This window comes from Streptomyces sp. NPDC048623 (assembly GCF_040650755.1).
Taxonomy (GTDB): domain Bacteria; phylum Actinomycetota; class Actinomycetes; order Streptomycetales; family Streptomycetaceae; genus Streptomyces.
Window position 1 is genome coordinate 1 of record NZ_JBEZHV010000021.1, and the last position, 56,255, is coordinate 56,255.

Sequence of the window (56,255 nt, forward strand, 5' to 3'; positions counted from 1 at the left end):
GCCGGGCCGGGGGCCGGGCCGGGGGCCGCGCCCGCCGCCTGGCCCGCGCCCGATCTGCTGCCCCGTACCCCGCGCGGCTTCCTCGGGCGGGAGCGCCGGCCTCGGAAGGACCACGATCCGGCGTACGGGATCAGGCGTTGACGCAGGTGTTGCCGAAGGCCGGGTTCAGCGCGCCGATGATGCTCACGGTGTTGCCGCAGAGGTTGATCGGGACGTGGACCGGGACCTGCACGACGTTGCCGGACAGCACGCCCGGGGAGTGCACGGCGGCGGCCTCGGCACCGGCGTCGGCGGCGGCGACACCCGCGGCACCGGCGACGGTGGCGGCGGCGCCGACGGACAGAGCAACAGCCTTCGCGATACGGGACATGGAGAACGTCTCCTCGATCGATTTTCAACTCGGACGGCGCGGACGGTATTGCCCGGCTGCATCAACAACGCCGCTGGATTTCATCGGTTGCTCTCCCGAACGGGTGACGTTCAACCGATCTTTGGGCCATAGGAGGGTCATTCGAGTGACCGGGCCCAGAAAGGCGCAACACGCTCAACGAGGAACGTGCCCACCGGATACGGAAGTTAGCGTTGGTGAGCAGCTGATGCTTACTATCGCCCGTCGCGGGCGTTATAACGTTTCCGGACGTTGCTTCCGGTCCCGTCGCGCGTTCATCCATTTCGCGCGGCCGACATCTCTCTCCCCTCCCCCGGTCACCACGGGTCTTCCCTTCTCTCTCTCATCAAAGCGGAGAACCTGTATGCGGAATTCAGCGGTTCATGCCGTTCGTCGGGGTCTGGTGTGTGCCTTCTCGTGCGCGGCCCTCTCCGCCGCGCTCCCGGTCGCCTCGGCCGTCGCGCCCCCGGTCGCGGCGCAGCCCAAGGAGGCCGCCCGACTCCCGTTCGCCCCGAGGTTCGAGGCGGTGCAGCACGGTGGGGTCGTGCGCGCCGCCAACACCTCGGCCACCGGTGCCGCCGGCGCCGGGTCCGTCAACGACGGCGCCGCCCTCGCGTACGTCGACGTCGACACCGACCCCAACACCTACAACTCCAGCCGCGCCGAACTGCGCGTTCCCGCCGGGGCCCGGGTCAGCTGGGCCCGTCTGTACTGGGGCGGGAACCTGCGGGCGGGCGAGCAGAAGCCGCCCAAGGACAACGGGCGGGTGCTGATCGCCGAGCCGGGCGGCCAGTACAGGGCGCTGCTCGCCGACACCACGATCGGCCACCGCACCGCCGACGGCGCCGACGCCTTCCAGGCCTCCGCCGATGTCACCGAGCTGGTCCGCTCGTCCCGTCCGGGCCTGTGGACGGTCGCCCAGGTGAATGTCGCCATGGGCCGCTCCGCCGTGGGCGGCTGGGGCGGCTGGACGCTGGTCGCCGCGTACGAGAAGGCCGACGAGCCGCTGCGCCGACTGGCCGTATGGGACGGGTTCGAGGCCCTCGGCCCGAAGAACCAGGAGCTCGGCGTGCCGCTCGCGCTCGGCGCGCACCGCATTCCCCAGGGTGCGGACGGCAGGCTCGGATTCGTCGGCTACGACGGCGACCGGGGGACTTCCGGGGATTACCTGGCGGTCGAGACCGGCGTGGCGAAGAGCGCGAAGGGCGTCACGCGCACCGTGCTCTCCGATTCCGCGAATTCCGCGGACGACGTGATGAACTCCAGCATCACGGAACCGGGAACAAGTCGGATGGAACGACTGCCCGCTCATCAGAACACCCTGGGGTACGACTCGGACGTCTTCGATCTGCGGGGGGCGCTGCGCCATGGGGCCGATCGTTTCCACATCCGCCTCGGGAGCCGGAAGGACGCCGTCTGGCTCGGCGTGCTCTTCCTCCAGGCCGACCTCGAACAGCGGCCGGGCCGAGGACGGCCGAGCCCCGGACGGCCGGTCCCCGGACGGACGGTCCTCGGAGAGCCGGGACTCGAACAGCCGAGCCTCGGGCAGCCCGTCCTCGGACAGGCCGGCCCAGGACGCCCGCTCCTCGTCGCGCCCGTCCTGGAGGCGGAGGCCGACCGGGACTGACCCCCGGCCCGACCCCCGCGACCGCCGGCCTGACTCTCGGCCCGGCCCCCGGCCGGACGTGCTGCACGCCGTCCAGCCCGGTGACGGCGGGGTCGCCCGGGTCGTCACCGATCTGGTCCGCGGGCAGCTCGCCGCCGGGCTCCGGGTCGCCGTGGCCTGTCCGCCCGGCACCGAACTCGCCGCCGCGGTACGGGCGGAGGGCGCCGTCGCGTACGACTGGCGGGCGGGCCGCGAGCCCGGCCCCGCGCTGCTCCGGGAGACCCGCGAGCTCGGCCGGCTGCTGCGGGCCGTGCGGCCCGCGCTCGTACACGCGCACAGCGCCAAGGCCGGCCTGTGCGCCCGGCTCGCGCTGCGCGGCCGGGTGCCGACGGTGTACCAGCCGCACGCCTGGTCCTTCGAGGCCGTCGGAGGGACGACCGCGGCGCTCGCCCGCGGCTGGGAGCGCGCGGCCGCCCGCTGGACCGCGCGGATCGTGTGCGTCAGCGAGGCGGAGCGCCGTACCGGCGAGGACGCGGGCGTGCGCGCCGCCTGGTCGGTGATCCACAACGGGGTGGACGCCGCCCGCTTCGCCCCGCCCACGAGCGCGGAAGCCCCGGGCCCGGAGCGCGAACTCCCGGGCGCCGGGCCCCTGGTGGTGTGCGTGGGGCGGCTGTGCCGGCAGAAGGGGCAGGACGTCCTGCTCGCCGCCTGGCCGGCGGTGCTCGCCGCCGTACCGGACGCCCGCCTCGTCCTGGTCGGCGACGGCCCGGACGCGGCGGCGCTGCGGGCCGCCGCGGCCCCGTACCCCTCGGTGCACCTCACCGGCGCGGTGGCCGACCCCGCGCCCTGGTACCGGGCCGCCGACCTGGTCGTCCTGCCGTCCCGCTGGGAGGGCATGGCGCTCGCCCCGCTGGAGGCCATGGCGAGCGGCCGGCCCGTCGTGGTCGGCGACGTGGACGGCGCGCGGGAGAGCCTGCCGCCCGGCCACGCCGAGCACTGCCTGGTCCCGTCCGAGGACCCCGTCGCGCTCGCCACCGCGCTCGGCCGGCTTCTGGGCCGTGCCGGGCTGCGGCACTCGCTGGGCCGGACGGCCCGCGAGCACGTACTCAGCAGATTCGATGTGCGGCGCACCGGCGCGGCCGTCGCGGAGCTCTACCGCGAAGTGGCCGGAGTGCGGTGCACGGAGCACAGAGAGCCGATCGCCCAGTGACAACCGAAAGCACCAGCGTTCCCTCCTCGCCGGGCCCGTGGCCCGCGGCGGGCCACTTCCCCGGTCGAGGTCCTGTCCGGAGTTCCGGCGCGGGAGAAGGAGCGGCTCCCCCGGAGCTGCGCCTGGGCGGTGCCCCCAGCGCCGTCGAATCCAAGGCGGAGGATGGGGGTACCGCCCAGGCCGACAGGCCGAGGGGGAGAGGCGGCGCGGAGGGGGCGCCTCCCGTGCCCGAAGGGCTACGGGGGAGTCGCCGGCTGACGACGACGCCGGAGGCGGCGGTGCTGGGGGCACGCCCCCTGGCTTCGCCGGGGGGAGCCCCACGCAGGCGCGGCTCCGGGGGAGTCGCGACGCCGCGGGGGAACTCCCGGCAGGGCCGCCTGGCCTCCCTGACGGCGCCGCGCGCCGTGTCCGGCCGGCTCGCGCTGCCACTCCCCCGGCCGGTACGGGCCCGCTACGCGGCCGTACCGCTGGTCGCCGCCGACGCGCTGGCCGTACTGGCCGCGGTCGCCGTCCTCTCCGCGGCGCACCGGCGCTGGGAACTGGCGCTGCCGGTCGCGGTCCTGGTCGTCGTGCTCGACGGGCGGGCCGGTCTGCACCGTCCCGCCGCGCTGCCGGCCGGGGTCCTGGACGAGGTGCCGGCGCTCGCCGCCCGCGCCGGGTTCGCGTGGTGCCTGACGGCCGCCGCCGTCGCCGCGTACGCCCCGGCGCTCTCGATCGGACCGCTGCGGCTGTGCGCCGCGTACGCCACCCAGGTGGTGACGGTGGGCGTGCTGCGCGGCCTGTGGCTCGCCCGGCGCCGCCGGGTGGCCCGGGCGCATCCGCGCTCGGCGCTCGTGGTCGGCGCGGCGGGCCCGGCCCGGCGGTTCGCCGCCGCGCTCGCCCAGCACCCGGAGTACGGCATCCGGCCGGTCGGCGTCGTCGCGCCGCACGCGGACGGCGAGCAGGGCGGCCTGCCGGTCCTGACCAGCCCCGAGGACGTCCACCGGGCGGTCATCCAGAACACGGTGCGCGACGCGGTGCTGCTCGCGGACGACGCGGAGGACACGACGGACGAGGGTCTGGTGACTCTGTTCCAGCAGTACGGCTGCGCCACCTGGCGGCTCGGCGGGGACCCGGCCGGGCGGCCGATGGGCGACCACCTGTGGGGCCACGGCTGCCGGCTCCTCATCCCGCTCGGCGAGCGGCGCGGGCTGACCGCGAAGCGCGCCCTGGACGTGGCGCTCGCCGGGCCCGCGCTCGCGCTCGCGCTGCCGGTGCTCGCGGTGTGCGCGCTCGCGGTGCGGGTCGCGGACGGGCCCGGGGTGCTGTTCCGGCAGGAGCGGGTGGGCCAGAACGGGCGCCTGTTCACGCTGCTGAAGTTCCGTACGCTCAAGCCGGCCGACGAGACGGAGTCGGCGACCCAGTGGAGCATCGCGAACGACCGCCGGATGAGCGCGGCCGGGCACTTCCTGCGCAAGACCTCGCTCGACGAGCTGCCGCAGCTGTGGAACGTGCTGCGCGGTGACATGAGCCTGGTCGGGCCGCGGCCCGAACGCCCGTACTTCGTCGCCCAGTTCAGTCGGATCCACGTGGGCTACGCGGCCCGCCACCGGATGCCCGTGGGGCTGACCGGGCTCGCCCAGGTGCACGGCCTGCGCGGCGACACCTCGATCGAGGACCGCTGCCGCTTCGACAACCACTACATCGACCACTGGTCGCTCTGGCAGGACGTCTGCATCCTGCTGCGCACGGCGGCCGGGCTCGTGCGACCGACGGGAAGCTGACGATGACGACAGTGGCGGTCGCCGTGCCGGGCTCTGACGCGGACGCGGGCTCGGACGCGGATACAGGTGTACGGGAGTGGGCGCGGCGCGCCGGGGCGCTGTCGCCGGTGCTCGCGGTGATCGCCCTGCTGCTCGTGCCGGGTGGCGGCGGCGCGCAGGGCGGGACGGGCGGCTCGGGCACGGTCGCCGACGCGGCGTCGGGTCTGCTCGTACTGATCTGTCTGGTCCGGGTGCTGCGCGGCGGGGCCCGGCCGCTGACCCGGTCGGCGGCGGTGGTGCTCGGCCTGCCGGTGCTCGGCGTCTGTCTGGCCGCGATCACCTCGAACGACCCGGGCGCGAGCCTGCCGGGCGTCGCCCGCTACCTCCAGATCTTCGTGCTCGTCCCCGCCGCCGTGCTCGTGATGATCCGCGACCGGCGGGACTTCGCCGTGGTGGCGTGGGCGCTCGTCGGGCTCGCGCTCGTCGAGGGCGGGGTGGGCGTGCTGCAGTACCTGACCGGCACCGGCGCGTCGTACCAGGGCGCGGACATCCGGGCGGTGGGCACCTTCGGCGCCACGGACGTCATGGGCATGGCCACGGTCGTGGCGTACGGGCTCGTCATCGCGGCGGGTCTGGCGCTGGGGGGCCGGGCGGGCAGCCGCAACCGGACGGCGGCGCTGCTGTGCGTGGCCGTGCTCTTCGTCCCCCTGGTGCTGTCCTTCAGCCGGGGCGCGTGGATCGCGACCGTGCTCGCGCTCGGGCTCCAGCTGCTCCGCTCCGGCGTGCGCCGGGCCGCGCGGGTGGCCGTCGCGGGCGCCGCGCTCGGGGTGGTCCTGGTCGGCGGCTTCGGCATCGGCTCCGACATGGTGAAGGAGCGCCTCACGAGCATCACCCAGGTGACGGCCGCGCCCGACCAGTCGGTGACCGACCGGTACACGATGTGGGCGGCGGCCGGCCGGATGTGGCGCTCCGAGCCGCTGACCGGCGTGGGCCTCAAGGGCTTCCCCGCGTACCGCGACTCCAACGCCTCCCTCGCGCTCTCCTCGGGCAGCGACACGGCAGGCGCGGGCGCCGCCTTCGCCCGCCAGCCGCTGCTCTCCCCGCACAACATGTACCTCCTGGTCCTCAGCGAGCAGGGCCTGATCGGCCTGCTGACCCTCGCGGGCAGCTGGGTGGCGCTGCTGGTCGCGGCCCTGTGCCGGCGCAGGCCAGGTCCTGTCCGGAGTTCCGGCGCGACGCCGCGGGGGAACTCCAGGCAGGACCTGAACGCGGACTGCGCCCTGGTCGCGTTCGGCCTGCTGGCCTGGCAGCTCATCGACTTCTTCTACGCGGACATCGGCGGCCCTTCGACCGTCCTGATGTCCGTCGTCCTCGGCCTCGCGGCCTGGTGGTCCCTGTCGGAGGTACGCGATGCCTGACTCCTGGCCCGCCTCCCGCCACCCGACGGACACCCCGCCGGCCGGCCTGGACCTGGGCCCGACGCGGGCGGCGCCGCCGCCCGTCGAGCCCGGCACGCGGGGCGGCCGGGCAACGGGTGGTGGCGCGCCAGGGGTTGAGGCGAGCGGCACGGTGACTGCCGGCGCCCACACCTCCGGCGCTGGTGCCCCCGGCCATGCCGGGGCACCCCGCGGCGGAACGCCCGCGCCGGGGAGCGGCGTCTCGGTGACACCCGACGGCTGGACCGCCGGCGGCCACGCGCCGAGGGATCCGGGGGCGCCCGGCGGCCGGGTGGGTGGCGCTCGCGCCTCCGGCGGCGAGGCGACCGGTGGCCTGGGGGGCTGCGGGGCCGTCGGCGACGGGCCGTGGGGCCCTGCGTCGGACGCCACCCTCCAGCTGCGACTCCCCTACTCCCTCGCCGACCGGACTCCCCCCGTCGGGTCCGGCGATCCCTGGTCGCTGCTCGCGCCCGTCGATCCGCTGTGCGATCTGCCGGTGGGGCTGCCGGGTGGGGGCGGGGAGCGCGGGGGCGGCGGGGACGGGGGGCCGGCGGATCCGTGGGCGGCTGGGAGCGGGGCCGATCTGCTGTGCGGGACGGAGCCGCGGCGGCCGGTCGCCGCCGAGACGCCGATGCCGATGCCGGGGGACCCGCGGCCGGGCGTGCGCGATCCGTGGGGCGTCGCGGGGGCGACCGACGGGCGGACCTGGGCCGGCGGGGGGCGGGTGGTACGGCGCGGGCCGGCGCCCATCACCAGCAGGTCCGTACCGGACGTGGCGGCCCGGCCGCCGCTGCTCGGGGGCCGGCCGCTCGGCCACGGCGCGCGGCCCGTCGCCCAGACGGCCACGCAGCCGGTCGCGCAGCCGGAGACGCGGGCCCGGCACGCGCGGCGGCGGACGAAGTGGTCGCCGTCGGGCCGGTTCCTGCTGCGGGCCGCGGCCGTGACGGCCGCGCTGACCGCCGTCGGCGCGGTCCTCGGCCTGGTCCGGGACCAGATCCTGGCCGGGTACTTCGGCGCGGGCGCCGAGACCGACGCGTTCCTGGTGGCGTGGACGGTGCCGGAGTTCGCGTCGACGCTGCTCATCGAGGACGCGATGGCGCTGATCCTCGTGCCGGCGTTCTCGCGGGCCCTCGCCCGCCGCGCCGGCACGCTCTTCGGCGACCCCGTCCGTACCCTCGTACGCGCCACACTCCCCCGCCTGGTCCTCGCCGTCGCCGCGGTCGCCGCGCTCCTCGTCCTCTTCGCCCCGCTGCTCGTCTCGACGCTCGCGCCCGGCCTGCCGGACCCCCGGCTCGCCGTGGACTGCACGCGGCTCACCGCGACCTGCGTGCTCTCGTTCGCGCTCGCCGGTTACTGCTCGGCGGCGCTGCGCGCCCACGGCTCGTTCCTTCCGCCGGCGGCGATCTACGTCGCGTACAACGTCGGCATCATCGGCACCACGCTCGTCCTGCGCGAACCGCTCGGCGTGCGCTCCGCCGCGGCCGGCGTCGCGGTCGGGGGTGTCCTGATGGTCCTGGTCCAGGCGCCGTCGCTGCTGCGCGAGCTGCGCTCCCGGCCGGTCCCGAAGGCCGAGCCGAAGCCCGTACCGGCGAACGGCGACAACCGTCTCCTGGTCCTCGGGATGATCGCGCCGGTCGTCGTCTTCGCGCTGACCCGCCAGTCCCAGATCCTCGTCGAGCGCTTCCTCGCCTCCCCGCTCCCGCCCGGCGCCATCTCGCATCTGAACTACGCGCAGAAGGTCGCGCAGATGCCGATGATCCTCTCCCTGATGCTGTGCACGGTCAGCTTCCCCGTGGTCGCCCGGGCCCTCGCCTCCGGCGACGCGGAGGGCGCCCGCCGCCGGGTCGAGCGGGACCTGCTGCTCGCCGCCGTCGTCGTCCTCGTCGGCGCGTCGACGGTGATCGCCGCCGCGCCGCAGATCGTCGGACTCCTCTTCCAGCGCGGCGCGTTCGACGCCGGCGACACCGCCGCGACCGCCACCGTGATGCGGGTGTACGCGCTCGGTCTGCTCGGCCAGACGATGGTGGGCGCCTTGGTCCGCTGCTACTTCTCCGCCGTCCGCCCGCTCTGGTACCCGGCCGCCGCGATGGGCGCCGGGCTCGCCGCGACCGCCGTGACCGGGGCGGCCGTCGCCCCGCTGTGGGGCGCCGCCGGCATCGCGGGGGCCAACGCGTTCGGCATCACGCTGACCGCCGTGATGCTGCTGCTCGGCGCGCACCGGCAGTCCGTGCCGGTCGACGTGCGCCGGCTCGGCGAGGGCCTGCTGCGGCTCGCCACTGCCGGCGCGTGGGCGACCGGCGCGGGCTGGCTGTGCTCGGTGGCGATCGACTCGCCGCTGCTCTCGCTGACCGTCGCCGCGCTGGTCGTCATCGGCGTCTTCCTGCTCTTCGTCGCGTGCGCCGCCAAGGCGCCCGAGATCCCGCCCCTGCCCCGCACTCCCTGTCGACCGCTGCTCCGACCGCTGCCCCGACCCCTCCGAAGGACCCCCCATGCCCGCCCCCGCCGTGCTGCGTCGTCTGCTGCCGAAACCTCCCCTGTGGGTCGCGATGTACCACTCGATCGCGGTCGCACCCGATGATCCGTACCGGGTGACCGTCTCCCCCGTACGCTTCGCCCGCCAGCTGCACTGGCTCGGCGACCGGGGGCTGCGCGGGGTGTCCGTACGGGAACTGCTCGCGGCGGCCGCGAAGGGCCGGGAGCGCGGGCTCGTCGGGCTGACCTTCGACGACGGCTACGCGGACTTCGTGGAGTCGGCGGTGCCGCTGCTCCGGCGGCACGGCTTCACGGCGACGGTGTACGTGCTGCCGGGGCGGCTCGGCGGCGACAACGCGTGGGACGCGGAGGGTCCGCGCAAGCCGCTCCTCGACGAGGACGGCATCCGCCGGGCGGCCGCCGCGGGCATGGAGATCGGCTCGCACGGACTGCACCACGTGTCGCTGACGGAGGCGGACGACGCGACGCTCGCCGCCGAGACCCGGCACAGCCGGGAGCTGATCGAGGACATCACCGGCGGCCCGGTGGACGGCTTCTGCTACCCGTACGGGGCGGTCGACACGCGGGCGGTACGGGCCGTCCGCAAGGCCGGTTACGCGTACGCGTGCGCGATCGACCCGGGCCCGCTGTCCGGCACGTACGCGCTGCCGCGCGTCCACGTCGGCGAGGAGGACACCTCCTGGCGGCTCACCGCGAAGCGCGTCCTCCACCCCCTGCGGCGGCGCCGCCCTGCCGACCTGCTCCCCGCGCAGGGCGGGCCGGCGGACCGGGCGGTGCTGTCGTGAGCCCGGACCTGAAGGTGCTGCACATCATCACCGGGCTCGGGATCGGGGGTGCCGAGCAGCAGTTGCGGCTGCTGCTCCGCCATCTGCCGGTGCAGAGCCGGGTGGTGACCCTGACCAACCCCGGCGCGGTCGCCGACGGCATCGAGGCGGACGGCACCCCGGTGACCCACCTCGGCATGACCGGCAACCGGGACGTCGGCGCGCTGCCCCGGCTCACGCGCCTGGTCCGGCAGGGCGGTTACGACCTCGTGCACACGCATCTCTACCGGGCCTGCGTGTACGGGCGGATGGCGGCGCGGCTCGCCGGGGTGCGGCCGGTGATCGCCACCGAGCACTCCCTCGGCGCCCACCAGATCGAGGGCCGCCCCCTGACCGCCGGAACCCGCGCCCTCTATCTCGCGACCGAGCGCCTCGGCACCTCGACGGTCGCCGTCTCCCCGAGCGTCGCCCGCCGCCTCACCGCCTGGGGCGTCGCCCCCTCCCGCATCCAGGTCGTCCCGAACGGCATCGAACCCGCCCGCTTCGCCTACGACCCCCACGCACGCGAGGCGGCCCGCGCGGCCCTCGGGCTCCCCGCCGACGCCTTCGTGGTCGGCGGCGTCGGCCGCCTCACCCCCGGCAAGCACTTCGACCGCCTCATCCGCGCGGTGGCCGCCGTCCCGGACGCCCACCTGCTCCTGGTCGGCGACGGCGACCGCCGCACGGACCTGCTCCGCCTCGCCGCGGAGTGCGGGGCGGCGGACCGGGTCCTGCTGGTGGGCGCGGTGGAGGACCCACCGTCGGGGCGGAGTCTGGGCGCGGTCCCAGTGGTCCGCCCGGCGGCGGGCCCGACCGCGGGCTCGGGGGCACGCCTGACAGCGGGAACGGCCACGGGCTGGGCCGAAAGCCCCGGCGTGGGCGCGGCGCAGGCCGCAGGCCCCGGCACCGGTCCGGGCTCAGGCCCGGCCGGAGACTCGGCCGCAGGCCCGACCGTGGCCCCTGCTGCTGGTCCGGCCGCAGGGCCCGGTGTCAGTCCGGGCGCATGCCCGACAGGCGGTCGGGGCACAAGCCCGGCCGGGGTTCTGGCCACGGGCCCGGTGATGAGCCTGGCGGCGGGAGCCGCCGCGGCACAGGCCGAAGGCCGGGCTGAGGGCCCCGGTGTCGGTCCGGCCACAGGACCAGCCACACGCCCGGCCGGAGACTCGGCCGCCAGCCCGGCCGCGGGCCCGGTGGTGAGCCTGGCGGCGGGAGCGGCCGCGGCGCAGGCCGCTGGGTCCAGCCTCGGGCCGGCGGACGGTCCGGCCACGAGCCCGGCCGAAGGCTCGGCCTCGGGTCCAGCCATGAGCCTGGCCGCAGACCCGACCGCGGGTCCCGTCACGGGTTCGCCCACGAACCCGGCCCCTGCCATGGCACCGGCCGCAAGTCCCGCCGCGGGCACCGGCGTCGGTCCGGCCACGGGCCCGGCGCCCGGCGCGGCGGGTGGTCCCGCCGGAGACCCCGGCCTCGGGCCGGCGGACGGTCCGGCCACGAGCCCGGCCGGCCGCCCGGCCGCCGGATCCGCCGGGCGGCCCGGGCTCCCCGCTCTTCTCTCCGCCATGGACGTCTTCGTCTCCACCTCCCCCGACGAGACCTTCGGGCTCGCCGTCGTCGAGGCCCTCGCCGCCGGGCTGCCCGCGTTGTACGTGGCGTGTCCGGCGCTCGACGATCTGCCGCCGGAGGCCGCGCCCGGGGCGCGGCGGGTCGGCGGGGGGGTGCCCGAGCTGGTCGGGGCGTTGTGGGAGGAGTTCGGGGCGCGGGCCGGGCGAGGCGGCCGGCTGGCGGCGCCGGAGGCGGTCCACCGTTACGACATCGCGCACAGCGCCCGGCAGTTGCTGTCCCTCTACCACCAGGCCGTCAACGGCCTCCACCCCGTGAAGTGAGAGCTGCGTCATGACCACCACCCCGCCACGATCCTCCCTGCTCACCCCCGCCCGCTGGATGGTGCTGCCGGCCGCCGTGCTCGCCGGTGCGGTCCTCGGCGGCGGCTACGGCGCCCTGAAGACCCCCCAGTACGCGGCGACCAGCTACGTCATCGTCGTACCGGGCGAGAAGTCCGACCCGTCGGCCGCGCTCGGCTTCGCCCAGGCGTACGGGCGCGTCGCCACGGACATCGCGGTGACCGGCGACGCCCAGGTGTGGGCGGGCGTGTCCGCGGACACGCTGCGGCAGAACGTCCAGGCGTCGACCTCCCCCGACGCGCCGATGATCTCGATCACCGCCCGGTCGGCGAAGCCCGCCACGGCCGTGTCCATGGCCGACGGCGTGGCCCGCGCCCTCGTCACCAACAGCACGCACGTGGCCGCCAACACCGGCGTGCAGGTCGTCCAGTTCTCCCGGGCGACCAAGCCGCAGCAGCCGGTGTCGCCGTCCGCGCCGCTGTCGGCGCTCGTCGGCGGCTGCGCGGGCGGGCTGCTCGGCGGCCTGGTGCTGCTCGTACGGCCGAAGCGCGCGGCCTCGCGGACCGAGGCCCGCCACTCGCGGCAGCCCGCGGCCACGGGCGCGGGCGCGGCCCAGGTCCCGGGCCCGGCGGGCGCCGCCGCACAGCAGCCGGAGGCGGTGTGAAGGGCGGAACGCTGCTGACCGAGATCGTCCGGGACGCCGCCGAGTTCGGGCGGCTCGGCCCGGAGTGGACGGCGCTGTACGGGCGGTGCGCCACGGCCACCCCGTTCCAGTCGCACGCCTGGCTGCACTCCTGGTGGCTGTCGTACGGGCGCCCCGGCGCCCTGCGCGTCGTCCTGGTGCGGCGCGCCGACGACACCCCGGTGGCGGCCGCGGCGCTGATGCGGGCGCCCGGGCCGCTGCCCGTGCTCACCCCGCTCGGCGGCGCCATCACCGACTTCACCGACGTCCTCCTCGACGACGCGTGCCCCGAGGCCGCACCCGCCCTCGCGGCCGCGCTCGCCCGGGCGGCGCGCGGCGCGGTGATCGATCTGCGCGAGGTACGGCCCGGGGCCGCGGCCGAGCGCGTCTACGGGGCCTGGTGCGGCCCCCGGCGGCGGCTCGCCGACTCCCTGTGCCTGGAACTGCCCGCCGTCCCCATGGAGTCCCTGCTCGCACGCATCCCCTCCGGGAAGGCCCAGCGGGTACGGGCCAAGCTGCGGAAGATGGACGCGCTCGGCATCGACGAGCGGATCGTGCCCGCCGCGGAGGTGCCGGTCGCCCTGGAGCGGCTGCTCCGGCTGCACCAGCTCCAGTGGCGGGGCCGGGGCGTGACCGCCGAACACACCAGCGAGCGCTTCGCGCAGCACCTCACCCGCGCGGTGCGCCCGATGGTCGAGCGCGGCGACGCGATGGTCACCGAGTTCCGGCTCGGCGACGCCGTGGTGTGCGCCGACCTCACCCTGATGTCGCCGCGGCTCGCGGGCGGTTACCTGTACGGGGCGGACCCCGAGCTGCGCGCCCGCAAGGTCGACGTGGCCGCGATGCTGCTGCGCCACGGCGCCCGCGAGACCAGCGCGAGCGGCCGGGCCACGCTGAGCATGCTGCGCGGCACCGAGCCGTACAAGCACCACTGGCGGCCCGAGACCGTCCCGAACCAGCGCCTGCTGCTCGCTGGTCCCGGCTCCGCCCCGCTCCTCTGGCTGCGCGCGGGCGCGGCGAACGGGCGGCGCTGGGCGGCCCGTCAGGCGCGGGAGCGGGAGTGGGTGGGCCGGGTGGCCGAACGGCTGCCGGGCCGCCGACAGCCGGGGACGGAAACGCCGAACGGCGGCGGAGGATGAGTTCCTCCGCCGCCGCGGCGGGCCGTCACCGGACGGGCGTCAGAAGGGCCAGACCCCGTTCAGGGCCCCCTTCCAGTCGATCTTCAGCCCGTCCTGCCAGCCGACGGCCGGCTTGGCGGGCTTGGCGGGCTTGGGCGCCTTGGGCGGCTGGGCGGGGATGCTGGGCATGGCCGGGATGGCCGGGATGGCCGGGATGGCCGGAATCTCGGGCCGCGCCGGCACCGCGGGCATGGCGGGCTCCTTCAGGGCGTCCTTCCAGGAGTTGCTCTTCGGGACACAGATCGGACCGCCGATCCAGCTCTCGACCCACGAACCGAGGTTCAGCTGCCAGCAGTCGGGCTTGGTGGGCTCGGGCAGAGGCTGGGGTTCGGGCTTGGGTTCCGGCTTCGGCTCGGGCTTGGGTTCCGGCTTCGGCTCGGGCTTGGGCTCGGGCTTGGGTTCCGGCTTGGGCTCGGGCTTGGGCTCGGGCTTCGGTTCCGGCTTGGGCTCAGGCTTGGGCTCGGGCTTCGGTTCCGGCTTGGGCTCAGGCTTGGGCTCGGGCTTCGGTTCCGGCTTGGGCTCAGGCTTCGGCTCGGGCTTCGGTTCCGGCTTGGGCTCAGGCTTCGGCTCGGGCTTCGGTTCCGGCTTCGGCACCGGCACCGTCGGGTCCACCGGATCCGTCGGGTCGACCGGGTCCACCGGGTCCGTCGGGTCGACCGGGTCCGTGGGCTCCACCGGGTCCGTGGGCTCCGTCGGCTCCACCGGGTCCGTCGGGTCCGTCGGGTCCGTCGGCGTCGTCGGGACCTCCGGCTCCACCCCGTACAGCATCTGCCGGAACACCAGCGAGGACCGCGGGTTGTCCTCGCACTGCCAGACGCCGTGCGGACAGTAGTCGGTGATCGTGTGGTACAGCGGCGGGTGCAGCTTCATCCATTCCAGCATGCGCCGCATGTATTCGGGGTTGTCTCCGTTCCGGAACAGACCCCATTCCGGATAGGAGGTCCGCTTCCCGTGCGCCGCCGCGAAATCCACCTGCGCCTGGAGCCCGTACGGTTCGCTGACGTGCTGATCGAAATCGGCGCCCCTCGGCTGGTCGTAGGAATCCATGCCGATGATGTCGACGACGTCGTCACCCGGGTAGCAGTCGGTCCACGGAATCGCGTCGTGGCCCCGGCTCGGGTTGAAGTCGAAGCGGAACTTCTGGCCCGGCACGGAGCGCATCGCGCCGACGATCCGGTTCCAGTAGCGCTTCCACGCCGTCGGGTCCGGCGCGCACCGGCTGGTGTACGTCGTGCCGTTCATCTCCCAGCCGAGGACGATCACGGTGTCCGTGGCGTCGAGGTCGACCAGGCGGCGGGCGAGGGTGCGGAAGTGCTCGTCGTAGTAGCCGGCGGCGCCGAGCTGGAGCTGGCGGCGGACCTCGTAGTCGGAGACGCCGTCCTCGTTCCGTTCCAGCATCGGCACGTTGAGGACGAACATCCGGTCGGTCCGTGCCTTGCGCCAGGCCGCCCAGGCGTCGAGGAAGCCAGGCGGGCCCTCGATGTTCGACCAGCGGTCGCCGGGGAGGTACGTGTGGCCGACGCGGAGTTCGTGTCCGCCGAGCCAGCGCTCGAGCTGGGCGATACGGGCCACCCCGAGGGGCCCGGATTCGAGGAACGCCCCCATGGCGCTGGAGAGAGTCGGTTGGGGGTCCCGGGTCGTTACGGATGCGGCGGAGTGAGCGTGAGCGGGGGACGACAGCACGACAGAACCTGACGCAAGGAGACCGGCGGTGAACACCCCCAGCCACACCCTCGAAGTTCTGCGGATTTGGTTGCCCATGGCAGCTTCTCCTTCTCTCTCGCGCCGCATGATGGACCGTCAGTCAGATCTTCCGAAAGTATTCCTAATGCGCCGACCGAGAACTCCGCTCCTCTCCGCTCAATAGTCCATTTGAGGATTCCTCATCGCCCAATTGGGGCACCCGAGACGAAGGACATGCCGTGCCGAGTTTTGACACCCGCGTCCCCGCGGTCCTTGTGCGGCTCGACCCGAACCCCTTTCACCACGGCACGCTCGGCGCCGTGCGCTCCCTGGGGCGGGCGGGCATCGCGGTCCACGCGGTCGTCGAATCGCCGGCCAGTCCGGTCGTCCGCTCCCGCTATCTCCGCGGCGTGCACCAGCGCCCGGCCGAGCCCTCCCCCGCCGCCCTCACCCGGCTCCTGCACCGGATCGCGGACGGGCTTCCCCACGACTCCGACCGGGCCGGCGGGGTCGGCGGGGTCGACGCGCCCGGTGGGGCCGACGGGTCGTCACCTCCCGCGCTGCTCGTGCCGCTCGACGACATCACCGCGCTCGCCCTCGCCGAGTGCCGGCCCGAGCTGGCCGGCCGCTTCCTGCTGCCCGACCAGTCCCCCGAGCAGCTCGCCCGGGTCGCCGACAAGGCCCAGCTCGCCGGGACCTGCCGGGACCTCGGCCTCCCCCATCCCCGTACCGAACTCCCCACCAGCGCCGACGAGGCCGCCACCATGGCCTGGTCGCTCGGCCTGCCGGTGGTCGCCAAGTGGAGCCGGCCATGGCTGCTGCCGGCCGGCGGCGGGCTGCGCAGCACCGCGATCCTCGGCTCGCTCGCCGAGGTGCGGGAGCTGTACGCGCGCGGCCCGCAGGCCGGCAGCCGGCTGCTGCTCCAGGAGCTGCTGCCCGCCGGGCGGGATCTCGACTGGTTCTTCCACGGGTACGTGGACTCCGCGGGCGGCTGCTCGACCGGTGCCACCGGCCGCAAGGAACGCTCCTGGCCCGACGGGGCCGGGCTCACGGCGGTCGGCCGGTGGACCGCGAACCCGGCCGTCGACGCGGCGGCCCGGGAACTGCTCGCCGCGCTCGACTACCGGGGCGTGTGCGACCTCGACTTCCGGCTCGACCGCGACACCGGCGCGTACCACCTGCTCGACTTCAACCCGCGGCCCGGCGCCCAGTTCCGGCTCTTCGCCGACCGGAACGGGCTCGACGTGGTGCGGGCCATGCATCTGGACCTCACCGGCCGCCAGGTACCCGCGCACCTCCCCTCGTACGGGCGCCGCTTCGTCGTCGAGAACTACGCGGCCCTGTCGTACGTGATCTCGCCGCGCCGCCGGTACGCGCCCGAGCCGACGGGTCGCCGTCTCGGCGAACCAGGCCGCCGCGGCGGTGCCGAGGCGGCCTGGTTCGCCGCCGACGACCTCGGGCCGGCCCTCGCGATGCTCCGGGCCTGGCTCGCCCACGTCCTGCGCAAGGGCCTGCTGATGCTGCGCCGGCCTTTGCGCGGCGGCCCCCGCATCCGGCTGCGGCGCCCGGCCGCCGTGCCGCCGCAGCCCTCGGCCCGTACCTCCACGGACCGGATGACCCAGCGATGACTCACTCCATCAGACCTATGAGACCGATGACTTCGAAGGCGGAACGCGCGATGTACGACCTGGTGATTGTGGGAGCGGGGCCCTACGGGCTCTCCGTGGCCGCCCACGCGGCGGCCCAAGGGCTCAACATGCGGGCCTTCGGCCGCCCCATGGCGTCCTGGCACGCCATGCCCTCGGCGATGTACCTCAAGTCCGAGCCGTGGGCCTCCCATCTCTCCGACCCGGCGGGCGCGTACGGGCTCGACGCCTACGCCGCCGCCAAGGGCGTGCGCGCCGAGCACGGGGTGCCGCTGCCGGTCGGCTTCTTCGCGGCGTACGGCGACTGGTTCGCCCGCCAGGCGGTGCCGGAGCTCGACGAGCGGCTGATCACCACGGTCGCGCCGGATCCGGCGGCCGACGCCGGAGGCGCCGACGGCGGCGGCTACGCGCTCACCACGGAGGACGGCGAGACCGTCCGCGCCCGCACGGTCGCGCTCGCCGTGGGCGTGCTGCCCTTCATGGAGATCCCCGGGCCGCTGCGCGGGCTGCCGCGCCGCCACGTCACCCACTCCAGCCACCACGGCGAGCTGGACGGCTTCGCGGGCAAGGACGTCACCGTGATCGGCGCCGGGCAGTCGGCCCTGGAGACCGCGGCCATCCTCACCGAACAGGGCGCGGTCGTACGGATCCTGGCCCGCTCCGAGCGTCTGAACTGGAACACCGTGCCACCGGCCCTCGACCGCGGCAGCTGGCGCTCCCTGCGCTCCCCGCACACCGGGCTCGGCTGCGGCTGGCAGAACAAGCTGTACGCGGACACCCCCGGACTCTTCCGGCGGCTGCCCGCCGTCACCCGTGAGCGGATCTTCGAGTCCGCGCTCGGCCCGGCCGGCGCCTGGTGGCTGCGCGAGCGGTTCGCCGAGGTGAAGGACGTACGCCTGGGACACGAGGTGGCGTGTGCGACGGTCACCGCCGACGACCGGCTGCGGCTCGACGTGACCGGGCCCGACGGGATGCCGGACGTCCTTGAGACCGACCATGTCGTCGCGGCCACCGGTTTCGTGCCGAGCCTGGACCGGGCGGACGTGCTCGCGCCCGAAATCCGCGACGGGCTGCGCCGGGTGAGCCCGGGCGGGGCGCCGGAGGTTCGGGCGCTGTTCGAGTCCTCGCGGCCGGGCCTGTTCCTGGCCGGGCTGCTCACGGCTCCGTCGTACGGGCCGTCGATGCGCTTCGTGTTCGGCGCGGACTACACGGCGGGGCGTCTGGTGAAGGGGGTACGGCAGCGGCTGCGGGCCTCCGGGCGGGGCGCGTCGGTCGGCGGGTCCGTGGGCCGGCCTCGTACGGGAGAGGAGCGGGTGACGACCCCCGCCGCCTGAGGCGCCTCCTGAGGCGATGCGAGAAGACCGGCCCCGGGGAGTGTGGTGGACACTCCCCGGGGCCGGCCGGGTGCTGCGTGTACCGCTGCTTCAGGCGTGCTGCGTCAGGAGTTGATGCAGACGTTGCCGAAGGACGGGTTCAGGATGCCGATCAGGTTGATGCTGTTGCCGCAGACATTGGCCTGCAGGTGGATCGGGACCTGGATCACGTTGCCGGAGAGGACACCGGGCGAGCCGACGGCGATGGCGTCGGCCTCCGCGTCGGCCATCGCGGGAGCGGCGGCACCGAGGGCCATGAGCAGACCGGCAACGGCCACAGCGGCCTTCTTGCACTTCATTTCGTCTGGATCCTTTCTGCGGCGGAAGAGAATTCACGGCTTTCGCGAGTACGGGGGCCACACGTGCCCCCGCCTTCCACTGCACGGTTCACCACGACCCTGCCATGAAAAGGAAAACGTCGGATGGTCCGACCGGCTCGGACCGGCTCCTTTCACTCCATTGCCGCGCATCGGAATCCGTCAGCGCGGCCAAATAGGTGTTCTCATGAGCCGTTCCCACTCCCGGTCCGGCACTCCGGGCACCGCCCGGCCTGCCTGTTCCCACTGGCGGACGAGCGAGGAATAGAGCGGGAAGGGCTCGCGCTCGGGCGGCGGGTCGGGCACATAACGGCTCTTCGGAATGAAGGCCATGCGCTCCCATTTCCCTGGATCGGGGGCCATATTCGCTCCTTTCGCCGATGTTCCGGCATCATGGCACAGGCGTCGCGGGAGAGTGATTCGAACTGCCGATGTCGCGTCGCGTACCTGTGTGCGAGTTCGTCCGAATTAACGTTCCTTCATGAATTCCCCCCACTCCCCCCGCCGCCGTCGGAGACGAGCGCTGCTCCTCCCCACGGCCCTGGTCGCACTCGGTGCGGCCACACTCGGCGCGGCCACGGTCGACGCCGCCACACTCGGTGCCACCGCGCTCTCCGCCGTACCGTCGGATCTGCCCTCGCCGGAGAAGGGCCTCAATCTCCTGGTGGTCGGCGTCGACGGGCGCAGGGCCGTGACCGCCACCGAGAAGAAGAAGTACCGGCTCGGCAGCCGCGAGTGCGCCTGCACCGACGTGATCATGCTGATGCACGTGTCGGCGAAGAACGACCGGGTGAGCGTGGTGAGCCTGCCGCGCGACTCGCTCACCGAGTTCCGCAAGGGCCATGTCGACCGGCGTACGGGCGAGAGGCACGAGGCCCACCCGTCGAAGATCAACGGCGCCTGGGCGGAGGGCGGTTCGTCGTTCACCGTCGAGACCGTCGAGGCGATGACCAAGGTCCCGGTCCACCGCTATCTGGAGATCGACTTCCGGCGCTTCATGGACACGGTGAACGTCTTCGACCAGGGCCTGCCCGTCTGCACCAAGAAGCGGCTCAAGGACAAGGTGACCGGGATCGACCTCAAGCCCGGCACCACGACGTTGCGGGGCGGCGAGGCCCTCCAGTACGTCCGCTCGCGCCGCGCGGACGGCAAGATGGACTTCGGGCGCATCCAGAAACAGCAGCTGTTCCTGGCCAATCTGCACCGCAGTCTGCGCGACGGTCTGACCAGGAGCCCGAGGGCCCTGAAGGCCTTCGCCTCGACCGTACGGGGCAAGGGGAAGGCCGAGCGCGGGATCTCCGTCGCGGAGCTCGTCGACCTCGCCGGCCGGCTGAAGAACCTCACCCCGGCCCGTACGGAGTTCGCGGTCGTCCCCGTCCACGGCTTCAACCCGGACATCGAGGGCGTCGGCTCGACCCTCGAGTGGGACGGGGAACAGGCCTCCGGGGTGTTCGCGGCGATGCGTGCCGACAAGGCGCTGCCGAAGGCCCGGCCGGAGCCGATGAGCGAGATCCCGCGGGGCCTCGGCGAGTACAAGCCGGTGAAGGGCTCCTCGCTGCTCTGCAAGTGAGCTCGGTGAGCAACCTCTGCGGGTGAGCTCTGTGAGCAACCTCTGCACGTGAGCTCCGCGCTGAGCTCCGCAGGTGACGCGGCGCCCCTCCGGGGTCAGCCGCGGAGCCTGCGGGCGAGCAGCTCCGGGTCGGTCGCGGGCGCGTCGCACACGAAGTGCCGGCAGACATAGGCGGCGGCGCGCCCGTCGACCAGCGGCCGGTCCTTCAGCAGCGGGAACTCCTCGCTGTCGGGCAGCCCGGCGGCGAGGACCGCACCGGGCGTGGCGGCGTGCAGGGCGGTACGGCGCAGGGCGCGGAAGCCCTCGTCGTCGGGGGCGCCGACCACGGCGATCTCCCGCGGCCCGTCGAGCAGCGCCTCGGCGACGGCCAGACCCCAGCCGATGAACCGGGGGGCGCGCGGCCCGAGCGCCTTGACCACGCCGAGCGCCCGCTCGGCGGCGGTCCGGTGGGCCTCGGAGCCGGTGTGCGCGGCGTAGGAGAGGAGTGCGCCGGCGGCCGCGGTCCAGCCGGACGGGGTGGCGTTGTCGGTGGGGTCCTGGGGGCGGCGGATCAGCTGCTCGGCGTCGTGCGCGGTGTCGTAGAGCGCGCCGCCCTCGGCGGTGAAGCGGTCGAGCACGAGGTCGAGCAGGAAGCCGGCGAACTCCAGCCACACGCCCTCGCCGGTGACGGACGCGAGCGCGAGGAAGCCCTCGGCGACATCGGCGTAGTCCTCCAGGACCCCGTCGTTGCCGCCCGCGCGCCCGTCCTTGGAGGTACGGGTGAGCCGGGCGCCGTCGTCGAGGTGCACCCGGACAAGCAGGTCGGCGGCCTCGGTGGCGCGCTCGACCAGGTCGGGGCGGTCGAGCAGCGCGCCGGTCTCGGCGAGGGCGGCGACGGCGAGGCCGTTCCAGGCGGCGACGATCTTGTCGTCGCGGCCGGGCCGCGGGCGCGCCTCGCGGGCGGCGAGCAGCCGGGTGCGGATGGAGGCGATGCGCTCGGCGTCGGCGAGGGCGCCGTCCTGCGGGAGCTGGAGCACCGAGGCGCCCGCCTCGAAGGTGCCCTCCTCGGTGACGCCGAAGTAGCGGGCGGCGTGCCGGGCGTCCTCGGCGCCGAGGACCTCTTCGAGCTGCGCGGTCGTCCACGCGTAGTAGGCGCCCTCGACGTGCTTGCCGGTCCCGTCATCACTGTCCGCGTCGAGCGCGGAGGCGAAGCCGCCCTCGGGGGTGCGCAGTTCGCGGACCATGAAGTCGGCGGTCTCCAGGGCGACCCGCCGGGCCAGGTCGCTGCCGGTGACCCGCCACAGGTGCGCGTACACCCGGCAGAGCAGGGCGTTGTCGTAGAGCATCTTCTCGAAGTGCGGCACGACCCAGGCGCGGTCCACGGCGTAGCGGGCGAAGCCGCCGCCGAGCTGGTCGTAGATGCCGCCGCGGGCCATCGCCTCGCAGGTGTCGGCGGCCATCTGGAGGGCGCCCTCGGAGCCCGTACGGGCGTGCAGGCGCAGCAGGAACTCGAGGACCATCGACGGCGGGAACTTGGGGGCGCCGCCGAAGCCGCCTTCCCTGGCGTCGTACTCGCGGGTGAGGGCGAGCAGTGCCTGCCCGAGCTCCTCCTCGCCGGGGACGCCCTCGCCGCCGTACGCGAGGGAGCGGGCGGACAGGTCCTCGACGATCTTCGCCGCGACCTCGGCGACCTCTTCGCGGCGCTCCGTCCAGGCGCGCGAGACGCCGTCGAGGACGTCGCGGAAGGACGGCATGCCGTGCCGGGCCTCGGGCGGGAAGTAGGTGCCGAAGTAGAAGGGCTCGGCGTCCGGGGTGAGGAAGACGGTCATGGGCCAGCCGCCCTGGCCGGTGGCGGCCTGCACGGCCTCCATGTAGACGGCGTCCACGTCGGGCCGCTCCTCGCGGTCCACCTTGACGGCGACGAAGTGCTCGTTGACCAGGGCGGCGGTGGCCTCGTCCTCGAAGGACTCGTGGGCCATCACATGGCACCAGTGGCACGAGCTGTAGCCGACGCTCAGCAGCACCGGGACGTCACGGCGGCGGGCCTCGGCGAAGGCCTCGGCCGACCAGGGCCACCAGTCGACCGGGTTGTCGGCGTGCTGGAGGAGATAGGGCGAGGTCTCATGGGCCAGTCGGTTCGGCATGGGCCCATCCTCGCGCACCCGGCGCGGCGGCGGGCGCGGAAACACCGCCCGGTGCACCGCCCGTACGCCATGGGTGCGTGGAGCGGGTGCGGGTGGGGCAGGGATGGCGGGGACACACGGGGAAGCGGCCCCGCTCCTCGCACTGGCTCTGCGAGGAACGGGGCCGCTTCAGTGGGGCCGGGAAGATCAGCCGCCGACGTTGCCGTTCTGGGAGAGGACCTCGCCCAGGATGTGCGACAGAGCGTCGTCGCCCTTCTGCTGCACGGAGTTCTGGGTGCAGGTCTGGTTCGCGACGGGGTTGCCGAGGACGTCCTGGACGGCGATCGGAACACCGATGAGGGCGCCGATCGGCACCTGGGCCTCGATCTTCTGGACGTCGAAGCAGTGGAGGACGCCACCGTTGACGAGACCGAAGTTCGGGCTCATGTAGCCACCGGTGGAGTTGCTGCCGATGGACTGCTTCGACGTGTTGCCGATGATGTTGGCGCTGCCGCCGTCGTTGCCGGCCGCCATCGCCGTGGTCGCGGACATACCGGCGACGGTGGCCGCGACAGCAGCGGTAGCAAGAACCTTCTTGATCACGAGTATTCCTTCTTGAGCTCGATGGCCCGGAGCTCGATGGCCCGGAACTGCTCCGTTGACCGAAGCGTCCTGATCAACTGCCCCGGGAGGGATTGGTTCCGGAGCGTCACCCGGATGCGGTATTCGGCACATGAACGCCATCGGACGGGAACTCGACGGGCAGTCGTTCGGTCATCTCCCGTGACAGGACCGGGCCCTTGGGAACACCGGGCTGTGACGCCGGTCCCTCGCGCCGACGGGTGTCACGCAGGACACTGGGGTCGGACTGTTCGAGTCGGAGCGCGCCGGTGGCTTGACAAGCCGCGGCGGCGCGGGCGGAGGGGGACGCGATGCGGGACAGCCATCGGGCCGAGGCCGAAGGGCTGTTGGCACGGGCCGTGGAGGAAGAGGTACGGCGCTCGGGAGGCCGCTTCGACGGGGCGGTGCCGCTGTCGCGCGGGAAGGCGGCGCTCGACGCGATCGTGGCGCCCGCGGCCGAGGAGTACGCGCACTATCTGCGGGCCGTGGAGGCGGCGGAGGCCGGTCCCGCCTCCCCGGCGGACCTGGCGACACCGGCCGTGGTGACGGCGGTCGCGGCCGTGGCGGCGGTCGGCGGCGACCTCGCGCTCGGTACGGCGGCGGGCACGGCGTTAGGCGCGGGCGCCGTGGTCGCGGTGGCGGGTGCCGCCGCGACCGCCTTCAAGGTCGGCGCGGGCCGGCGGGCCGCCGCGCACCGCAGGGCCGGGGCGGCGGGCCGTCCCGGCGGGGTGGAGCAGCTGCGGCTGCAGTGGCTGACGGCCCTGGAGGTGCGGGGCGTACGCCCGTTCCTGGAGCAGCAGCGGGTGCTGAACCGTACGGCGACGCAGCCCGCGCAGCAGGCGGTGGACCGGCTGCGCGGCGCGGACCGCAGCGCGGCGGCCCGGCGGCGGGCGGTCCTGGAGCAGTCCTTCGGGCAACTTCCGGACGCGACGGGGCCGTTCGCGGGGCGGCGGGCCGAGCTGACCCGGATCACCCAGTGGGTGCAGGCGGGCCGGGCGGCGACGCAGACCCGGCCGACGGTGGTGCTGCTCACCGGTGCGCCGGGCTCGGGCCGTACGACGCTCGCGGTGCGGGCGGCGCACGCGCTGCGGGACCAGTTCCGCGGGGCGTGCGTGGTGGATCTGCGGGGCGGCGCCACGCGCGGACAGCAGCCGCTGTCCACGCGGGAGGCGCTGCTGCACCTGCTCAACCGGCTGGGCGCGCCCCGCGAGCAGTTGCTGTTCCGGGAGCGTTCGTCGGCGGAGCAGCAGGTGCGACGGCTCGCGGAGCTGTACCACCAGCAGCTGACGGGGCTCGCGGTGACGGTGGTCCTGGACGACGCGGTGGATCCGGAGCAGGTGCGCACGCTGATCCCGGAGCGGTCGGACAGCCTGGTCCTGGTGACCTGCCGGGAGCCGCTGGACCTGGGCGAGGACGTGCCGGCCGCGGTGCACGTGCTGCCGGTGGCGGCGTTGGACGCGGCGGGCGCGGAGGAGCTGCTGGGGGCGCCGTCCGGTGCGCGGGGGCCGTACGACGCGGAGGGGTTCGAGCGGGCGCGGGAGCTGTGCGGCGGGCTGCCGCTGGCGCTGCGTACGGCGGGCGCGCTGCTCGACGGGCGGCCGGCGGCGGAGGTGGCGGGGCTGCTCGCGGCGGCGGGCCCGGACGCGGGGCCGGTGGAGCGGGCGCTCGCGGCGGGGTACGCGACCGGGCTCGACGAGGACGGGCGGCGGCTGCTCCGGCGGCTCGCGCTGGCCGGGCGGGCCTCGCTGGGTGCGGCGGCCGCGGCGGCGCTGCTCGGCGGCGGGGCGGCGGACGGGGCGCGGCTGCTCGGGGAGCTGGCGCGGGCCGGGCTGCTCGACCACGTACGCGGGAAGCGCTACCGGCTGCATGACGCGGTGCGCGGGTTCGCGGCCGCGCGGCTTGTCGAGGAGGAGGACCAGGCGCAGATCGCGGCGGCGCAGGAGCGGCTGATCCGTCACTACGCGGAGCTGGCGGACGCGGTGATCCGGATGGTCGACGGCAAGATGTCGACACGGGCGGACCGTTTCGACGGGCACGGGTTCGGTTCGCTGGACGCGGCGCTGCGCTGGCTCGACGAGGAGTCGAGCTTCATCACGGCGACGCTCCGGCACACCGAGGGCGTGGACCAGCAGACGGTGCTCGATCTGCTCGGCGCGCTGTGCGACTACTGCCTGCTGCGCGGCGATCTGTACCGGCTCGGCGAGATCAACGAGCTGACGGAGGCCGTGGGGCAGGGGCTGCTCTCGCGCTCGGTGCAGTGGCGCACCGGTATCGCGGCACGGCAGCTGGGCGAGCTGGACAAGGCGCGTACGACGCTGACCTCGGTGGTGTCGCTGTACCAGGAGGCGCACCAGGACGCGGGCGCGGCGCTCGCGCTGTGCTCGCTCGGCATCACGCTGCACCACCAGGGGCAGCTGGCGGAGGCGGCGGCCCGGCTGCGGGAGGCGCTGGCGCTGCAGGAGCCGGAGTCGCTGGCGGCCGACCGGGGCTGGACGCTGCACGCGCTGGGGGCGGTCGAGCGGGACCGGGGCCGGCTCGCGGAGGCGCTCGATCTGCTCGACCGGGCGCTCGCGCTGCACCGGGAGCACGAGTCGGTGCACGGCGAGGCGTGGGCGCACTTCCAGCTGGGCCAGGTGCGGCTGCGGACGGGCGAGGTGGAGCGGGCTGAGCGGGAGCTGCGGCTCGCGCTCGAACGGTACGGGCGGACCCGGGACGGGCGCGGCGAGGCCTGGGCGCTGACCCAGCTGGCCCGGGCGCGGCTGGCCGCCGGGGACGTGGGTCCCGCGGTGGACGGGCTGCGGCAGGCGCTGTCCCGGCACCGTGAGCAGGAGGACGCCCGCGGCGAGGCCTGGACCCTCTACTACCTGGGGCACGCCCTGGAGGAGCGGGGCGACCGGGACCAGGCGGTGCGGGAGCTGGAGCGGGCGCGGACGATGTTCTCGCGGATGCGCGACGTCTACGGCTTGGCATGCGCCCGCCACCATTCGGGCCGGGTCACCCGCGACCAGCGCGCCGCCCAGACCGGCAACCTGCGCAACTCCGGCTTCGCCCGCCAGCTCCTGATGGACGCCCGGGCCGACTTCCGGCGCATCGGCGTGGCCCACGGCGAGGCCTGGACCTGCCTGGAGTTGGCCGTCGTCGACGCGGGCAACGGCCGCACCACCCAGGCCCTGGGCCTGTGCGAGGAGGCCGCCGCGCTCTTCCTCTCGTACGGCGACCGCCGCGGCGCCGACTGGGCCCGCTTCCTGCGCTGCACCCTGCTCCCGGACCCTGCCTCCGCCCGCGAGGACCTCGCCGCCCTCACCGCCGACCCCCACCCCGCCCGCGACCCCCACCTCACCGACTGCGCCGACTCCTACCCCCTGATCCTCGACCGCGCCACCGCCCCGGACGGGGCCTGGCAGGCCTGGGACCTGGGCATGATCCCGGGCCGGCAGGCGCAGGAGGTGATGGGGGTGGCGGTGGGGTAGGCGGCGGGGGTACGGGGCGGGGCCGGCCGGGCCGGAGCCGGGCCGGGCGGGGGCCGGGCCAGGCGGTGCCAGCCCGGCGGGCAGCGCCAGGACCGGCGTGCCAGGGGCCCAGCGGGGGGGCCAGACCCAGAGCCCGGCCGGGCAGAGCCAGGACCCGGCAGAGCCGAGGTCCCGGCGTGCCGGGGCAGGCCCAGACCGGCGGCGGGCAGCGGATCAGGCCCGGCGGGGCCGGGGCGCCGGGCGAGGCGGGGCCGGGCCCCGGGCCGTGGTCCGGCGTGGCCAGGCCAGCAGCCCGTGCAGCTCCGCGAGGATCGTGGGAGCCGCGACAGCCTTTCCCCCGCCAGGCACCCGGCATCAGGCCCGGCGGGCCAGGGCCGGGCCCGGCCGGCCTGGAGCCCGGGCAAGGCAGAGCCGGGACCTGGCAGAGCCAGGGTCCGGCGGATCAGGCCTGGCGGGCCAAGGGCCCGTCACGGCCCGGCGCGGCGCGGCCGGAAGTCAGCAGGGCCCGGCCCGGCCGAAGGCCGGCAGGCCCGGCGGGCCAAGGGCCCGTCTCGGCCCGGCGCCGGCTGGGAGTCAGCAGGCCCGGCCCGGCCAGAGGCCCCGGGCCGGGCCGGGCCGGGCCGACCGGGCCGACCGGGCCTGCCGGGCCTGCCGGGCCGACCGGGCCGACCGGGCCGACCGGGCCGACCGGGCAACGCCCCCAGGGCCCCGGCGGTGCCGGGGCCCTGGGGCGTGCGGTTCGTTACTTCTTCGCCGGGCCCTCGGGCGCCGTGCCGGCCGTCGCCGCCGTCGCGGGGTCCGGGGCCTCGGTGAAGTCGACCTTGTGCATGTGGCGGGTCATCGACTTCATCAGGAACCAGACGCCCAGCGCCAGGACGGCGAAGACGATGAAGCCGAGGACGCCGGGGGTCACCTTGTTCTCGTCCAGTGCCTTCGCGGCGACGGGGACGAACTCGGTCAGTGCCAGGTGTGCGCTCATGCTAGGCATTGTCGCGGATGCCCGAGAAGAGGTCGCTCTCGGGGAGGGAGGTGTCCACGAGCGACTTGCTGAGCTCGTACTCCTCGGTCGGCCAGACCTCCTTCTGGATCTCCATCGGGACGCGGAACCAGCCGCCGTCGGGGTCGATCTGGGTGCGGTGGGCGATCAGGGCCTTGTCGCGGGTCTCGAAGAAGTCCGCGCACGGCACGAAGGTGGTCAGGGTCCGCTCCTTGCGCTCGAACTCGTCCCAGCGCTTCAGCCAGTCCTCGTACGGGGACTCCAGACCCCGGTCGAGCAGGGCCTTGTGCAGGGCCTCGGTGCGCGGGCGGTTGAAGCCCTGGTTGTAGTAGAGCTTGCGCGGCTCGTGCGCCGGGCCGTACTCCTCCTCGGAGTACTTCTCGGTGTCGGTCGCGCCCTCGAAGGCCACCATCGTGATCTTGTGGGTCATGATGTGGTCGGGGTGCGGATACCCCCCGTTCTCGTCGTAGGTCGTGATGACCTGGGGACGGAACGCGCGGATCTTGCGGACCAGCTCGCCCGCCGCCGCGTCCACGTCCTCCAGGGCGAAGCAGCCCTCGGGCAGCGGGGGCAGCGGGTCGCCCTCGGGCAGGCCCGAGTCCACGAAGCCCAGCCACTCCTGCTTCACGCCCAGGATCTCGCGGGCCTCGTCCATCTCCTTGCGGCGCACCTCGTGGATGTTCGCCTCGATGTAGGGGTCGCCCTGGAGCTTCGGGTTGAGGATGGAGCCGCGCTCACCGCCCGTGCAGGTCACCACAAGGACCTCCACCCCCTCGGACACGTACTTCGCCATCGTGGCCGCGCCCTTGCTCGACTCGTCGTCGGGGTGGGCGTGAACGGCCATCAGTCGCAGCTGCTCAGTCAAGACTCGGTCCTCAGTCATTCGTCGCCTAGGGAGGTCTCTATAGTGACGGAATCGGGGGAGGGAAAATTCCGGCTACCCCGGCGGCGAGAGGAACGATCATGGGCGCGGTGCGAGAGCGGCTGCCCGAGGGGCGCTACGGGCGCCCGGCGGACGCACGGGCCGACCGCCAGCTCAGGATCGCCGCCGTCGTCGTCGGAACGCTCTTCCTCGCCGTGGTCGGCTGGTTCGGCTGGCACTACGTCGCCGGCAGCAAGATCAGCGCCGAGGTGATCCGGTTCGCCGTGGTGAGCGACACCGAGGTCCAGGTCCATCTGGAGATCCGCAAGGACGCGGGCGTCAAGGGCGTCTGCACCCTGCGCTCGCGCTCCGAGGACGGCGCCGAGGTCGGCCGCAAGGACGTCCGCGTCGACGAGGCCGCCGACCGGATCGACAAGGTCTACACGATCCGCACCACCGCCCGGGCCACCACCGGCGAGCTCGTCGGGTGTACGGCCCCGTAGCGGTGGGTAGGGAGCCGGGAACGAACCTCCCGGCAGGCCACCTCGGTGACCTGGGGTGACGTAAAGCCCGCGGTTATGTCCTCCCGCTTTTCGCCACTCATTGTTAGGCTCGTGGTTTCGCCCGCTCGGAAGGCCCAAGAAGGCGCAAGCTGGACATGCGGCATTTCCGCTCAGGGCGAGCTTTTGTATTCCCAGTACCTACGAGGAGCACCTGTGACCCAGACCAGCGACAACGTCACCTGGCTCACCCAGGAGGCGTACAACAAGCTCAAGGAGGAGCTTGCGTACCTGTCTGGTCCCGCGCGTACCGAGATCGCCGCGAAGATCGCCGCGGCGCGCGAGGAGGGCGACCTGCGGGAGAACGGCGGGTACCACGCGGCCAAGGAGGAGCAGGGCAAGCAGGAGCTCCGGGTCCGCCAGCTCACGCAGCTCCTGCAGAACGCCCAGGTCGGCGAGGCCTCGGCCGCGGACGGCGTCGTCGGGCCCGGCATGGTCGTGACCATCGCCTTCGACGGCGACGAGGACGACACGATGACCTTCCTGCTCGCCTCCCGCGAGTACGCGAGCGACGACATCGAGACCTACTCGCCGCAGTCCCCGCTCGGCCTCGGCGTCAACGGCAAGAACGCCGGCGACGACGCCGAGTACGAGCTGCCGAACGGCAAGAAGGCCATGGTGAAGATCCTCAGCGCCAAGCCCTACACCGGCTGAGCCCTGCACCCGGGCAGAGGGCCGGATCCCGTGAAGGGGTCCGGCCTTCGCCATGCCCATGTCGGTCCCCCGTGCAATGATCATGTGTCGGTCGCACAAGGGGGGATGGGGCGGATGCTGGGACCACTGCGCGCGGGATCGCCGCGGCGGATCGGACCGTACGAGGTGCTCGCCACGCTCGGCGCAGGCGGCATGGGCGAGGTGTATCTGGCGCGGGGTGAAGCCGGGGGCGGGACCGGGGGCGGGACCGCGGGCTCCGCGGACGGCCCGGGCTCCTCGGGCGGCGCCGACGTCGCGTACGTCGCCGTGAAGACCGTACGGCGTGATGTCGCCGGCGAGCCCGCCTTCCGCGAGCGCTTCCGCCGCGAGATCAAGGTGGCCGGTCTGGTCCGGAGCGCGTACGCCGCCGCACCCGTCGGCGGGGACGCCGACGCCGACCCGCCCTGGCTCGCGACCGCCTACGTGCCCGGCCCCAGCCTCGCCCAGGCCGTACGGCGCGGCGGCCCGCTGCCCGTCGCCACGGTGCGGGCGCTCGGCGCCCGGATCGCCCGCGCGCTCGCCGACCTGCACGCCGCCGGGGTGCTGCACCGCGACCTCAAGCCCGGCAACGTCATGCTCGCCGTCGACGGCCCGCGCCTGATCGACTTCGGCATCGCACGGGCGAGCGGCGCGACCACCATGACCGCGACCGGCCTCATGGTCGGCACCCCCTCCTTCATGTCGCCCGAGCACGTGGCCGGCGCCCGGCACGTGACTGGCGCCTCCGACGTCTTCTGCCTCGGTTCCCTGCTCTGTCACGCGGCGACCGGCGAGGACCCGTTCGGCGACGGCCCGGTGGCCGCCGTTCTCTACCGCGTCTCGCAGGCCGAGGCCGACCTGACGCGGGTGCCGGAGGAGCTGCGCGGGGTCGTCGCCGCGTGCCTGGCCCGCGACCCGGCGGACCGGCCGGCCCCGGAGGCCCTGGTGGAGCTCCTGGGCGGCACCGACGGGCGCGTGCCCGCCTGGCCGGAGGCCGTACGGGAGCACATCGGCGCGTACGGGCAGGAGCTCGCCCAGCTCGTCGCGGCGGGCGGCCCGCTGCTCGAACTGCCTCCGGCGCCGGCCCCCGCCGCCGCGCCCGGCCTCCACGCGGCACCGACACAGGCCCCGACGGCCGCACCCGTGACGGCACCCGTGACGGCTCCCCCGCCGAAGCGGCGCCGCCGCGGCCTGATCGCCGCGGTGACGGCCCTGGCGGTGCTGGGCGCGGGCGTCGGCGCGTATCTGCTCTGGCCTGACCAGCCCCAGACCCCCCGCAGGCCCACCGCCGCCCCGCCCGCCCCCTCCGGCCCCCGGATCCCCGGCGTCGACGACCGCGGCCTGGCCGACGCCTCCGGGGTCGTCCCGCAGAACGCGGCCCAGCGCCCGGCCGGCTGGAAGCCGTGGCAGGCGAAGCTGACAGCGCCGGCGTTCGGCTGCTCGGGGAACGAGAAGGCGCTGGTGTGCCGGACGACGGACGGGCGGTACGAGGCGCTGGACCCGGCGAACGGGAAGACGCTGTGGGAGGCGGGGCTCAACGGCGACAAGCCGGGCGGCAAGAGTTACATGACCGACCACGGCCTCCCGTGGATCACCGACAAGGCCGGCCGGCCCACCGTCCACGACTCCGTCGTCGTGCTCACCGGCGAGGACCGGCTCCAGGTGCGTGACCTGCGCACCGGCGCGGTCCGCTGGGAGAACCACGACAGGATCCGGGGCACCCAGGGCGTCGCCTCACGGCCGATCGTCGCCGACGGCATGCTCTTCGCGGCGACCAGGTCCCCCGGCGACGAAAGCAGTCGCCGGACCGGCATGACCGCGTACGACCTCGCCGACGGCCACACGCTGTGGACGACGGAGCTCACCAACACCGAGATCGCGTACGTCGACATGCGCGGCTTCGAACCGGTCGCCTACGCGAAGGGCACGGTGTACGCGCTCAGCGCCGGCGGACTCGCCGCGTACGACGCGAGGACCGGCGCCCTGCGCGGGCAGGTCGACCGGGACGCGCGCGGCTGCGAGACGCTGAAGGTGCTCGGTGCCGCGGCCTACTGCGTGACCGTTCCGCGGAAGATCGGCGTGCGGCCGGAGCTGCGGCTCCTGGACGCGGCCACGCTCGCCTCGAAGGGCGGTCTGCCCGTCCCGGTCGGCAAGCTCGCGCCCGACGTGATCACTCCGAAGGCGGCGGTCTCCTTCGAGGTGAAGTGGACCACCGATCAGTCCGGGATCCGCACCGGCGGCTCGGACGGCACGCTGAAGGTCGACGACCCGGAGGATGGGCGCGAGCTCGCCTCGTACTCCTCGAAGGCGACGCCGTCCGGCCTCGCGCAGAGGTGGTCGGCGCCGCTGCTCGCCGGCGACCAGGTCGTGTACGCGGACTACTCCGCCCTCTACACCGTGCGGCTCGGCCCGGACGGGAAGCCGGGCGGGGTGAAGGCGACTCCGGTCCCGGGCGCGCCGGGCCCGCGGGCCGAGGAGGACAGCCGCGACATGAGCATCGGCGGGATCGTCTACGAGCGGATGATGCGGGAGCCCGAGGTACTGCCGGTCGGCGGGATCGCCTACCTCGTCTACGACAAGGGCGTCGTGGCCTCCGTAGAGCTGCCCAACTGACGCAGTGACGCAGTGACGTACTGAGAGGACTCCTTCGTGCTGGAAGCACTGCCCGCCGGGCCGCCGCGGCTCGTCGGCCCCTACCGGCTGCTCGCCCGGCTCGGCGCGGGCGGCATGGGCGAGGTCCATCTGGCCTGCCGGGTGGACGCGCCGACGGCCGATCCGTACCGCATGGTCGCGGTCAAGACCGTGCGGGAGGAGCTGGCGCCCGACGAGGACTTCCGGACCCGCTTCCGGCGCGAGATCACGGCGGCGCGGGCGGTCCGCAGCCCGTACGCGGCGCAGCTCGTCGACGCGGACGCCGACGCGCCGTCGCCGTGGCTGGCGACCGAGTACGTGCCGGGCCCGTCCCTCGCCGAGGCGGTCGTACGGGCCGGGGCGCTGCCGCTCGCGGCGGTACGGGCCCTGGGCGCGGCGCTCGCGCGGGCGCTTGACGCGGTGCACGGGGCGCAGGTTCTGCACCGGGACCTGAAGCCGGCGAACGTGCTGCTCGGGGCCGCCGGGCCGAAGCTGATCGACTTCGGCATCGCGCAGGCCTTCGAGGCGACGGCGCTGACCTCGACGGGGCTGGTCGTCGGCTCACCCGGCTTCATGTCTCCGGAGCATCTGATCGGCAGCCGGGCGGTCGTGCCCGCGTCGGACGTGTTCTGTCTGGGCGCGGTGCTCGCGTTCGCGGCGAGCGGGCAAGGGCCGTTCCAGGACGACGAGATGGCGGCGGTGATCTACCGGATCAGCCGGGCCGAGGCCGAACTGACGGGTGTGCCGGAGGAGTTGCGTCCGGTCGTCGAGCGCTGTCTGCGGCTCGACCCGGCGGAGCGACCGTCGGCGGCGGAGCTGGTGGAGCTCCTTGGCGGCGGGGACGCTTCGGGCGTCTTTCCGTGGCCGGGCGGGGTGTTGTCGCTGCTCGCCGAGTACGGGGACGCGGCGCGGAAGGCCGGGGAGGCGGCCGCGTCGGGGGCGGGCGTGGCGGATCTGCCGACGCTGGGGCCGGTGGTGCCCTACTCCCCCACGGCGGCGGGCTTTCGGCCGGCCGAGCCCTCGGCGCCCGGGCCGCGGCGCCGCCCGTGGGGGCGGATCGTGGCCGCGGCGGTCGCGGTGGCGGTCGTGGCGACGGTGGGTGTGGTCGTCCTCGACCGGCAGGGCGGGCAGGGAAGTGCGACGGCGCAGGGGCCCACGGGATCCGCGTCCGCGTCCCCGTCCTCGTCCGCGTCCGGTCCCGGCGCGCCGCAGACGCTGAGCCAGGTCGTCCTGCCGTACGGCGGCGAGGGCCACACCGGCGACTTCGGGAAGGCGGCGACGGACCGGGCGTACCGCCCGGCAGGCTGGTCGCCGTGGACCTACCGGGCCAGGACCAGGATCGACGCGTGCGCCCTCGCCCCCAAGGTGCTCGTGTGCGCCGGGGGCGGGGGCCAGGCCCTGGGCCTGCGGGCCTCGGACGGCAAGAAGCTGTGGTCGGTGCCGCCGCCGCGGGATGTGTCGCTCGATGAGCTTGAGGCGCTCTCGTCGCCCGCCTATCCGGCCGTCGTCGGCGACACGGTGTACCTCACGGGCCGGAACGGGGTGACGGCATACGGGGTCGAGGACGGCAAGGAGCGGGGGAAGATCCCCGCGCCCGGGCCCGACTGGGCGGGGAAGGGCTCCGAGCTGCGCGACGGCGTCCTCTACTCCGCCTATCTCGACGTCACCGACGGGCAGAAGGCGCTCGTCACCGCGGCACGCGTCGACGGCAAGGGCGGCGGCAAGGAACTGTGGCGCCATGAACTCAAGGGCATCCCGGAGCAGTTGGTCGCCGGTGAGGGGAGGGTGTACGTCCCGCTCAGGGGCGGGGTCCCGGTGGCGCTGGATGCCGTGACGGGCGAGGAGACGGCTCGCGGGGCAGCAGGGGCCGAGTGCCCCGCCGTGGTGGTGCACAAGGAGTCGGTGCTCTGCCGGGCGCCGGGGAACGACGGCGTCCTGGTGCTGGACGCCCGGACCCTGCGGCTGAAGCGCACCCTCCGCACGGGTCCCTCGTTCACCGGCGAACCCGTGGTGAGCGCGGACGGCATCGTCGCCGTGACCGGCGGCGAGACCGGCCACACCGTGGCCACCTACGACCTGGAGAGCGGGAAGGAACTGGTTCGCGCGGACATACTCCCCTCCCACCCCGAACTGACCCGGGTCTACTTCGCCGGTGACGTGGCCGTGGCGGTCGGCGGGAAATGGGCGTACTCCTTCCCCGCCTCCGGTCCGGTGCGTGACCACACGGACCTCGAGACCTTCGAGGCCGTCCTTCCGAAGGGCGCCGAAGAGAAGCTCCTGACCTCCACCGAGGCACTGGTCAGCGGCGGGACGGTGTTCCTGCCCTACGGCGAGGTGGTCGTCTCCGGCTATCTGCCCTGACCCGCGTCCACAGGCGCGGGCCGGGGCAGTCGCCCGTCACACCGTCGCCGACCGGTACTTCCGCACCGACAGCGTCCGGAACACCACGATGATCAGGACCGACCAGAGCAGTGACGCCAGGACCGAGTGCTGCATCGGCCAGGCGCCGGAGGTGGAGACGCCGGGGTTGCCGAAGAGTTCGCGGCAGGCCTGGACGGTGGCGCTGAAGGGGTTCCATTCGGCGATGGGCTGCAGCCAGGACGGCAGGTGGCTGGAGTCCACGAACGCGTTCGAGATGAACGTGACCGGGAAGAGCCAGATCAGACCGCCGGACGTGGCCGCCTCCGGCGTGCGGACCGAGAGGCCGATGAGGGCGCCGATCCAGGAGAACGCGTAGCCGAGGAGGAGCAGCAGGGCGAAGGCGAGGAGCGCCTTGGGGATGCCCTCGTGGATCCGCCAGCCGACGAGGAGGGCGACGATCACCAGGACCACGACGGTCAGGGCCGTCTGCACCAGGTCGGCGAGGGTGCGGCCGGTGAGGACCGCGCCGCGGGCCATCGGCAGGGAGCGGAAGCGGTCGATGAGGCCCTTGTGCATGTCGTCGGCGATGCCCGCGCCCGCGCCGGCCGTGGCGAAGGTGACGGTCTGGGCGAAGATGCCGGCCATCAGGAACTCGCGGTAGACCTGTGGCGAGGTGGAGGTGCCGATCTGCATCGAGCCTCCGAAGACATAGCTGAACAGCACGACGAACATGACCGGCTGGATCATCCCGAAGATGATCATCTCCGGGAAGACGCTTCCGCCGTTTCACTCTCGTTGCAGCTCACGGAGTGCTTTCGTTCGCCGGCCGCCCGGCTCGTCACGCTGTCGTCCACTGCGCCAGTCACGTGCATCGACGGGAGCACGTACAGGGGCGGCACAGGCACCCCCAGGAAGGGCGACAGGGCCTCCAGTGCCTTCTCGTACTCACCCGAGCCGAACCAGGCGTGCACGCGCCGATACAGCGTCGCGTAGGTGCGTCCGCCGATCCGCTCGTCCCCGCTGTAACTGTTCCAGGCCCGCCCAGTGCGCAGCTTGTCCAGCATCACCTCGAAGCCGCCGCGTACGTCCTTCCACTGGCGATTGGAGGACAGGATGTCCCTGACCTTGGCCCACATCTCATCTGTCACGGTCGCCGGGATCGGGGTGCCGGTCTCGCGGTGCCACTCAGTGATCGGGTCGACCAGGCCCTTGTGGCGAGGCCGTCCCTTGTCGGTGATCTGAACCTCTACCCTCAGCAGGTCGAGCACGTCCTGCTTCTGGTCCAGGGTGAAGTCGTCCATGTTCCCGTCGACCTTCTCGACCAGGGACATCAGGTGTGCGGCCCGTCCCTCCTGCGCCTCGGCCTCCGTCAGCCAGTCAGACACCCGGTCGCGCTCCTCGATCAGCTCATCGATCTTCGCGTTCAGCTCGGCCCTCAGTTCCTCGACGAGGGTCGCGTCGTCGCCGTCCTCGTCGTCATCGACAGATGCCAGGAGCAGGGCGATCTTGCGCCTGCGGGAAGCCTTCTTCTTCTCGACCTCGGTATCCAGCTCGACCAGGCGGCGGCGGTAGGAGCTAGCGCGCTCGGGGACGGTGCCCAGCCAACCCTCGATCAGGGCGTGGAGCTTGTCCTTGTCGGCCATGAGGCTCTTGACCTCACCCCAGACCGCCGCGTCTACCTCGTCGGCCGGCAGCTCCCAGCAGTCGTGATCCTGGACGCCCTCGCGCGTGCCCATGCACCGGTAGTACCGATCGTCGGTGCCGGGGGTCGTCGCGCCAGTGCGGTGCGTGCCACACAGGGAGAAGAGGCGGTTCGAGAGCAGGTACTTACTGGCGGGCCTACTTTTGGGGCGAGATCCCGCGTCCAGGATGGCGAGCAGCTCGGCGGCCCGGTCGTCAGGCAGGGGCTTGGGGATCTCTACGCGGTACGAGGTCTCGATGGGCTCGCCGTCCTCGTTCGTACCGGCGAAGGTGAAGTCGACGTAGCCCTTCAGTCCGGCGCGCAGGCGTCCGGCGAGGTTGCCGCCGGTCCACTCCTTGCCCTGGCGGCTGCGGTGGTTCAGCGCGTTCATGGAGCGGGCCCCATCCTCGCGGCTGGGGATCTCGGGGGCGTCGATGAAGATCTTGGCGGCGTCCTCGAACTGCTTGACCTCGGCGGGGTTGAGGACGGGGTTGCCGTCGTTGTCGAGCATGATGCCGAAGGGGGGTTCGCCAAGGGGCCAGCCGCCGACCGCGACCTTCTGCATTCGGCCGCCCATCGTGCGCTCCAGGATCAGCGCGTGCTCGACCTCGGCCATGTACGCGAGGAGGGAGAGCTGGATGCCGAACATGTCGTCGTCGGAGTCGATCCGGCCGTCGGCGGTGGCGACGCGGACGCCCTTGTCGGTGACGTCGTAGACCCAGCGGTGGATGTTCTTCATCGTGCGGCCGATGCGGTCGAGCTTGCCGAACACAATCATGTCGAGGCGGCCGGCCATCGCGTCAGCGGTCATGCGGTCCAGCTCGTCGCGGCTGGCGAGCTTGCCCGAGACTCCGCCGTCTATGTACACATCCACGATGACGTGATTGAGGCCGCGCATCGCGTAGGCGATCCAGGCGCGGCACTGATCCTCCTGCACCTTCAGGCCGTAGCCTTCGAGCTGCTGCGCAGTGGAAACGCGCAGGTAGATGGCTATGCGGATGACCTGCTTGCCGATCTGCTTGCGCGGAAGAACTCGCGCCCCCATGACACTCTCCCCATGTGATAAAGAGACCCCCGAGCACCAGCCCGGGGGTCTTCGCTGTGTGTAAAACGGACTCTACGCCGTTTCGTCTGTCTTTTTCACCTGTCCCACTAGCAGACGGGCGAGGCGCGCCTTCTCTGCATCCGTCCAGGTCACTCGCCGCCAGCTCGACGTAACGGTCTGGCTCACGGAGTCACCCGGCCGAGCCTCGCGCAGGCGACATGGGGGGAGCCGAACTCGCGGTCTCACTATCACATTCGGTTCGGAGAAAGGAATCCTCACGCCGCGATCTCCTCGTACTGCTTGCGGGACATGCTCGTCAGGTGCCATGCACCGTGCTCGCACTGGTACGTACGACCCTCGACCTTCAGGCCGCGCCGGGTACCTCGGACGTCAGCCTTGCGGGTGCGCTTGGCCTGAGCCCTGCCCATCGCCTTCTCGGCGTCGTGGCGGGAGGCGAAGGCGCGCTTCACGCCGCACTCGCAGGCCCGGAAGTCGACTGTCCTGTACGTCACGGTGGTGCTCCTTACTTCTTGCTCTTGGTCTTAGGCGGGTCCTTCACGAACTTCTGGCAGTCGCACTCACCGAGTTGGCACTTTCCGCGGCCGGCGCCGGCCGCGGAGTGGGTGAAGGGCGGATGGCCACAGCTCGGGTCGTAGCAGTAGCCGGGCCAGCCGACCTTGCCGTCGTGGTTGGCGAGGGCGATCCCCGAGGAGGTCAGGGGGATGGCCCGGCCCGCGCCGCCGAAGCTCATCTTCTTGGCGAAGGCTTCAGCCTCGGCGGTGGAGCCGAAGGGCCCGTAGTTCAGGCCCTTACTCCCGTCGTTCCATCGGTGGGTAAGGACGAAGAGGTCTCGCATCTGGAGGATCGAAGCGGACTCCTTCAGCACGGCCTTGGCCATGTCCTCGGGCTTCTCGAATCCCGGGTCCGTCAGGATGTCGACGAGCGCCTGGATCTCGTGCTTTCGGGGGGTGATCCTCAGTGGCTGGCCTCCTCGCTCAGCTCGGGGAAGTGACGGAGCACCTGCGCCTCCGCCCAGTCCCACCACAGCTCGGTATCGGCCGGGCTGAGATCGTCGGACCACCCTTCGAGGTAGTCGGAGCCTCGCTCGGCGAGCGTCCGCCTGACGGCCGCCAGCATCTTGGCCTTGCCCAGGTCGCCCAGCGGCCCGTCGTCCTGAACGTCGTGATACCGGTAGGCGGCGGCCAGTGCGGTGGCCATTTCTCCAAGCCCAACCCGATGCGTCACTCGCAGGTCGAAGCGAAGTCGGCCGTCCCTGCTCATCGTTGCCTTCACTGCTACATCAGTCTCTCTATCACACCTGGTCCGGCAGAAGGCCGGCCAGCTCCCCGAGAAGGTTCCCCAGGTCATCGCGGGCAGCGTGCGAGGAGTCATCGGTCGCCTGGTCGTACTCGCTCCAGGTGTACTTGCCCTCGTCGAGGTCGCCGTCCTCGTTGAGGAAGGACTGGATCGACCTGGTCCGCGCGTCCTCGCGGCCCTGATAGTGGTCGATGAGGGCGCGGAGCTGGTCAGTGACGCTGAGGGTGGTCTCGGTGGTGCCCACTTCGGTGGTCCTCTCGGATTCGGCGACTGCCCGCACTCCGTAGCGGCGGGCCATGACGTAGGTACGAACGTTCCAGGTGGTGCCGGAGGGTTTGCAGAGATCGATCCAGTGGCCGGCCCGCTTGTGCACGACGGTGGCCTGGGGATCGAGGCCGACGACGACCGTGCCATCGGGCAGCGCGTCGAGTTCTGCGATCCGCTTGATGGCTGTCACTCTATCACACTCACATCAGGCGGCAGAGGAGAAGTGGCCGGCAAGGACGGTCACGCCGAGCAGGCGGTCACGCAGGTCGTCGAGGTCTCCGTCGTTGCGGAGGACTGCGTCGAACTTCCAGTTCTTCAGGGCCACTTCGGAGGCGTAAGTCACGCCGCGCGCATCCCTGGCCGGGCTGACGCCGGGCCGGTCGATCCAGATGACTACGCCTCCGCGGGACTGGACGGCTCGTGCCTCGTTGGGGAAGCGGACGTCGCTCACGACCAGGGCCTCGCGCTCGGGCTCGTAGTCGTTGAACAGGGCCTCGACCCAGATGTCCTCGCCGAACGTCACGCGGCCGGCGTCGGTACCCGTGGCGTGCAGCAGGCGCCGAACCTCGGGGAACCTGTCCTTCGCTCCGTCCCAGCCGTACGCAGCGATCAGGTTGACCAGGCGGACCGGCGGGACTCCGGTGTGGGTGGGGACGAGCGGGTTCTGGCGGTACAGGAACGCCTTCAGGCGGTCGGCGAAGGCGTCGCGCCTCCAGCCTCCCTCGACGAGCACCTGTGCCGCCGCGTCCTTGCCGGACCGGGCGTAGCCGGCCAGCCCTACGAGCAGTGCGTGTGTCACTTCGGGTCCTCCTGGTCTGGGTCGAGCAGATCGGCGGCGTACGTCACCCCGAGGGGGACGTAGAAGTTCCGGCCCGTCACGTCAGGGATCTCGTGGGTGCGGAGCTTCGCGGCCCACTCTCGGCGGACGGCATCGACCAGTTCGTCAAGCTCCTGGCGCCGGTCCTCGTATTCCTGGCCGTACAGTCCGCTGGTGATCTTGGCCATCGCGGTCTCGATGTCGGACCGCCAGTGCGGCTCGCCGTTCACGTACCTCCAGCCGTTCACGCGGCACCCGCCAGCTCTTCCAGCTCGACCGGGGTCAGGTTGATGTAGTGCTCGCCGTTCGCGTACGTCACCTGAAGGTGGGAGATGCGAACGCACAGCCGCTCTCCACAGGTTGGGGAAACTCGCGTGCCCTTGGGCAGGGGGCCGAATGCGATGAGCCATGCGACCCGGCCGGCGGTCTGGTTGTAGCCGTTGTAGCTGAGCTGGCCGAGGCCGGTCGCCTTGCAGACGCCGCCGGTCCAGAGCTGGTGGCCACCGGACCAGGTCACGGCGCTGGCAAACTTCTCCTCGTCACTCTCACCCTTCAGGTACTTCGGGGCGGCGGCTATCTCGGCGGTGCGGACGTACTCGCGGATCGGGATGTCCTTGCCGACATGGCCCCATCGGGCCATGCGAGTTCGGTGGGCCATGCACAGCCCGTCACTGTGGCGGGCGTCGTTCTTGCACTGCACGCCTGCACTGCTGGTCACGTAGCACTTCACGGACGTGGCCCTCTCGCTCGTGGGATGGTTCGGGGAGCGGGTGCCAGGGACTCGAACGCCTGGTGTCTGCCGGTCACCCTGAGCTTGTCGCTCTATCACACCTGGATCTCAGGAAGTCTCGCGGAATCCGTCGAAGCACTCGATGTACGACGTGTCTCCGACCTTCGCCCAGCACAGCCGGTGCCCGAAGACGGTGCCCCAGTCCTCCCGGCCGGCCTTCTGCCTCTCCTGAGCCCAGGCGGCCCGCTCGGCCTCGACGTTCAACTTCTGGTCGAGGTAGGTCACCTTCCCTTCGGCGTCCACCCAGTACGAGTGACCCTCGCCGTTCCCGCGCCGGGCCGCGTCCCAGAAGCAGTTGTTCGAGTCGGTGTCCTCCTCCGGGCACGGCCGGGTCGGGAGCTGCGGGGTGGTGACGGTGGCGACGAGGATCTCGGACTGACCGGCGGGCTCGGGCTGGCTGGTCTCCTGGGCGACGCCTACTCCCACTCCCCCGACGAGGGCCGAGACGACGGCGATGACGGTGATGGCGGCGGTGGACAGCTTCATGACTGCTTCTCCTTGGAGTTCAGGCCGAGCGAGGGGAGGCGGAGGGCGCCGGTTCGGGGCGGCTGCGGAAGGGGCGGGAGCCGGTACTGGTAGGCGATGAGCATCGGGATCTCGTTGGGCTTGGCGACCCCGTTGTTGACGGCGGTCATGTAGACCTCGGCGAACTGGGTGACCGCCCGCTTCACGATCTCGCTTGGGGTCAGGCCGGTCGGGGCGAGGATCTGGAGGGCTCGGGCCAGGTTGGCGTCGACCCGTGAGGCGAGCTGCTTCGGGGCGGTCATGCGACCAGCTCCTCCAGCTCCTCGGGGATGACCTCGCCGTCCTTGGTGATCAGCTCGGCCTCGATCAGACGGTCCGCGGTCCTGCCGTAGGAACCCTGGAGGGTCCACGCCATGCCGCTGCGGATCAGGGTGGCGAACAGGTCGAGCGTCTCGTGGTCGTCCAACTCGTCCAGCTCGTAGCTCATCAGGTCGATCGCGATGTCCTTCATGCGTCCCATCTCGGGCCCTCTCGTATCGTTGGAGGTAGGGAGGGGGGCCGATCTCACCTCGGCCCCGCTCCCGTCAGTCGTTCAGGTCAGGCAGCCAGCTCGTCGATGCGCTTCTGCCAGCGCGATGCCTCGGCCTGTTCCTTTTCGGCGCGCTCCTGGAGCTGCTTCGCCTTGACGTCGTGCGAGTCGCGCTCCCACTCGAAGCGGAGACGGATGCTCTCGGTCTTCCAGTCGGGGTGTTCGGCCTCGAACCTCTTGAGCGTCGCGACTTCCAGCTTGGCGAGCACGCCGTAGGTCGCCGTCTCGTAGTCAAGCTGCTTGCCCTTGTCGTTGCGGCGACCTCGGGCGTAGCTGGCGACGTCGGTCGACCAGTTCATCGTCAGCCCGTGCCGGTCGAGATGCCCCTGCCCGTCAGGCAGGCGGTCGTAGGTGTACTCCGTGGTGTACTTCCGGCCCCGGACCTTCAGGAAGCCGTGCTCGACCTCGCTCTTGAACTCGGGGTCGGAGCTGATCCGGACGCGAGGGATCAACGTCTCGATCGTCTGCCGTTCGTCGTTCTTCCAGTCGATCTCGGTCTTGCGCTTCGCCATCTCGATGGTGACGTACAGCGTGCCGCCCTCGACCTCGTACTCGTACGCCTCGCGCTCGATCTTCATCGTGCTTGCGCCCTTCGGGCCACTGCTCGCGGACTGTCCGCGATGGCGGGAGCCGGGGACTCGAACCCCGGCGTCTGCCGGTCTCCCTGGGCTGGTGTTGCCAACCTAACACACTGGTCTGTCTATCACACTCAGCCGTAGCGAACTTCGTCGAAGATCGCGACCTGCACGATGATGTCAGCGGCCCCGGCGTCGATGTGCGCGACGTCGATCCCGTGCAGCTCTTCCCGATCGATCCAGGACTGGATGATGTAGCCGTGGTACTCGCGGTTCACGTACTCCTGGTTCAGGTCCAGGAGCTTGGCGTATGCGACCCGTATCTGGGCTCGGCTCAGGTAGTGGACGGCCTCGACCTCGCGGCTTCCTCCGAAGACTTGATCCTCCTCGCCCTCGACGATGACGTACTGCTTGTCGGAGGGCAGGCCGGCCCGCTCCGCGGCCGTTGGTTCGATCGCCCAGTAAGTGATCCCTCCGTACGCGGCAACGTCGATGATGCCCTGCACGTTCTCGTCAGTTACGGCCTCGGCGATGCGGTCTGTCAGCACGACGGTCATCGGTCAGTCCCCTCCGGTCCGGCAGGAAGACGGAGCATGGCCTGCCTCGTGGTGTAGTCCTTGATGCGCCCGCCGTTCATCGAGAAGCCGAACCGGCGGTAGAACCGGCGCAGGCGGTCGAGGCTGGTGGCGCCGAATTCACGGGTCGGGGAGAGGGACATGGTCACCCCTCGAAGGTCGGCCTCGGTGATGAGGAGGGTCATGACCCGCGAGCCGATCCCCTGGTTGCGCTTCTCTCGTGGCACGATGATCTTCTCCAGCGACAAGTGGTTCGCGCTGTCCACGTGGACGAAGAAGTCGACCTCGGGCGCTTCGGTTGCGACGCGCTCGCGTAGTGGGGCGAGCCAGTCGGGGTCAAGGCTGGTGTAGCCAGGTTTGAGCATGATTGGGCTCCTGCGTGTGAGGGTTCGCTCAGTAGCCGAACTCGAAGGTCATGCCGCGCAGTTCGGGGGCGGTGGACTCGACGATCTCGACGTCGTACCAGGAGTCACCCTCCGTCCAGCCGGTGCCGGTGTGGGGGAAGATGTGGTCGTAGTCCCACTCTTCGCGGGCCTCGGTGCCCTCCGCGGGGACCGGGATCGGGACGGTCACGGTCGGAGTGGTGACGATCTCCATGCCGGACTCGTACCGGTTCTCGATGTGCAGCCTGACGGTGGCGGTGCCGGTCATCAGGAGGCCGCCATGACGCGGAGGGCGTCCAGGTAGTCCGCAGCCAGGTCGCGCAGGTAGTCGCGGATCTCGTCCTCGTCGAACAGGCGGGGCTGGTCGCGGTCGCGGTCGCCCTGGGTCTCGTCGTACTCGTGGGCGTGCAGGTCATCCCAGTCCTCACCCTCGGCGTGGCCCAGGAGCCAGGTCACGGCGGCCTCCTCGTGGCCGGACACATGCAGGGCGAGGGCGATGTCGTTCGCCTCGGAGCAGGTGAACTTCGAGCCGACGCTATCGGCGGTCATGCCGTCGCCGAAGACGCCGGCGAGCGGGCGGAAGGCTTCGACCAGCAGGCTGGTAGAGATGGACACGGTCTCTCCTTGGGGTGCTGCTCGCGGGACAGGCGTCCGCGATGGTGGGCGCCGGGGACTCGAACTCCCGGTGTGTGCCGCTCGCCCTGGGGGTGGGAGTGTCAGGCTGCGAGGAGCGCAAGCTGGCCCTCGATGGGCGCGTTCAGGTGCTCGTTCGCCAGCTCGCTGAAGTAGGCGTCTCGCGCTTCGCGGTAGAAGTCGGCGACCTTGTCCGAGTCGACTGCGCCGTCCGCAAGCTGGCCGTACAGCTCGCCCAGCTCCTCGTACGCACGCTGGCCGATGTCGGCGGTCTGCTGCTCGGAGTCGTAGTCGTACTCCCGCTGGGCGTCCGAGAGGGCCTCGTTCACGTTGGACTGGAACCGCTCGTACTCGCGCTCGGAGTGGTCCGACTCGTCGACGAAGGGGTAATCCTGGAGTCCGCTGATGATCTCGGCGGCCTCGACGAACGCCGGGGTGAAGGTGCGGGGACCGTTGCATTCGCCGTCGCACTCGACGCGGCACCACATCGCGCAGTACCGATCGTTCTCGTTCTGGGTGCAGTGGTCTTCGTGCTCGAACCGGCCGGGTCCCTCGCAGTCGGCCGGGCATCCACCCTCGTAGACCTGGACATAGATGGTGCGCAGGGAGCCGAAGGCGAAGTGCCGGGACGACCCGTCGATGACGTGCTCGTCCGAGACCTCCGCGTCCGGCCGGCCAGCGTTGGCAGCCGCACGGATGCGGTCCAGGGCGGAGAGGTAGTTGGACTCCTCCAGGAGGTCGTCGCTCCGCTCGGCCCAGTGCAGGACCGCGCCGTGGGTGGTGAACAGCCGGTCATCCCAGAAGTAGGCGTCGGCCGGGCGGGTCAGGGCGTGCTCGGCAATCTCCGTCAGGGTGTCGCGGTCGAGGGAGGGCATGGGTGTCCCTTCGAGTGGGTGAGGTGGGGTTGAAGGATTGGAGGCGATGCCTGCCGTCCTGGTGGGGGCCGAGGACTCGAACGCTCGGTGTGGGCCGCTCCCCCTGGAGGTCGCTGGGTTACTCCAGCTCAAGCTCGATGTCGCCGAAGTCGGCGTCGTAATCGCGGAGTTCGAAGTCCCCCCGAGCGCTGAGGCTGGCCTCAAGCCAGTACCGGGCGTCGTCCTCCGTGAAGTCGGAGCCGTCCTCCTTCTGGAGGCCCTCGAAGTTGAAGCGCACGGTGAGCGTGCCCTTGTAGCTGATGCTCAGGGGGTCCAACCCGATGGCCTCGGCCTGCTCGGAGATGGCCTCGCGATGCTCGGTCAGGCCGTGCTCGTCGATCAGCTTGACCAGGAGGGCACGGGCCTCGGTGCGGAGCTGGGCGAACTTGCTGCGAGCGGCGTACGCTTCGCCGCCTTCGCGCTCGACCTTCTCGCGCAGGTTGGAGATTGCGGCGTCGCGCTGGCCGATCTGGCGAAGTGCGGTGTCCCGTTCGTGGGTCATCAGCTCCAAGGCATCGCGGGTCTTCTGGAATTCGATCTCCAGGGCCGCAACGCTCTGGGCGGTGGGGACGGCGGCCTTGTCGAAGGACACGGTCATCACTCATTCCTTTCGGTCTCTCTATCACACTCGGTGTGTGCAGAGGCAGCGGGAGCCGGGGACTCGAACGCCCGGGGTGTGCCGCTCTCCCTTACCGGCGGAGCCGGTGAGTCATGCAGCGGCCTGCGCGGGGACGGGCAGGGCCATGAAGACGACGTCGGGCTGGCCGGGCGTCCAGTTGGGGACGCGCTCGGTCTCGACGAAGCCGAAGCCGCGGTAGTACGTCGGCAGGAAGCCGTCGAAGCAGTCGAGCAGGTGGGCGCCGTGATCGATGGCGGCCTGGACGAGGGGCGCACCTCTGCCCTTAACGAGGGAGAACAGTCCGATGAGGGTGCCGTCAGCGGTGACCCCGAAGCCGGCCTGACTGTCGGCGGACAGGAAGTACCGCGCGTCGTCCGGCATCTCTTCCGGCTTCGAGGTGGCGTCGGCAATGCGGCCGGAAAGAGCGCGGGCCGATCGAAGGGCGAACTTGTAGCGGCTGGCGGTGGCGTGTCGGATCACTGGGGGTCCTCCGATGCGATGTTTGTTTATCACACATGGATCTGCTGAGCGGGCGCCCCGGACTTGCACCAGGGATGTGGCTACTCACGCCCTGCCGACCATGGTCGACGCCTACTTCTTGCGGGCCTCAACCGAGGACCACCAGTCGCACTGATCGGAGTCGCACGTGACCGTGCGATACCGCCCGTCGCAGTCCCACTCCCAGGTGGTGGGGCGGGCGATGCAGCCGAAGCACAGGGTCTCGTCGTTCTCGACATAGGAGGCTTTGTGCTTGACCTCCAGGCGCACGTCGTGGCCCTTCTCCCGTTCCTGGCGGATGGCACGGATGGCGCGGGCGGCGACCGACCGGCGGGCACCCAGCTCCGTGATGGAGGGCTCGCCCTCGCCGAAGAAGTAGAAGCGGAGCTCGTATCGGTGCTCGATCCTGGGCACCGGGTGGGGCACGAACGGGTTACGCATGATCTCCCTCTTTCGTTGTACGTCTATCACATGTCAGCCGAGCGAGCGGCGCAGTTCACGGTGCAGGCGCACCAAGGCGGCCTCGTGGTCCGCGATGAGTCGCCGAAGCTCGCCGGCGTCGCGGCGAACGCGCGGCTTGCGCGGCTCAACGGCCTCACGTTCCTGGTTAAGGCGGATGCGCGACCACCGGTCGCCCTTGTTCAGCCAGGCGTACAGCTCGCCCCGCTTGACGTACGCCATGCCGCCAAGCGACTGGACCTCAGGGAAGTCCTGATGGCGCTTGTGCCAGTTCGTGACGCAGGCACGGGTGACTCCAACTTCGCGAGCAACATCGGCCAGGCACAGGTAGTCCGTGGCCTTGTCGAGCGATACGGGCACGATCCTCCTTCGGTCGCGGCGACGAAAGACCCTTGTCTCTCTATCACATCTAGGGTTAGGTCAACCGCCGATCGGCCGGGACCTGGTGCCCCCTCACGCCATGACGCGCGGGCCACACCCTTACGGGCAGACCGGGGGCTGCATGGAATCCTCTCGATTCCCGCCCCGGCCCATGCGGGCCGGGGCGCTGCGGGTCTTACTGGGCGAGGTTCACCAGTCGCCTCCCGGAGCGTTCAATACTGGCTGCTCACGGCGTGGACTGGCGGGCTCCGACCCTCCCCTTATCCGGCAGGGCCAGTCTCTCTCTGGCCCGCTTTCCGGCGGTCGGTCTGGGCAGGTTCCCCATCCCGTCCGGCAGGCGGTCGAAGCCCCGGCACTCACGGTCGACGCACGACTACCGGCAACCCACGGCGGACACCCGCCCTAGGTCTCGCCCACCCCACAAGGGGGCAGGGAGCCAGGTCGTGCAACGGTGGGCTAGCTCCGACCCCTACGGGCCGGTCCCACTCTCGGAGGCTGTACCTCTACAGGTGATCACGGAACGCTCACCGCCCCATGGTGGGGGCGACTGGCACTTTGAGCTAGGGAAGGGTGCCCTCCCCACGGCGCTCGCCGCACTTCCTTGGCCTATGACCGAATCCTCTTACTCGCCCCACACCTTGCGGCTGCGACATCCCTTGCGGGGGCCGGGGTGAGCGACATGCAGTGCTCGTGTGCGCTGACCCTGGGGGCCTTGCGCTTTCGTCAGACTATCACACTCTGACTTTGGGTTAGTCCCCATTGGGTCCGGTCGACTCACGCTCTCTCTGCGTGGCCGCCCCGGTCATCCCTGGGGACTTGGCTAGACCCTAGTCGAGTCTGGCCGGGTGTGCAAGTGAGACCAACGTTATCCGCGCTACCGGTTCCCGGCGGGTGGTGCGTTGCGCTGGGCGCTCCCAGTGGGGGTCTCCGTGTCGCCGTACTGCCTGGCGACGGGTCAGAGTTTGTCACACCAACACACCGAGCGCCAAACGTGCAGGTCAGCGGCGGTCTGAGCGGCTCTCTCGCGCCCGTTCGCGGGGTCTCTAGGTAGATGGCCCGGCCCCGGTCCGATCGGCCGTGACGCGGTCGCGTGCGGCTGCCCTGACTGCGCGGCGCGGCGTGCGTGACGGGCGCGCGAGAGTAGCAGAGGCCGAGGGCGCGGGCAGGGGGTGGGGGCATGACCCCTTCGGCGTGCGGCTCCCGATCGCCTCGTGATAGCAGCCAAGATCGCGCCACGGTTTCAGAGTCGATCAGGGGCGCCGGCCGCATCGCCCCGGAGCGCATCGTTGCAGGCCAGAGCCACCGTCGGAGCGCCGCGGAGCGCTGCACACAGTGGGCCCATCGGTGCGCCGCCGAAGCGGCGCCCATCCGTCAGTCGGCCAGCACTACATGGGCGGCTACGCCGCCCCGGCCTGGTGAGCCGGCACCGCTCGGTGCGCCCGGTAGGGCGCTCCGCGGCTTCGCCGCTTCGCTACCTCACCGCCGTCGAGTCCAGCTCGGGACCGCCGCCGCGAGGCGGCGCAGTCTTCTGACTGGCCAGTGTGTAAGTGTGACAGGCGTCACGGGGAGTGGCCCGCAAACGGGCCAAGATCGTTTGCATCCCTATATATGTAAGACGTTAGACGGCGAGACGAGCTTGCAGGCTGGAGGCCCTGTCGGGCCTCGCCAGTCGCTTCCGACTGACGTAGTGCGGGCTTGCCAGTCAGGGCGCGAAGCGCCCACTGAACGCAGCCACGTACTTCTACAGACTTCCCCTCGGGTCGACAGCCTTGAGCAGCTGCCTCTTCAGGCAGGACGTCGTCGAGGGGATCAGCTTCCACGGCCAGGAGGTGATCGTGCCTCAGTGGCGTGACTCAGACCGGCGGAGCCGGCTCCCAGCAGACTGGGAACGGATCAGGAGCCGAGTCCTTCGGCGGGACGGGCATCGCTGCACAGCGCGTGATCAGTACGGCGTGCGGTGCGACGAGCTGGCCACCGACGTGGACCACATCATCGCTGGTGACGATCATCGAGAAGCCAACCTTCGATCGCTCTGCGGATGGCATCACCAGCGGAAATCATCACGCGAAGGAGCCGAGGCCAGCGCCCGCAAGCGCCGGCAGATCAGCAAGCGGTTCCGACGCGACGAGGCTCACCCGGGCCTCCTGTAAGACCTGGCAGCTCCGAGTTCCTCCCCCTGCTCGTTGAGCGCCAGCCGGCACCCCAGGGCCTCCTCTCCCCTGGCGCGGTGCCTCGCCCCTCGGCTCGTTACCCCGAGGGGCTCGACTTCATCGGAAGGAACTACCGCGTGACCATCTGGTCCTGGCTGTGGGTCGGATGGCTCGCGGCCTTCTGTGCGATCGAGGGCAGGGCCCTCTTCAACAAGACCGAGGGCGACACCCTCTCTGAACACGTATGGAAGTGGTTCGGGACGGCCCGGATCGCGAAGGCCGCGGGTCAACCGACCGGCTGGGTCCGGCTGCGCCGCTTCGCGCTGCTCGCGTTCATGGCCTGGCTATCCGTGCACTTCCTGACGGGCGGCCTGGTGTGACGGGACGCCCTCGGCATCCTGCCCTGAAAGGAGGTGGCCGGTGGGCGCTCGTGGCCCCGTTCCAAACCGTGAAGAAGACCTCGCGCGCCCCCGGTCGCGTAAGGGCGCCGATCAGCAGTCGGTGACCAGGGGCGAGATGAAGCCGGTCAAGATCCCGAACGCGGATCGCGACTGGCACCCGATCGCGCGCCGGCTGTGGGACTCGCTGAAGTCCTCCGGGCAGGCGGACTTCTACCAAAACTCCGACTGGGCCTTCGCGTACTCACTGTGCGAAGACCTCTCCCACTACAAGAAGTCGGGCAAGAGATCGGGGCAGATGCTCCAGACGATCTACTCCGCCTTCGAGCGACTCCTGGTTGCCGAGGGAGATAGGCGCCGCGTGCGCATCGAACTTCAGGAACCCGAGCCGGAAGAGACGCCGGCCGCGGTCCTGGCCATCGCCGACTACAAGAAGGATCTCGGGCTCTAGCAGTGAGCCCCGCTGGAGAGTCGGGGCTCTCGCCAGCGGGGCTCGTGATCACTCTCGACTGGCCTTGACTTCGTCGCGCACTGCGCGAACAGACCGGATCGCGGTGATCATCTTCTGGGAGAGGGCGGGAACCTGGTCGAAGAGGTGCCCCACAACAGTGAAGCCCCCAACGACCGCAGCCGTTCCCACAGTCACCCAACCCGCCAGCTCCATGTAGCTCCTTTCAGAGAGGTGTTCGGCGAAGGCACCGAGACATCCGCCCCCGGCCCCCTAAACAGGGGCGCGCGTCCGGTATCGCCTTGATCAGCGCCGCACCCTCTTCATGAACCACAGGATTTTTTGGGCGACTTGAGTCTATCCGCCTCGGTCGGCCCTGTCCGCATGTCCTCGGAGGTGAGCCGTGGCTGCATCGCCGCTCACTGTTGAGGAGATCGACCTTCTTGAGCCTGAGTTCATCGGTCCCACCTGGCAGCGCGACACCTTCGGGCGTTGGGTGCTGCCCCACAAGACTCTCGGATGGCAGATCGCCGGCTGGTGTGCGGAGTGGCTCCGCGCGGAGGACGGCGGCCCCTGGAAGTTCACCAAGGAGCAGCTCCGCTTCGTCCTCCACTGGTACGCCGTGGATCAGAGCGGCAGGTTCACCGCCCGCAAGGGCGTGTTGCAGCGGATGAAGGGCTGGGGCAAGGACCCCCTGCTCGCCGTGCTCTGCCTTGTCGAGCTGTGTGGGCCGTCGCGCTTCTCCCACTGGGACGAGACCGGCGAGCCGGTTGGCGTGGCCCACCCGCGTGCGTGGGTCCAGGTAACGGCCGTCAACCAGTCGCAGACCACGAACACGATGGCGCTGATCCCCTCGCTAATGAGCGACGAGTTCAAGGCCAAGTACAACATCAAGGACGGCGCAGTCCTGATTCGCGCCAACGGTGGCAAGTGCCGGCTCGAAGCCGTCACGTCGTCGTACCGCGCCCTCGAAGGGAAGCGGACCACGTTCGTACTGCTCAACGAAACCCATCACTGGGTCGTTGGGAACACCGGTCACAAGATGTACGAGACGATCGACGGTAACGCCACCAAGCAGGACAGTCGTTATCTGGCGATCACGAACGCTTACCTCCCGGGCGAGGACAGCGTCGCCGAGCGGATGCGCGAAGCCTTCGAGAAGATCCGCGAGGGCAAGGCGATCGACATCGGCTTCCTCTACGACTCGATCGAGGCGCACCCGAAGACTCCGCTGACGCCCGAGGCGTTGCGGATCGTGCTGCCGAAGATCCGCGGTGACGCTGTCTGGCTGGTCGCGGAGACGATCATCCAGTCGGTTCTCGACACGACGATCTCGGCCTCGCGGTCGCGGCGTATGTGGTTGAACCAGATCGTCGCCGAGGAAGACGCCCTGTACGGGCCCGAGCAGCTCGCCGAGATCCTCCACGAGGGCGCGGTCCTGGCGCCGGGCGACGAGATCGTCATGGGCTTCGACGGCGGCAAGACGGACGACGCGACCGCCCTGGTCGCGATCCGCGTCAAGGACATGTGCGCCTTCGTCCTCGGCCTGTGGGAGAAGCCCGATGGCCCTCGCGGTGAGGGCTGGGTGGTACCTCGGGCCGCGGTCGACTCCGCGGTTCACGACGCGTTCCGGGTGCACAACGTGCGCGCTTTCTACGCCGACGTGGCGCTGTGGGAGTCGTACATCTCCGAGTGGTCGGAGACGTACGGCGAGGGCCTGGCGGTGAAATCACCGGCCTCGAAGGACGCGATTGGCTGGGACATGCGCTCCTCGCTGAAGTCCTCGACGATGGCGCACGAGCGCCTGATGCGCTCGATCTTCGACCGGAAGCTCCGTTACGACGGGGACCTGGCGCTGCGCCGGCACACGCTGAACGCCCGGCGCCGGACGAACAACTACGGCATCTCGTTCGGCAAGGAGTCGCGCGAGAGCCCCCGCAAGGTCGATGCCTACGCGGCCCTGATGCTCGCGCACGAGGCGCTGTATGACCTGCGCGCCCGCGGCAAGAAGGTCCGTCCTCGCACCGGTCGCGGTTACTTCATGTAGCCGTGTGATAGTGAGACATGGAAGGTGGTGAGGCCATGGCCGACACCAGCCCCGCATCGCTGGCGAAGGAACTCCTCGCCATCCTCGACCGCGACGAGCATCGTCTCCAGCGGATCGACGACTACGTGCACGGCAAGCACGACGACCCGTACATGCCCCCGCAGGCCGACGACGAGTACAAGCTGCTCGCGAAGCGGTCGATCTCGAACTGGATGCCGCTCCTGATCGGGACGCCGGCTCAAGCCCTCTACGTGGACGGCTTCCGTCCCGGCGCGGGCGGTTCGGACCTGCCGGCCGCGCCAACCAGCACCACTACGGAGTGGGCGCACTGGCAGCACTCACGTCTCGACGCGCGCCAGGCGGCGATCTATCGGGGTGCACTGTCGTACGGCCACAGCTTCGTCCTAACCGAGAAGACGAAGAAGGGCGTCGTCTCCAAGGGCCTGTCCGCGAAGAAGACGGCGGCCCTGTACGAGGACCCGGCGAACGACGAGACGCCCTACGCGGCGCTGACCATCGTGTCCTGGGCGAAGCCAGACGTGCCGGGCAAGGCCCGCATGTGGGACGGGAAGCGCGAGTACGCGGTCAGCTTCAAGTCGCTGACCGACCCAGACGGAATCAGTGTGGCGGCCGGCAAGGCGCATGGTGCGAGCGAGTGTCCGGTCACCCGGTTCGCCGCGTCCGTCGACTTGGAGGGTCGCACGGTCGGTGTCGTCGAGCCGATGATCCCGCTCCAGAACCGCATCAACCAAACGATCTTCGACTTGCTCGTCGCCCAGACCTACGCCTCGGTGAAGGTCCGCACGGTCACCGGCATGGCGCCGCCCATGCAGACCGAGCCGGTCGTCGAGGGTGGCGAGGTCGTCGGCGCGAAGGTGAAGCTCGATGAGAACGGCAACCCCGTTCCTGCTGCGGTCTTCCACAACGCGCGCCGCTTCCTGTTCGCCGAGGACCCCGACGTCAAGTTCGGCAGCCTGGACGAAACCCCGCTCGGGGGCTTCATCGAGTCGATCGACATGTCGATCCGGCACTGGGCCGCGATCTCGCAGACCCCTCCCCACATGATGTTGGGGCAGATCGCCAACTTGTCAGCAGAGGCCCTCCTCGCCGCGGAGGTGGCCCTGGCCCGCAAGATCGCCGAATTCCGCAACGGGTTCGGCGAATCGTGGGAGAGGGTCTTCCGTTTGGCCGGCGAGCTGGAGGGCAACGCCTCCGCCGCCGACGACTTCAGCGGTGAGGTGCAGTGGCGGGACATGGAGTCGCGCTCGCTCGCGCAGGCCGCTGACGCCCTGGGCAAGCTGGCCGAGCAGCTCGGTATCCCGAAGCGTGGCCTGTGGAAGCGCGTCCCGGGTGTGACCCAGCAGGAGTACGAAGACTGGCTGGACATGGCCGAGGACGACGACTCCGTGGGCCAGCTCGCCAACGCGCTAACGCGGGCCACCCCGTCCGTAGCATCCATACCGGCGACGCCTGAAGTCGAGGCGGTTGCCGCGTGACGAGTCCAGCCCGGCAGGCTGAGGCTGATAGCGCATCCGTCGCCTTCCAGGCGGCGCTGACCCAGATCGGGGCCGGCACCGTCGAGGAGGCGCTGAAGCTGTGGCAGTCGGTCCCCGTTACCGCGAGGGCCGCCACCTCCACGGCTTGGCTGCGTCGCGCCATCACGCTGGTGATGACCCGGCGCCGCATGAGCCGGGATCTTGCCCGCGCCTACTACCGTCTGGTCCGCGCGTTGCGGACCGGGACCACGGTTGCTGACCCGTACCACCCAGAGCCCACCTACGTGACTCTGGACGTTCTGCGGCGAGAGTTCGCCGCGCTGGTCGGAGATGTCGAAGGCGGCTCCCTGGAGGAGCGGTCTGACTCGGCGTTCTCCGCTCCCATCACCTCCTCGCCGGCCGCGAGCGGCAAGTCCGTGGACGCCGGCGAGGAGGGCCAGGACGACTCGACCCAGGAGGTCGACGACGACCTGGGCGACGACCAGATCCTGGTCGAGGAGCTACCCGGTCTGCGTGAGGACGAGGAACGGATCGAGCGCGAGGCAGAGGACGAGGCGAGTTTGATCCTCGATCTCCTCGGGCCGGCGAACCTGGAGCGCAAGACCTCAAGCCTCGACGAGAACGAGTCCGCGAAGGACGTCGACAAGGCCCGTGAGGAAGCCCACCGTCAGGCGGGCGCCAGGCAGGCCGCGGCGGCGGCGCGCATCGCCAACAACGGTGGTCGGTCAACGGTCTGGAACCACATGGCCAAGGACCGTCTCGTCATCGGCTACATCAGACTTTCGCGCACCGGCACCCCTTGTGGGTGGTGCGCGATGCTCATCTCCCGCGGTGCTGTCTACCGGTCCCAGAAGAAGGCCGGCCCGTCCCTCGCCGACCTGGAGTCCGGCACGTACGCGGACGGCGACAAGTTCCACGACAACTGCAACTGCTACGCCGAGCCGATCTTCTCGCGCGAGCAGTACGGAAGCTCGGACCTCTACGAGCTGAACCGCCGGTATGAGGCGCTGTGGCCCAAGGTCACGAAGGGCCTCTCCGGCAAGGCGGCTGTGTCCGCCTGGCGCCGGTTCATCCGGCAAGAACAGAAGACCGCAGCCCAGGAGGCGCGGCAGACACCCCCCAGCGTCCAGGAGGCGTGAGCGTGCCCGAGCAGGAAACCCCCAGCACCGAGACCGAGCAGACCGTCGAGACGACCCCGGAGGACGAGGTCCCCAAGGATGACGAGACGGAGCAGAAGCCGGCCGACGACTCAGTCCCGGCCGACGTGCTGCGCAAGAAGCTGACCGAGGCAAACGCCGAGGCGGCCAACTACCGCACGAAGCTCCGGGACGTGCAGGCCAAGCTCGACTCGGCCAAGACCGTTGAGGAGTTCGAGGCGGCCACGGCCGAGCTGAAGGCGCAGGTCGAGACGCTGGAGCGGCAGCTCCTGCTCAACAGCGTGGCGGCCAAGTACGAGCTGCCCGAGGCCCTGGCAAAGCGCCTGGCTGGCGCGACGGCCGAGGAGCTGGAGGCGGACGCGAAGGAGCTTCAAAAGCTCATCGCCCCGCCAGCCCCCGAGTCCCTCGGTGGAGGTCTGACGCCGCCTGACGGCAACGACGACTTCGACCCGGTCAAGGCCGCTCGTGCCGCGCGCAGGCGCGGTTACTGAACACCTCCTCTCTCCTGGCCCAGGTGTGTTAGTGAGACACGCCGAGCCTCCCCCTCCCCTACCGACAGGAGAACCACCCCGTGGCCTACACGCCGCACGACGTCATCAAGCCGGAGAAGCTCGCCGCGACCGCAGCGGTCGCCCTCGAAGAGTCGCTCGTCGTCCCCGCCGTCTTCCAGCGCGAGGGCGTCGACCAGTTCAAGGGCGCCAAGGGCGACGCCATCAACGTACGGGTGGAGGGGGTCCTCCCCTTCCGCACGTACGGGTGGCGCAACGACCGGTCGACTGAGATCCAGTTCGACACCTACGCCGAGAAGACCGTCCAGGTCACCTTCGGCGGCGACATCTACTCGGCCGTCCAGCTCACCGACGAGCAGGAGGCGTTCGACCTCAACGGCTGGGCCAAGCTGATGGCCAAGCAGACCGAGGCGGTCGGCAAGGGTCTGGAGTACCAGGCCGTCGACTACCTGCTCGACGCTCCGTACGAGATCACGCTGGCCGGCGCCAAGTCCGGCCGCGACCTGCGCGGCACCCTGATCCGTGCCCGTGAGGTCATGAACAAGCTCCGGGTGCCAGCTGAGCAGCGGACCCTTCTGGTCGGTTCCGGCTGGGAGACCGCGCTGCTCTCGGACGACAAGCTGAACCTCGCCTCGAACGTGGGCGACGCTGAGGCCGTCTCCGCGCTGAAGGAAGCCACCATCGGCCGGCGCTTCGGCTTCAACATCGTCGTCTCCAACGAGCTGCCCGCGGACTTCGCCGTCGCGATGGTCGGCTCCGCGTTCATCTTCGCGACCGGTGCCCCATCCGTCCCGCAGTCCGTCCCGTTCGGTGCTGCCGCGTCCTACAACGGCGTGGCTCTGCGCTGGATTCGCGACTACGACGCGACCCGCATGACGGACCGCTCGATCGTGAACACCTACAAGGGCTTCCGCCTCGTCGAGGACAACCTGATCGGCCGCGACGCCAACACCCACCAGGCGCATGTCTCCGAGTACCAGCACTTCGTCCGCGCGATCAAGCTCGACCTCGACGCGACCGACGACGTTCTGCCGGACCCGGACGGCCCGGACGCGAAGCAGAAGGAGCTGGCTGCGATCACCGGCATCGCCGGCCCCGCTGACGGCGCCTCCGTCTGATCGAGCCCACTGAGCCAGGACCGGGTGTGATAAACGTCCACACTCGACCCTGGCTCGCCCCGACGACCAAGGAGACACCGTGGCATACGCCAGCCTTGACGACCTGAAGGGGCGACTCGACTGGACGCTGGACGCCGACGAGGAGCGCATCGCGACGTCGGCCCTGGAGGACGCCTCGAACCTCGCCGCCCACTACGGCCGCGACTGGCCCGAGCTGTCCGTTCCCCGCATGGTGCGCACCCTCGTGCTGAAGGCGTGCAAGCGGTTCATGTCCAACCCGGACGGCTACACGCAGTCCCGCGCGGGCGACGAGACTCTCGGCTGGAACGACGCCGCAGGCGAGAACGCCGGCACGGTCTACTTCACCGACGAGGAGACCCGCCTCCTCGCCTCCCTGGCCGGCCGCTCGACCGGCCTCTACACCGCAGGCGTCACCGCCTGGCAGAGCGCCATCCGCACCGTCTCGGCCGGCCTCGTCCCCGCCTCCCACAGCAAGGACGTCCCCCTGTTCGCCGACGGACAGGAGCCCTGGTGAGCAGCCTTCAGCGCAGGCGCGGCGTACCGGCCAAGGTCTGGAAGACCGTCGAGCACATCGACAGCCGGGGCAACAAGATGCTCGTGGC

53 protein-coding genes and 3 pseudogenes (1 of these 56 running past the window's edge) are annotated in these 56,255 nt (G+C 71.7%); 27 read left to right on the forward strand and 29 right to left on the reverse strand.

The features are described 5' to 3' along the window. Positions 1-130: 130 nt before the first annotated feature. The gene (locus AB0C73_RS26505; RefSeq protein WP_362534788.1) at positions 131-370 is read right to left on the reverse strand and encodes a chaplin; all 240 of its coding nucleotides are present in this window, start codon (positions 368-370) and stop codon (positions 131-133) included. Between the two features lie 421 nt (positions 371-791). Between AB0C73_RS26505 and AB0C73_RS26510 the strand changes: the two genes are divergently transcribed. The 10 genes and pseudogenes from AB0C73_RS26510 (at position 792) to AB0C73_RS26555 (ending at position 13,397) form a co-directional block, all read left to right on the forward strand. Continuing rightward, positions 792-2,015, forward strand: coding sequence for a DUF3344 domain-containing protein (locus AB0C73_RS26510; protein ID WP_362534791.1), 1,224 nt, complete (start codon positions 792-794; stop codon positions 2,013-2,015). Between the two features lie 58 nt (positions 2,016-2,073). Next, the gene (locus AB0C73_RS26515; RefSeq protein WP_362534793.1) at positions 2,074-3,204 is read left to right on the forward strand and encodes a glycosyltransferase; all 1,131 of its coding nucleotides are present in this window, start codon (positions 2,074-2,076) and stop codon (positions 3,202-3,204) included. Between the two features lie 404 nt (positions 3,205-3,608). Beyond that, positions 3,609-4,967 carry an exopolysaccharide biosynthesis polyprenyl glycosylphosphotransferase gene (locus AB0C73_RS26520; RefSeq protein WP_362534796.1) on the forward strand — a complete coding sequence of 453 codons (1,359 nt, stop codon included), beginning with the start codon at positions 3,609-3,611 and terminating at the stop codon, positions 4,965-4,967. A 2-nt stretch (positions 4,968-4,969) separates the two neighbouring features. After that, positions 4,970-6,364 (forward strand): O-antigen ligase family protein, encoded by a 1,395-nt coding sequence (locus AB0C73_RS26525; RefSeq protein WP_362534799.1) that lies wholly within the window; start codon positions 4,970-4,972, stop codon positions 6,362-6,364. Positions 6,365-7,106: 742 nt separating this feature from the next. Then, positions 7,107-8,960 (forward strand): lipid II flippase MurJ, encoded by a 1,854-nt coding sequence (locus AB0C73_RS26530; protein WP_362535169.1) that lies wholly within the window; start codon positions 7,107-7,109, stop codon positions 8,958-8,960. Next, positions 8,872-9,660, forward strand: coding sequence for a polysaccharide deacetylase family protein (locus AB0C73_RS26535; protein WP_362534802.1), 789 nt, complete (start codon positions 8,872-8,874; stop codon positions 9,658-9,660). The genes AB0C73_RS26530 and AB0C73_RS26535 overlap by 89 nt, the downstream gene beginning before the upstream one ends. Before the next feature lie 8 nt (positions 9,661-9,668). Then, positions 9,669-10,421 (forward strand): annotated as a pseudogene (locus AB0C73_RS26540) (glycosyltransferase); the annotation flags it as partial. Between the two features lie 774 nt (positions 10,422-11,195). Continuing rightward, positions 11,196-11,558 (forward strand): annotated as a pseudogene (locus AB0C73_RS26545) (glycosyltransferase); the annotation flags it as partial. A 10-nt stretch (positions 11,559-11,568) separates the two neighbouring features. Then, positions 11,569-12,240 (forward strand): lipopolysaccharide biosynthesis protein, encoded by a 672-nt coding sequence (locus AB0C73_RS26550; protein WP_362534804.1) that lies wholly within the window; start codon positions 11,569-11,571, stop codon positions 12,238-12,240. Next, on the forward strand, positions 12,237-13,397 hold the full coding sequence (locus AB0C73_RS26555; RefSeq protein ID WP_362534806.1) for a GNAT family N-acetyltransferase: 1,161 nt from the start codon (positions 12,237-12,239) through the stop codon (positions 13,395-13,397). The genes AB0C73_RS26550 and AB0C73_RS26555 overlap by 4 nt, the downstream gene beginning before the upstream one ends. A gap of 777 nt (positions 13,398-14,174) precedes the next feature. Here AB0C73_RS26555 and AB0C73_RS26560 read toward each other — a convergent pair. Then, positions 14,175-15,041: pseudogene (locus AB0C73_RS26560) on the reverse strand (glycosyl hydrolase); the annotation flags it as partial. Between the two features lie 317 nt (positions 15,042-15,358). Between AB0C73_RS26560 and AB0C73_RS26565 the strand changes: the two are divergent. Both AB0C73_RS26565 and AB0C73_RS26570 read left to right on the forward strand, forming a co-directional pair. Next, the gene (locus AB0C73_RS26565) at positions 15,359-16,747 is read left to right on the forward strand and encodes an ATP-grasp domain-containing protein (protein WP_362534809.1); all 1,389 of its coding nucleotides are present in this window, start codon (positions 15,359-15,361) and stop codon (positions 16,745-16,747) included. A gap of 50 nt (positions 16,748-16,797) precedes the next feature. Continuing rightward, on the forward strand, positions 16,798-18,099 hold the full coding sequence (locus AB0C73_RS26570; RefSeq protein ID WP_362535171.1) for an FAD-dependent oxidoreductase: 1,302 nt from the start codon (positions 16,798-16,800) through the stop codon (positions 18,097-18,099). Between the two features lie 104 nt (positions 18,100-18,203). On the opposite strand, the gene AB0C73_RS26575 is transcribed toward AB0C73_RS26570, so the two are convergent. Beyond that, positions 18,204-18,437 carry a chaplin gene (locus AB0C73_RS26575; RefSeq protein WP_362534812.1) on the reverse strand — a complete coding sequence of 78 codons (234 nt, stop codon included), beginning with the start codon at positions 18,435-18,437 and terminating at the stop codon, positions 18,204-18,206. A gap of 499 nt (positions 18,438-18,936) precedes the next feature. On the opposite strand from AB0C73_RS26575, the gene AB0C73_RS26580 reads away from it, so the two are divergent. Further along, on the forward strand, positions 18,937-20,025 hold the full coding sequence (locus AB0C73_RS26580) for an LCP family protein (RefSeq protein WP_362534815.1): 1,089 nt from the start codon (positions 18,937-18,939) through the stop codon (positions 20,023-20,025). 95 nt (positions 20,026-20,120) lie between these two features. Here the strand turns inward: AB0C73_RS26580 and AB0C73_RS26585 are convergent, their stop codons facing one another. Together AB0C73_RS26585 and AB0C73_RS26590 are read right to left on the reverse strand one after the other, a co-directional pair. Beyond that, positions 20,121-22,148: a thioredoxin domain-containing protein gene (locus AB0C73_RS26585; protein ID WP_362534818.1), complete on the reverse strand. Its 2,028-nt coding sequence runs from the start codon at positions 22,146-22,148 to the stop codon at positions 20,121-20,123. 186 nt (positions 22,149-22,334) lie between these two features. Then, the gene (locus AB0C73_RS26590) at positions 22,335-22,730 is read right to left on the reverse strand and encodes a rodlin (protein WP_362534821.1); all 396 of its coding nucleotides are present in this window, start codon (positions 22,728-22,730) and stop codon (positions 22,335-22,337) included. 329 nt (positions 22,731-23,059) lie between these two features. On the opposite strand from AB0C73_RS26590, the gene AB0C73_RS26595 reads away from it, so the two are divergent. Further along, positions 23,060-26,218 (forward strand): tetratricopeptide repeat protein, encoded by a 3,159-nt coding sequence (locus AB0C73_RS26595; protein WP_362534823.1) that lies wholly within the window; start codon positions 23,060-23,062, stop codon positions 26,216-26,218. A gap of 742 nt (positions 26,219-26,960) precedes the next feature. On the opposite strand, the gene AB0C73_RS26600 is transcribed toward AB0C73_RS26595, so the two are convergent. After that, positions 26,961-27,197, reverse strand: a complete 237-nt coding sequence (locus AB0C73_RS26600; RefSeq protein WP_362534826.1) for a hypothetical protein — start codon at positions 27,195-27,197, stop codon at positions 26,961-26,963. Position 27,198: 1 nt separating this feature from the next. Beyond that, entirely contained in the window at positions 27,199-28,080 is an 882-nt protein-coding gene (mca, locus tag AB0C73_RS26605) for a mycothiol conjugate amidase Mca (RefSeq protein ID WP_362534829.1), read from the reverse strand. A 98-nt stretch (positions 28,081-28,178) separates the two neighbouring features. Here mca and AB0C73_RS26610 point away from each other — a divergent pair, with 98 nt between their 5' ends. The 4 genes from AB0C73_RS26610 (at position 28,179) to AB0C73_RS26625 (ending at position 34,301) form a co-directional block, all read left to right on the forward strand. After that, on the forward strand, positions 28,179-28,580 hold the full coding sequence (locus AB0C73_RS26610; protein WP_362534831.1) for a DUF4307 domain-containing protein: 402 nt from the start codon (positions 28,179-28,181) through the stop codon (positions 28,578-28,580). Positions 28,581-28,793: 213 nt separating this feature from the next. Beyond that, positions 28,794-29,291, forward strand: a complete 498-nt coding sequence (greA, locus tag AB0C73_RS26615) for a transcription elongation factor GreA (protein ID WP_362534833.1) — start codon at positions 28,794-28,796, stop codon at positions 29,289-29,291. Between the two features lie 114 nt (positions 29,292-29,405). Further along, complete coding sequence (locus AB0C73_RS26620) at positions 29,406-31,922, forward strand: PQQ-binding-like beta-propeller repeat protein (RefSeq protein WP_362534836.1); 2,517 nt, start codon at positions 29,406-29,408, stop codon at positions 31,920-31,922. A 36-nt stretch (positions 31,923-31,958) separates the two neighbouring features. Continuing rightward, positions 31,959-34,301, forward strand: a complete 2,343-nt coding sequence (locus AB0C73_RS26625) for a protein kinase (RefSeq protein ID WP_362534839.1) — start codon at positions 31,959-31,961, stop codon at positions 34,299-34,301. A gap of 36 nt (positions 34,302-34,337) precedes the next feature. Here AB0C73_RS26625 and AB0C73_RS26630 read toward each other — a convergent pair whose 3' ends face one another. The 22 genes from AB0C73_RS26630 to AB0C73_RS26735 form a co-directional block, all read right to left on the reverse strand. Then, positions 34,338-35,063 carry an ABC transporter permease gene (locus AB0C73_RS26630; protein WP_362534842.1) on the reverse strand — a complete coding sequence of 242 codons (726 nt, stop codon included), beginning with the start codon at positions 35,061-35,063 and terminating at the stop codon, positions 34,338-34,340. Next, positions 35,060-37,027, reverse strand: a complete 1,968-nt coding sequence (locus tag AB0C73_RS26635; RefSeq protein ID WP_362534844.1) for a recombinase family protein — start codon at positions 37,025-37,027, stop codon at positions 35,060-35,062. Before AB0C73_RS26635 ends, AB0C73_RS26630 begins: the two co-directional genes overlap by 4 nt. 275 nt (positions 37,028-37,302) lie before the next feature. Next, the gene (locus AB0C73_RS26640; RefSeq protein ID WP_362534847.1) at positions 37,303-37,539 is read right to left on the reverse strand and encodes a hypothetical protein; all 237 of its coding nucleotides are present in this window, start codon (positions 37,537-37,539) and stop codon (positions 37,303-37,305) included. Between the two features lie 11 nt (positions 37,540-37,550). After that, positions 37,551-37,925, reverse strand: coding sequence for a hypothetical protein (locus AB0C73_RS26645; protein ID WP_362534849.1), 375 nt, complete (start codon positions 37,923-37,925; stop codon positions 37,551-37,553). 77 nt (positions 37,926-38,002) lie between these two features. Then, positions 38,003-38,245, reverse strand: a complete 243-nt coding sequence (locus tag AB0C73_RS26650) for a hypothetical protein (protein WP_362534852.1) — start codon at positions 38,243-38,245, stop codon at positions 38,003-38,005. A gap of 94 nt (positions 38,246-38,339) precedes the next feature. After that, positions 38,340-38,801, reverse strand: a complete 462-nt coding sequence (locus tag AB0C73_RS26655) for a hypothetical protein (protein ID WP_362534855.1) — start codon at positions 38,799-38,801, stop codon at positions 38,340-38,342. Between the two features lie 15 nt (positions 38,802-38,816). Next, positions 38,817-39,410: a hypothetical protein gene (locus AB0C73_RS26660; protein WP_362534858.1), complete on the reverse strand. Its 594-nt coding sequence runs from the start codon at positions 39,408-39,410 to the stop codon at positions 38,817-38,819. Beyond that, entirely contained in the window at positions 39,407-39,676 is a 270-nt protein-coding gene (locus AB0C73_RS26665) for a hypothetical protein (protein ID WP_362534861.1), read from the reverse strand. The genes AB0C73_RS26660 and AB0C73_RS26665 overlap by 4 nt, the downstream gene beginning before the upstream one ends. After that, the gene (locus AB0C73_RS26670) at positions 39,673-40,146 is read right to left on the reverse strand and encodes an HNH endonuclease (RefSeq protein ID WP_362534864.1); all 474 of its coding nucleotides are present in this window, start codon (positions 40,144-40,146) and stop codon (positions 39,673-39,675) included. The genes AB0C73_RS26665 and AB0C73_RS26670 overlap by 4 nt, the downstream gene beginning before the upstream one ends. A 120-nt stretch (positions 40,147-40,266) precedes the next feature. Continuing rightward, complete coding sequence (locus tag AB0C73_RS26675; protein WP_362534866.1) at positions 40,267-40,704, reverse strand: hypothetical protein; 438 nt, start codon at positions 40,702-40,704, stop codon at positions 40,267-40,269. Further along, positions 40,701-40,985 (reverse strand): hypothetical protein, encoded by a 285-nt coding sequence (locus AB0C73_RS26680; protein ID WP_362534868.1) that lies wholly within the window; start codon positions 40,983-40,985, stop codon positions 40,701-40,703. The genes AB0C73_RS26675 and AB0C73_RS26680 overlap by 4 nt, the downstream gene beginning before the upstream one ends. Continuing rightward, positions 40,982-41,194 (reverse strand): hypothetical protein, encoded by a 213-nt coding sequence (locus AB0C73_RS26685; protein WP_362534871.1) that lies wholly within the window; start codon positions 41,192-41,194, stop codon positions 40,982-40,984. The genes AB0C73_RS26680 and AB0C73_RS26685 overlap by 4 nt, the downstream gene beginning before the upstream one ends. An 86-nt stretch (positions 41,195-41,280) precedes the next feature. Continuing rightward, positions 41,281-41,850: a hypothetical protein gene (locus AB0C73_RS26690; protein WP_362534873.1), complete on the reverse strand. Its 570-nt coding sequence runs from the start codon at positions 41,848-41,850 to the stop codon at positions 41,281-41,283. A 131-nt stretch (positions 41,851-41,981) separates the two neighbouring features. Next, positions 41,982-42,404 (reverse strand): hypothetical protein, encoded by a 423-nt coding sequence (locus AB0C73_RS26695; RefSeq protein WP_362534875.1) that lies wholly within the window; start codon positions 42,402-42,404, stop codon positions 41,982-41,984. Beyond that, a complete protein-coding gene (locus tag AB0C73_RS26700) occupies positions 42,401-42,787 on the reverse strand; it encodes a GNAT family N-acetyltransferase (protein ID WP_362534878.1) in 387 nt (128 codons plus the stop codon). Before AB0C73_RS26700 ends, AB0C73_RS26695 begins: the two co-directional genes overlap by 4 nt. 28 nt (positions 42,788-42,815) lie before the next feature. After that, positions 42,816-43,073 carry a hypothetical protein gene (locus AB0C73_RS26705; RefSeq protein ID WP_362534881.1) on the reverse strand — a complete coding sequence of 86 codons (258 nt, stop codon included), beginning with the start codon at positions 43,071-43,073 and terminating at the stop codon, positions 42,816-42,818. Continuing rightward, positions 43,073-43,420, reverse strand: coding sequence for a hypothetical protein (locus AB0C73_RS26710; RefSeq protein ID WP_362534884.1), 348 nt, complete (start codon positions 43,418-43,420; stop codon positions 43,073-43,075). Before AB0C73_RS26710 ends, AB0C73_RS26705 begins: the two co-directional genes overlap by 1 nt. 101 nt (positions 43,421-43,521) lie before the next feature. Next, complete coding sequence (locus AB0C73_RS26715; RefSeq protein WP_362534887.1) at positions 43,522-44,313, reverse strand: hypothetical protein; 792 nt, start codon at positions 44,311-44,313, stop codon at positions 43,522-43,524. A gap of 118 nt (positions 44,314-44,431) precedes the next feature. After that, complete coding sequence (locus AB0C73_RS26720) at positions 44,432-44,950, reverse strand: hypothetical protein (RefSeq protein ID WP_362534888.1); 519 nt, start codon at positions 44,948-44,950, stop codon at positions 44,432-44,434. 111 nt (positions 44,951-45,061) lie between these two features. Beyond that, a complete protein-coding gene (locus AB0C73_RS26725; protein WP_362534891.1) occupies positions 45,062-45,451 on the reverse strand; it encodes a hypothetical protein in 390 nt (129 codons plus the stop codon). A gap of 111 nt (positions 45,452-45,562) precedes the next feature. Further along, complete coding sequence (locus AB0C73_RS26730; RefSeq protein WP_362534893.1) at positions 45,563-45,910, reverse strand: hypothetical protein; 348 nt, start codon at positions 45,908-45,910, stop codon at positions 45,563-45,565. Positions 45,911-45,943: 33 nt separating this feature from the next. Then, a complete protein-coding gene (locus tag AB0C73_RS26735; protein ID WP_362534895.1) occupies positions 45,944-46,288 on the reverse strand; it encodes a hypothetical protein in 345 nt (114 codons plus the stop codon). A gap of 2,308 nt (positions 46,289-48,596) precedes the next feature. Between AB0C73_RS26735 and AB0C73_RS26740 the strand changes: the two genes are divergently transcribed. From AB0C73_RS26740 to AB0C73_RS26780, 9 genes are all read left to right on the forward strand, one after another. Then, a complete protein-coding gene (locus AB0C73_RS26740) occupies positions 48,597-48,839 on the forward strand; it encodes a hypothetical protein (RefSeq protein WP_362534897.1) in 243 nt (80 codons plus the stop codon). 121 nt (positions 48,840-48,960) lie between these two features. After that, entirely contained in the window at positions 48,961-49,308 is a 348-nt protein-coding gene (locus AB0C73_RS26745; protein WP_362534899.1) for a hypothetical protein, read from the forward strand. Positions 49,309-49,708: 400 nt separating this feature from the next. Then, complete coding sequence (locus AB0C73_RS26750) at positions 49,709-51,352, forward strand: terminase (RefSeq protein ID WP_362534901.1); 1,644 nt, start codon at positions 49,709-49,711, stop codon at positions 51,350-51,352. Between the two features lie 35 nt (positions 51,353-51,387). Beyond that, positions 51,388-52,848 (forward strand): phage portal protein, encoded by a 1,461-nt coding sequence (locus AB0C73_RS26755; RefSeq protein WP_362534904.1) that lies wholly within the window; start codon positions 51,388-51,390, stop codon positions 52,846-52,848. Beyond that, positions 52,845-53,987 (forward strand): hypothetical protein, encoded by a 1,143-nt coding sequence (locus tag AB0C73_RS26760; RefSeq protein ID WP_362534907.1) that lies wholly within the window; start codon positions 52,845-52,847, stop codon positions 53,985-53,987. The genes AB0C73_RS26755 and AB0C73_RS26760 overlap by 4 nt, the downstream gene beginning before the upstream one ends. A 2-nt stretch (positions 53,988-53,989) precedes the next feature. Beyond that, on the forward strand, positions 53,990-54,496 hold the full coding sequence (locus tag AB0C73_RS26765; RefSeq protein ID WP_362534910.1) for a hypothetical protein: 507 nt from the start codon (positions 53,990-53,992) through the stop codon (positions 54,494-54,496). Positions 54,497-54,576: 80 nt separating this feature from the next. Beyond that, a complete protein-coding gene (locus AB0C73_RS26770; RefSeq protein ID WP_362534913.1) occupies positions 54,577-55,632 on the forward strand; it encodes a hypothetical protein in 1,056 nt (351 codons plus the stop codon). Positions 55,633-55,711: 79 nt separating this feature from the next. Continuing rightward, the gene (locus AB0C73_RS26775; RefSeq protein ID WP_362534916.1) at positions 55,712-56,167 is read left to right on the forward strand and encodes a hypothetical protein; all 456 of its coding nucleotides are present in this window, start codon (positions 55,712-55,714) and stop codon (positions 56,165-56,167) included. Further along, positions 56,164-56,255, forward strand: partial view of a phage head-tail adapter protein gene (locus AB0C73_RS26780; protein ID WP_362534919.1) — the beginning only. Its footprint extends 247 nt past the window's final position; only the first 92 of its 339 coding nucleotides appear in the window; it begins with the start codon at positions 56,164-56,166; the stop codon falls past the right edge of the window. The genes AB0C73_RS26775 and AB0C73_RS26780 overlap by 4 nt, the downstream gene beginning before the upstream one ends.

What these genes read in the sequence shown, in the direction of transcription:
- AB0C73_RS26505 (WP_362534788.1), bottom strand. Translation starts at nt 370, where the DNA reads ATGTCCCGTATCGCGAAGGCTGTTGCTCTGTCCGTCGGCGCCGCCGCC.
- AB0C73_RS26525 (WP_362534799.1), top strand. Translation starts at nt 4,970, where the DNA reads ATGACGACAGTGGCGGTCGCCGTGCCGGGCTCTGACGCGGACGCGGGC.
- AB0C73_RS26535 (WP_362534802.1), top strand. Translation starts at nt 8,872, where the DNA reads ATGCCCGCCCCCGCCGTGCTGCGTCGTCTGCTGCCGAAACCTCCCCTG.
- AB0C73_RS26550 (WP_362534804.1), top strand. Translation starts at nt 11,569, where the DNA reads ATGACCACCACCCCGCCACGATCCTCCCTGCTCACCCCCGCCCGCTGG.
- AB0C73_RS26570 (WP_362535171.1), top strand. Translation starts at nt 16,798, where the DNA reads ATGTACGACCTGGTGATTGTGGGAGCGGGGCCCTACGGGCTCTCCGTG.
- AB0C73_RS26575 (WP_362534812.1), bottom strand. Translation starts at nt 18,437, where the DNA reads ATGAAGTGCAAGAAGGCCGCTGTGGCCGTTGCCGGTCTGCTCATGGCC.
- AB0C73_RS26580 (WP_362534815.1), top strand. Translation starts at nt 18,937, where the DNA reads ATGAATTCCCCCCACTCCCCCCGCCGCCGTCGGAGACGAGCGCTGCTC.
- AB0C73_RS26585 (WP_362534818.1), bottom strand. Translation starts at nt 22,148, where the DNA reads ATGCCGAACCGACTGGCCCATGAGACCTCGCCCTATCTCCTCCAGCAC.
- AB0C73_RS26595 (WP_362534823.1), top strand. Translation starts at nt 23,060, where the DNA reads ATGCGGGACAGCCATCGGGCCGAGGCCGAAGGGCTGTTGGCACGGGCC.
- AB0C73_RS26600 (WP_362534826.1), bottom strand. Translation starts at nt 27,197, where the DNA reads ATGAGCGCACACCTGGCACTGACCGAGTTCGTCCCCGTCGCCGCGAAG.
- AB0C73_RS26610 (WP_362534831.1), top strand. Translation starts at nt 28,179, where the DNA reads ATGGGCGCGGTGCGAGAGCGGCTGCCCGAGGGGCGCTACGGGCGCCCG.
- AB0C73_RS26620 (WP_362534836.1), top strand. Translation starts at nt 29,406, where the DNA reads ATGCTGGGACCACTGCGCGCGGGATCGCCGCGGCGGATCGGACCGTAC.
- AB0C73_RS26630 (WP_362534842.1), bottom strand. Translation starts at nt 35,063, where the DNA reads ATGATCATCTTCGGGATGATCCAGCCGGTCATGTTCGTCGTGCTGTTC.
- AB0C73_RS26635 (WP_362534844.1), bottom strand. Translation starts at nt 37,027, where the DNA reads ATGGGGGCGCGAGTTCTTCCGCGCAAGCAGATCGGCAAGCAGGTCATC.
- AB0C73_RS26645 (WP_362534849.1), bottom strand. Translation starts at nt 37,925, where the DNA reads ATGGCCAAGGCCGTGCTGAAGGAGTCCGCTTCGATCCTCCAGATGCGA.
- AB0C73_RS26650 (WP_362534852.1), bottom strand. Translation starts at nt 38,245, where the DNA reads ATGGCCACCGCACTGGCCGCCGCCTACCGGTATCACGACGTTCAGGAC.
- AB0C73_RS26675 (WP_362534866.1), bottom strand. Translation starts at nt 40,704, where the DNA reads ATGAAGCTGTCCACCGCCGCCATCACCGTCATCGCCGTCGTCTCGGCC.
- AB0C73_RS26680 (WP_362534868.1), bottom strand. Translation starts at nt 40,985, where the DNA reads ATGACCGCCCCGAAGCAGCTCGCCTCACGGGTCGACGCCAACCTGGCC.
- AB0C73_RS26685 (WP_362534871.1), bottom strand. Translation starts at nt 41,194, where the DNA reads ATGAAGGACATCGCGATCGACCTGATGAGCTACGAGCTGGACGAGTTG.
- AB0C73_RS26690 (WP_362534873.1), bottom strand. Translation starts at nt 41,850, where the DNA reads ATGAAGATCGAGCGCGAGGCGTACGAGTACGAGGTCGAGGGCGGCACG.
- AB0C73_RS26695 (WP_362534875.1), bottom strand. Translation starts at nt 42,404, where the DNA reads ATGACCGTCGTGCTGACAGACCGCATCGCCGAGGCCGTAACTGACGAG.
- AB0C73_RS26700 (WP_362534878.1), bottom strand. Translation starts at nt 42,787, where the DNA reads ATGCTCAAACCTGGCTACACCAGCCTTGACCCCGACTGGCTCGCCCCA.
- AB0C73_RS26705 (WP_362534881.1), bottom strand. Translation starts at nt 43,073, where the DNA reads ATGACCGGCACCGCCACCGTCAGGCTGCACATCGAGAACCGGTACGAG.
- AB0C73_RS26715 (WP_362534887.1), bottom strand. Translation starts at nt 44,313, where the DNA reads ATGCCCTCCCTCGACCGCGACACCCTGACGGAGATTGCCGAGCACGCC.
- AB0C73_RS26720 (WP_362534888.1), bottom strand. Translation starts at nt 44,950, where the DNA reads ATGACCGTGTCCTTCGACAAGGCCGCCGTCCCCACCGCCCAGAGCGTT.
- AB0C73_RS26730 (WP_362534893.1), bottom strand. Translation starts at nt 45,910, where the DNA reads ATGCGTAACCCGTTCGTGCCCCACCCGGTGCCCAGGATCGAGCACCGA.
- AB0C73_RS26755 (WP_362534904.1), top strand. Translation starts at nt 51,388, where the DNA reads ATGGCCGACACCAGCCCCGCATCGCTGGCGAAGGAACTCCTCGCCATC.